The following is a 57,671-nucleotide window of genomic DNA, read 5'->3' on the forward strand; positions in this document are numbered from 1 at the left end:
CCAACCCCAGGCAGCACCCCACCATCCTCACAGTTGTATCCGGCCGTCCGGACCGCGCCGCGAGGCGGAAGCTGGGCCCGTCGCAGGCCGTCATGATCGGAAGGACACGCCCTAAGCCGCGACCAGGGCGTCGGCCGTGCGGTGCGCGACCACCGAATCGAGGATCTCCCCCACCCGGATGGCCGTGTTCGACAGCAGCGCCGACGTGATGCCGTGGCTGTGCTCCGTGCCGCCCTGGAGGTAGATGCCCACCCGGAGGCGGGGGTCGGCCGCGGCGCGGTAGTCACGGCCGACCTTCGGACGGCCCTGGGCGTCGCGCCGGCAGAGGCCGGCCACGTCGCCGAGGATTCCGTACGGGTCGGCCTGGTGGTAGCCGGTCGCGCAGACCACGACGTCGGCCTCCAGCGTCGTCGTCTCACCGGTCACCAGCGAGCGGACGGTGGCCACCGCGGTGTCCGGGCCGTCGGCGACCTGGACGAGCCGGGAGACGTTGAGCATCCGCAGGCGTTCGCGGCCCAGCACCTTCTCCTGGTACGCCCGGCGGTACAGGTCGTCGATGAGGTCGATGTCCACGACGGAGTAGTTGGTGTTGCCGTGGTACGCCATGAGCTGCTGCTTGACGTGCTCCGGAGCCCGGTAGAAGTCGTCGACGGCCGCGGGGTCGAAGATGCGGTTGGCGAAGGCGCTGTCGTCCGCCGGGGAGTAGCCGTAGCGGGAGAAGACGGCGCAGACCTCCGCCTCGGGGAACTCCGTGTGCAGCGTCGCGACCGCCTCGGCGGCGCTCTGGCCCGCGCCCACGACGACGAACCGGCGTGGCCGGGTGCCCCGGATGCCGGGCAGGTTGTGCAGCAGGTCGCTGGTGTGCCAGATGCGGGGTGACGCGGTCACGCCCTCGGGAAGGCGCGGGCGCAGGCCGGTGCCGATGACGAGGTTGCGGGCGCGGTGGGTCGTGAGCCGGCCGCCCTGCCGGGACAGCACCTCCACCGCGCTGACGAAGCCGTTCGCGTCCTCGACGGGCCGCACCGACAGCACCTCGGCGTCGTACGTGACCTGGTCGGCGACCTGCGCGGCGGCCCACGCGAAGTAGTCGTGGAACTCGACCCGCAGGGGGAACAGGTTCTTGTGGTTGATGAAGTCGATGAGCCGGCCCTGGGCGTGCAGGTAGCGCAGGAAGCTGAACTCGCTCGTGGGGTTCCGCAGCGTCACCAGGTCCTTGAGGAACGAGACCTGCATGGTGGCGTCGTCGAGCAGCATGCCCCGGTGCCAGCCGAACGACGCCTGGCGCTCGAGGAACCGCGCCGTGACGCCCGCCTGCGGACCGGCCGCGCCGTTGTGCTCCGCGACGGCGATGGCCATGGCGAGGTTCGACGGGCCGAAGCCGATCCCCACGACATCGAGCTCAGGTGCAGACATGACCGTCCCTTCGGCCGGGGCCGACCTGACCCCGAGGTGTTGGTTAGCCTAACCTAAGCAGCGTCGCCGTCCGCAGTGCCTGGTGAGGGAGAAATCCATGCGAGTCGTCATGTTCGGTTTCCAGACTTGGGGGCACCGCACCCTGCAGGCACTGCTGGAGTCGGAACACGACGTCGTCATGGTGGTCACCCATCCGCGCGGCGAGGGCGCGTACGAGAAGGTGTGGTCCGACTCCGTCGAGGACCTGGCCGTCGCCGCCGGCATCCCCGTGCTGATCCGCGAACGCCCGGACGACGACGAGCTGTACGAGGCCCTCAAGCGGGTCGCGCCGGACGTCATCGTGGCCACCAACTGGCGCACGTGGATCCCGCCGCGGGTCTTCACCCTCCCGGCCTACGGCACCCTCAACGTGCACGACGCGCTGCTGCCGGCGTACGCGGGCTTCTCGCCCTTGATCTGGGCCCTGCTCAACGACGAACCCGAAGTCGGCGTGACCGCGCACATGATGGACGAGACCCTGGACGCGGGCCCGATCGTGCTGCAGCGCGCGGTCCCGGTCGGCCCCGAGGACACGGCCACGGACCTGTTCCACAAGACCCTCGAGCTCTTCGGACCCATCACCGTGGACGGCCTCGCCGAGCTGGCCGCGGGACGCCGCGACTTCGTGCCGCAGGACCGGTCGAAGGCCAGCTTCTTCCACAAGCGCTCGGAGGAGGACATCCGCGTCGACTGGACGTGGTCCGCGGAGGAGCTCGCCCGCCTGGTCCGCGCCCAGTCGGCGCCCTACCCGCAGGCGTTCTGCTTCCACCGGGGCCGCCGCCTCGAGCTCGTCACCGCCGGCGTGTCGGAGGCGGTCTACGGCGGCACCCCCGGCCGCATCTTCTACCGCGAGGGCGACGGCGTGGCGGTGGTGGCCGGCGCCGAGGCCCGCCGAGGCCGCAGCAAGGCGTTGCTCATCAAGCGGGTACGCACGGACGACGGCGTGGAGCTGCCGGCCCACGACTACTTCACGACGATGGGTGGCTACCTGACGAGCTTCCCGCGGTAGGCGCCCGGAACCGGTCGAGCCCGCGCTGCCGACGGATGTGCAGCACCCACAGAAGGATGAAGTAGCCGAGGAAGACCGCGCTGAGCCACGCCCGCCCGTCGCGGTCGACGATCCGGATGACCAGGGTGACGACCTGGAGAGCGGCCAACACCGCGAACGCCCACGGGACCCACCGCTGACGCGACGTGCCGGTCGCCACGGCGCGGGCCAGTTCGTCGATCTCCGGGCTGCCGGCCTCGCCGGCGCGAAGGGCCCGCAGCACCGCCTTGCGCGTCCCCCGGTCCAGCCCCCGCAACGGCGAAGCGGTCACCTGCCTGCGCAGCAGTACGACAAGAACCACCAGACCGGCAACCGCGACACCGACGCCGGCCGATCCGAACCACACGGATCTCACGCCTGGTTCCTCAGATCAGCTCGCCCTCGAGGAGACCCATCGCGATCTTGTCGTGCCATCCGCCGTCGCGGCGGAAGACGCTGCGCAGGCGGCCCTCCTCGACGAAACCCACCTTCGCGTACGCGCGCCGCCCACCCTCGTTCTCGGCCACCACCGTGAGCGAGATCTTGTGCAGGCGCATCTTGTCGAAGCCGTAGCGGCAGACCGTGCGGACGGCGTCGGTGCCGTAGCCCTTGCCCCAGCAGTCCTTCTCGCCCAGGTAGATGTCCAGCTCGGCGCAGCCGGTCTCCGGTTCGGCGTCGCGGAGCCGGACCAGGCCGATGAGGCGTTCCTCGGCGAGCGTCTCGACGCCGAACAGCACGTCGCCGTAGTCGTTGCGCGGTCGTTCGGTCAGCCAGCTCCGGACGCGTTCGAGGGGCTGGGCGTAGCCGTCGTCCATCCAGCGCATGACCTCGGGGTCGTGGTTCCAGCGCCAGAGCGCCTCGGCGTCGCCGGGACCCATCGCCCGCAGCCGCACCGTCTCACCGATGACGTTCATCCGCTCAGTCCAGGTCTCGCAGGGCCCGGCGCAGGAGCTCCGGGGTCTTGTCCGGGGGTTCCGCCTCGATGAACAGCCGGCCCATCGCGGCCGCGTAGTGGTCGACGTCCTCGCGCTTGTCCAGGTAGAGGCCGCTCGTCAGGTGTTCGATGTAGACGACGTCGGGCAGGTTCTGGTGCGGGAACCGCAGGATCGTGAACGCGCCGCCGGCCGCCGCGTGCCCGCCGGTCTCGAAGGGGATGACCTGCAGGCGGATGTTGCGGTGGGTGCAGGCCTGCAGGAGGTACGCGATCTGCTCGCGCAGCACGTCGCGGCCGCCGATGGGGCGTCTCAGGACCGCCTCGTCGATCACCGCCCAGAGGCGGGGCGGGTCGGTGCGGGCCAGCAGCTGCTTGCGGGCCATGCGCAGGTCGGCCCGGCGGTCGATCTCCTCCCCGGAGGCGGTGCCGTGGCCGAGCATGATGACGGCGCGGGCGTACGCGTCCGTCTGGAGCAGGCCCGGCACGAACTGGATCTCGTACGTGCGGATGAGCTCGGCGGCCTGCTCGAGGTCGAGGTAGTTCTGGAACCACGTGGTGAGCACGTCGCCGTACGAGTGCCACCAGCCGGGCGAGTTGGCCTCGCGGGCGAGGGCGAGCAGGCGTTCGTGCTCGCCGGGGTCGGTGACGCCGTAGAGCTTGAGCAGGTCGGTGACGTCACGCTCCTTGAACGCGACCCGGCCGAGCTCCATCCGGCTGATCTTCGACTCGGAGCCGCGGATCTCGTAGCCGGCCTGGTCGCGGCTGATCCCGGCGGCGAGCCGCAGGCTGCGCAGGCGCGCCCCGAGCTGGAGCCGGCGGACTGTCGGCCCGCCGTTCTGCTCCGGCGCGCTCATCGGCATCGTCCTCTGGTTATGGCTTGCGCCCGACAGCGGCATACTGGTCGGTCTCATCGGCGGTCTCCGCAGGGCCGGGTCGTCAGCACTGCGCTTCCTTCGGCTCGGATGGAAAGTCCTCGATCGTCGCGCAAGCATAGACCCGGCCGGGGCGTCAGTCCGCGTAGTCCGCGGGGTCGAAAATCCGCGGCGTGAGCATCGGCGGCACCTCGGCCAGCCCGGGCCCGCCGGCGTCGAGCCAGTCGGCCAGCGCGTCCACCAGGCGATCGTCGAGGACGTCGCCGAGGTGGACGAGGCGGGCGCCGGCCCGGCGGGCGGCGGGGGCCGGGTGCACCACGACCACATTGGACCGCTCGCAGACGCGCAGGCATTCGCTCACGCGTACCCGATGACGGTCTCCCACCGCCTCCCGCAGGGCCGCGAGTTGCGCGTCGTGATCGATGCCGGGGTGCTTCCGCGTGCTGCCGCAGCAGCAGTCCCGGCAGACGGTCAGCGCTGCCATGTCCTCAGTGGACCAGGACCTTGCCGGAGATCTGGTCCTCGGCGCCCGGGACCGGCGCCGAGGGGTCCGAGCCGATGTCGATCAGGCGGTTGCCGGCGTCGACGTGCGCGACGCGGGGTGCGTACGAGGCGCGCTCGGCCTCGTCGACCTGCCTGAACGACATGATGATGACCAGGTCGCCCACGCTGACGAGCCGGGCCGCGGCGCCGTTGATGCCGATCACGCCGGAGCCCGCCTCGCCCTCGATCACATAGGTCACCAGGCGCGCGCCGTTGTCGATGTCGACCACCTGGACCTGTTCGCCCTCGACGAGGTCGGCGGCGTCCATGAGGTTCTTGTCGATGGTGATGGAGCCGACGTAGTGCAGGTCTGCCTGGGTCACGGTGGCGCGGTGGATCTTGCCACCGAGCAGGGTGCGCTGCATGTGGGTGGTCCTCCAGAAGAAGGGCGGGGCTGACCCCGGGGAGCGAGCGAAAGTTAGCCTAACCTAACCTACTGTCCGAGCCCCATGGACCCCCGATCATCAGGAGCCCCCATGACCCTCCGCATCCGAGGCTGGCGACGGGTTCTCACCGTCGCGGCCGCCGGCCTGCTCGCCGCCACCACCGCAACGGCCTGCGCCGCCGACGAGGACGACGCGGCGGCCCCGGCGGCCTCCGGATCCGCCACGGCCGCCTTCCCCGTGACGATCGAGCACAAGTTCGGCTCCACCACGATCGAGAAGCAGCCCGAACGCGTCGTCACCGCCGGATGGAACGACCAGGACCCGGTGCTCGCGCTCGGCGTGGTGCCGGTCAGCACCCGGGAATGGTTCACCGAGTACCCGACGTACCCGTGGGTGCAGTCCGCGCTCGGCGGGAAGAAGATCGCCACGTTCTCGGCGGAGCTGAACTTCGAGGCGATCATCAAGCAGCAGCCGGACCTGATCCTGGCGATCTACGAGACGATCACCAAGGAGACGTACGAGAAGCTGTCGCAGATCGCCCCGACGGTCGTCCAGTCCTCGGCGTACCCGGACGAGCAGACCCCGTGGGACGTGCAGACGCTGACCGTGGGCAAGGCCCTGGGCAAGCCCGCCGAGGCCCAGGCGCTGGTCGACAAGGTGAACACGAAGATCGCGGAGGCCCGGAAGGCCAACCCGCAGTTCGCCGGCAAGACCCTCGTCGTCGACTTCGGACCGGAGAAGGGCCAGCACTGGCTCATCCCGGCCAAGGACCCGCGCCGCGCCCTCTTCGACGCGCTCGGCTTCGCGGCGCAGCCGGAGAAGGACGAGATCAGCGAGGAACGCCTGGACCTGCTCGACCGGGACGTGCTCTTCGTCAACGGCGCGGCCAAGAAGGACATGCTCACCTCGCCGGCGTTCAGCCGCCTCAAGGTGGTCACCGAGGACCGCGCCCTGTACACGTCCTTCTCCACGCCGCTGGGCGGGGCGCTGGCGTACAGCGGGCCGAACGCCCTGCTGTACGCGCTGGACGTCCTGGTCCCCCAGCTGAGGAACGCCACCGACGACGACAAGGCCACCGCGGTGACCGACCTGTCGAACGCCGCCTGACGGGCGAGGGGCGGCCACGCCTGCCGCCCCTCCCTCAGGTCAGAGCTTGACCGACCCGATCCTGTTGTCGAAGCCGATGTCCCGCAGATCCGCGATGCCGCCGACGTTCTCGGCGTCCAGCGCGCCGAGCTGCTTCGACTCCCCGGTGCAGTCCGGACCGCTCCAGACCTTGACCAGACCGTCGAAGGCGATGGACGAGGCCGTTCCGGGGGTGGTCGCGTTCACACAGCCCGTACGGCCCTCGATGACCTGCGAGCTCGCGGTGTCGTCGAAGACGTTGAAGGACCGGCGGTCGAACAGCACCACCCGCTTCGCCGGGACGCTCGCCTGCTCCGCGGGCGGCTCAGCCGGCGACTCGACACCGGCCTTCCCGCCGTCGGGCCGGACGCCGAACCAGGTGTCGCCGATGCCCTGACCCTTGGTGTCACCCGGCTCGGTGTCCTGCGCGAACCGGTAGACCGGCCAGCCCCCCACCGTGATCTGCAGGCGGCCGTCGTCCCGCTTGACCACGCCGACCTTCTTCCTCGCCACCCCGGCGATGAAGATCCGGCCGCCCGGCTTGACGGTCACCGGCGGCCACTTCGCCGCGCAGTCACCGTTGCACGTGGCCTTCGACGGGTTCGCGTTGTCCTTGTCGAACCGGTAGAGGGTCAGTCCAGCGCCGTTCACCAGCACCGGATCGAGGTCGCCGGCACGCGCGGCGGTCAGCTGCACCCAGCGCTGCGCGACGGCCGCGGCGTCACCGGTCGGGGTCCCGCCCTTGCGCGCCGCCCAGTCACCGGTGCCCGGCGATGCCTGAGCGGCCTTTGCGGTGCCCGTGACGAAAGCGGCGCCCGCCAGGGAGGCGGCGTTCCCGGCCAGGTCGGCCAGGCCCGCCGTGCTGGGCGCGCTGTTCCCGCAGGCGGACAGGGCGAGCGTGCTACTTACGGCAAAAGCGAGCATTCGCAGGGATCGCATGGTTAAGGCCCTTCTATGGTCTTTGCGGTACGCGATCCACACGTCCCTCCCCGGACACCGGTTCAGGATTTTGCCGGGACCTGTGACACTGCTGTCGTGACGAGGACCAAGATCGCCTGGTGGCAGCTGCTGCGCATCGCCCTCATCGTGGGCTGGATCACGTGGGCGGCGCTGACGTGGTGGACCACCCCACGCGAGGCGAGCCTCGCCCACGCCCGGCAGGACATCGCCGCCGACCGGGTCGTCGACTACCAGTGGGGCAGCGAGTGGCGCAAGGACTCGAGCCTGCTCTGGCCGTCGAACCCCGTCCTCGAGTCGGGCGCCCACGACCGGATCTTCCTCTGGGAGACGCCGGACGGGCGCAGCTACTACACCGACGGCGACGACGCGCTGCACCAGGCGACCACGGCACTGAACGGCCACCACGGCAGCGCCCTTCCCACCATCGCGAGCGGGCTGGCCATCGCCGGGGTGCTGCTGACGCTGTGGGCGCTGCTCTCCACCGATCCGGTCACCGGCACCAAGTGGTTCTGGTTCTGGATCCTCACGCTGCTGCCGTTCGGGGTGGGCCTGCTGTGGTGGCTGGCCCGCGAACGCCCGTGGGCGCGCGACGTCCGGCCCCGCGAGAAGCGACACCGCTGGTACGCCGGGATCGGCTACTCCTTCCTGGCGGGGCTGGGCCTGAGCATCGTGCTGATGCTGCTCCGCGCCTGGCTCGGCGACGGGGTCATGCCGATCGTGGGCTGAGCGCCGCGGCCAGCAGCGGGCCCAGGCGTTCCAGGGTGGCCGGGTCCAGCAGGGCCGAATGGGTGACGGGCAGCTCGTGCACCGTCATCCCCCCGGTCGACGGCCGCCACGCCGGGGCTGCGGGACCGCTGAAACCCTGCTCCGGCACGGTGGCCTCGACGAAGAAGACCTCGCCCGGGTACGCGGGGTACGTCGCGGCCGCCATCAGTCGGTCCGCGGCCAGGTAGCTCTCCAGGACCAGGCCGATCTGCTCGTCGGTGAGCGCGGCGATGCTGCCGCCGGCCGCCCGGACGAACGCCACCGCCTCGGTCATCGTCAGCTCGCCGTCCGGCACGGCGTAGCCCATTTCGGCCAGCAGCCCGGCGACGGTGGACGGCGTCTGCACCGCGTCGCGCCGGGCGTCGAGCATGCCCACGAAACTCACCGTCCGGCCGCGGCGGGTCAGCTCCGCGGCGACGCACAGCGCGAGGGCGCCACCGAAGGACCAGCCGAGCAGGCGTACGGGCCCGGCCGGCTGAAGGCGTTCCACGGCGTCGGCCTGCTGGGCCGCCAGCGCGGTCATGCTCGCCGCCTCTCCGCCGGACAGCAGCGGCGACTGCAGGCCGACCAGCGGCATCGGCAGGTAGCGTCCGAGGCCCGCGAACTGCCAGCTGAGCCCGCTGGCCGGGGCGAGGCAGAACAGCGGCGGCTCGGTGCCGGCCGGGCCCAGCGCGAGCACCGGCGCGAGCGCGTCACCGGCCGGGGCCTCGCCGGTGAGCAGCCGGGTGACCCCCGCGACCGTCGGCGCGGTGAAGAGCCGCGCGACCGGGATCGCGGTGCCGAACTCGCGGCGCAGCGCCGTGGCCAGCCGGACCAGCAGCAGCGAGTGCGCGCCGAGGGCGAAGAAGTCGTCGTGGACCCCGACGTGCGGCACGCCCAGCACGTCGGCGACCAGCCGGGCGACGGCCGCCTCGGTGCGGGACCGGGGCGCCGCCGGTCCGGTCCCGGCCGGCACCGCGACGTCGGGCAGCGCGTTGCGGTCCACCTTGCCGTTCGGGGTCAGCGGCAGCTCGTCCAGCACGTGGCAGGCGGCCGGAACCATGTGGCCGGGCAGCGCCGACTCGAGGAGCCCCGTCAGCGTCGACTGCGAGAACGTGGCCGTCACGGTCAGGTACGCGACCAGCCGGTCCCCGCGCGCAACGACGACAGCCCGGGTCACGTCGGGGTGTGACAACGCCACGGCCTCGATCTCACCCAGCTCGATGCGGTAGCCGCGCACCTTCACCTGATGGTCGGTGCGGCCGAGGTACTCCAGCCGTCCGGCGCGCCACCGGGCCAGGTCGCCGGTGCGGTAGAGGCGCTCGCCGCCGGGTGCCGCCACGAACCGGGACGCGGTCAGCGCGGGACGCCCCAGGTAGCCGCGGGTGACCTGGGTGCCACCGAGGTACAGCTCGCCCGCCACCCCCGGCGGCACGGGCTGCAGGCGGTCGTCCAGAACGTGCGCGGTGGTGCCGGGCAGCGGCGTGCCGATCGCGCCGTCCCAGTCGGCGTCCACGTCCCCGGCGGTGGCCCACACGGTCACCTCGGTGGGGCCGTACAGGTTCGTGACGCTCGCCGCTCGGGCGTGCAGGTCCCGGGCGAGGGATACCGGCAGCGCCTCGCCGCCGACGAGGGCCCGCACCCCGCTCAGGTCCACATCGGACGACTCGAGCAGCGCCGCCCAGAGCGAGGGCGTCGCCTGCATCGCGGTGACCTGCTCCCGCTTCACCAGCTCGGCGAGCAGCAGCGGGTCCCGGACCTCGCCGGGTGAGGCCAGCACGATCGTGCCGCCGGCCCGCAGGGTGCCCATCAGCTCGAGGACCGAGATGTCGAACGACAGCGTCGTGACGGCGAGCATCCGCGTACCGGGCGGCAGCGGCGCCGCGGCGAGGAAGGCTTCCAGGTCCCGGCCGGTCACCACGACGCCCTTGGGACGACCGGTCGACCCCGACGTGTAGATCACGTACGCGGCATGCGCCGGATCCCGGACCACCCGTGGCGCCGCCGCGGGTGTGACAGCGGCCAGGAACGCCTCATCGATGACGACCGTCGGGCGGGCGTCGTCCAGCATGAACTGCCGCCGGGCGGCCGGGAACGCCGGATCGAGCGGCAGATAGGCGGCACCGGCCTTGGCCACGCCCAGCACCGCCACGACCAGATCGGCCGAGCGGGGCAGGTGGATGCCGACAATGCTCTCCGGGCCGGCGCCGCGGGCGGCCAGCGCGGCGGCCACCGCGTCCGAGGCCCGGTCCAGATCGGCGTAGGACCAGCGGTTCCCCTGCGCCACCAACGCCTCGCCGTCGTGCCGGGAGAGGCCGGTGTGCCACGGCCCTCCCGGGGCGGCGGCGGGCTCGTACCGCTCGATCTCGGCGAGGTCGTCCGAAGTCAGCAGCGGCACCTTCGTGACCGGCAGCGCCGGATCCGCGGCCAGGGCGGACAGCAGCACGCCGAGGCGGCCCAGGAGGCGGTTCGCCGTCGTCGCGGTGAAGCGGTCGGCGTCGTACTCGCAGGAGACCTCGACACCGCCGGGGCCCGCGTCGACGAAGGTGACGTTGAGGTCGACCTTCGGCTCGGCGACATACTCCGGCGCGGCGAGGACAGGCAGGCCGAGCACCGTCCCGGCATCCGCGGGCCGGTGGAAGTAGCCGATCATCGCCTGGAAGAGCGGGTTGCGCCCGGGCACCCGCGGCGGGTTGACCAGCTCCACCACCTGCTGGAACGGCACGTCGGCGTGCTCGAAGGCGGCCAGGTCGGCGGCGCGTACCCGGCGCAGCAGCTCGGTGAAGGACGGGTCGCCGGACAGGTCGGTGCGCAGCACGATCGTGTTGACGAAGAACCCCACCAGGTCGTCGAGCGCCGCGTCTCCCCGGCCCGACGTCGGGCTGCCGATCGGGATGTCGGTGCCCGCGCCGTGCCGCGACAGCAGCGTGGCGAAGGCCGCGTGCAACGCCATGAACAGGCTGGCGGACTCGCCGCGTGCCACCTCCCTCAGGCGGTCCACGAGGTCGGCGGGCAGAACGGCCGTCGCGAGGCCGGCCGGGCGTTTCGTCACGCCGCGGGGCCCGTCCGCGGGGAGCGTGATCTCGTCGGGCAGTCCGCGCAGCGCCTCGCGCCAGAAGTCGCCCGGCGTGCCGGTCAGCGAGAGCACGTAGTCGGCGTACTGCACGGGCAGCGGCTCCCATTCCGGTGCCCCGCCCGCAACACGGGCGCTGTATGCGGTGCTGAGGTCGTTCAGCAGGGGGCGGTCGGACCACTCGTCCATGGCGATGTGGTGCAGCACGAGGGCGAGCACGGTGGTGTCGCCGTCCTCGGTCACCGACGCCCGGATCGGCAGGTCCGCCGACAGGTCGAAGGGCCGGGCGACGAGATCCGCCACCGGCGTCCCGCGTTCGACGGGGACCGCCGCCGGGGCGGGAAGGATGTGCTGGGCGGACGCGCGGATCACCGTACGCAGCACCTCGTGGCGGGAGACCACGTCGGCCAGCGCCCGGGACAGGGCCGGCACGTCGAGACGGCCGGCGAGGCGGACCAGCAGGGGGTAGGCGTAGGCGCTGGAGCCGGGGTCGAGCTGGTCGAGCAGCCAGAGCCGCTGCTGCGCCGGGGACAAGGGGAGCACCTCCGGGCGTACCCGGGCGGTGAGGGCGGCCCGCGCCGGGCCGGCGGCGACCCGGGCCAGCCGTTCGGGCGTACGCGCATCGAACAGCGCCCGCAGCGACAGGTCCCCGCCCAGCTCGGCCCGCACCCGCCCGATCAGCCGCAACGCGGTCAGCGAGTGCCCGCCGGCGTCGAAGAAGTCGTCCTCGACGCCGAACGACGGCAGCCCAAGCACCTCGGCGAACAGCTCGCACAGCCGGCGTTCGCGGTCGTCGGCGGGTGGCCGGGAGGCGGAGGCCACGGGTACGGGCACGGGCAGGGCGGCCGTGTCGAGCTTGCCGTTGACGGTCAGCGGGAGGGCGTCGACCACGGCGTACAGCGAGGGGACCATGTAGGACGGCAACCGCTCCCCCACCGCCGCCCGCACGTCCGCTGGAGCGACGTCGCCGACCAGGTACGCGTGCAGGTTGCCGTCGCGGGCCAGCACAGCGGCCTGCCGGACGCCCGGCACCGCGGCGACCGCCGACTCCACCTCGCCCAGCTCGATGCGGTAGCCGCGGATCTTCACCTGGTCGTCGGTGCGGCCGAGGAAGTCGAGGTTGCCGTCGGGGCGCTCGCGGACCAGGTCGCCGGTCCGGTAGAGCCGGGTGCCGCCGGGACCCGCGACGAAGCGCGACGCCGTGAGCCCGGGCCGGTCGAGGTATCCGCGGGCCAGTCCGGCGCCGGCGATGTAGAGCTCGCCGGGCACACCCGCGGGCACGGGACGCAGCCAGCCGTCGAGCACGTACCCGGTGGTGTTGAGGATGGGACGGCCGACGGTGGCGGTGGCGCTGTCCGCCGTACCCCCGCCCAGGGTGTTGATCGTGTACTCCGTCGGGCCGTAGAGGTTGTAGCCGGTCACGCCGTCGGTGTCCCGCAACGTCGCCCAGAGCTTCTCGCTGACCGCCTCACCGCCGAGCAGCACCAGGCACGGCCGGTGCTCGCCGGCCAGCAACCCCTCGTCGAGCAGGGCCTGCGCGTAGGTCGGCGTGAGGTTGACGACGTCCACGCGGTGCTCGGCGCAATAGGCGACCAGCGCCCGCCCGTCGCGCCGCAGCTCCTCGTCGGCGATGTGCACGTGGTGGCCCTCGACCAGCCACAGCAGCTCCTCCCACGACATGTCGAAGGAGAAGCTGACCGTGTGCGCGATGGTCAGGACCCGCTCGCCGGCCGCCGGCCCGAAGATCTCCACCCGGTGGTTGAGCTGCATGTTCGTCAGCCCTCGGTACGGCGTCACGACGCCCTTGGGCGTGCCCGTGGACCCGGACGTGTAGATGACGTACGCCGGCCGGTCCAGGCGTCCGGGCGTGCCCGGGGCGAAGTCGGCGAGCCACGGCTCCCCGACCTCCCGGTAGAGCCCGGCCAACGAGTCGAGCACCAGCAGCGGCCGCGCGTCGTCGATCATCGCCTGCCGCCGCGCCGCCGGCAGGTCCAGATCCAGCGGCAGGTATGCCGCACCCGCCCGCAGCACCGCGAACAGCGCCACCACCATGTCGATGCCCCGCGGCAACGCCAGCGCCACGATCCGCTCCGGCCCGGCACCGCGGGCGCGCAGCCCCCGGGCGACCGCGCTGACCCGGCCGTCCAGCTCGGCATAGCTGAGCGTGACACCGTCATGGGTGAGCGCCGCCGCGGTCGGAGTACGCGCCGCCTGCCCGGCCAGCATCTCGGCGATCGTGACGTCCGGGATCTCCATGGCCACACCGGTCTGCGGCGCGGGCCCGGGCAGGGCGACCGAGGCGACGGGCGCATCGGCGTCGAAGCCGGTCAGCACGGCGCTCAGCCGGTCCAGAAGGGACTGTGCCTGCTCGGCCGGGACCACGTCCGGGCGGTACTCGAGCCGGATGCGCAGGGCACGGCCGGGGGTGGCGACCCAGGTGAGCGGATAGTGCGTGGCGTCGACCGCCTCGACGCCGACGATGCCGTGCTCGGCCTCCAGGTCGGTGAAGGTGTCGTCGTCGAGGAAGTTCTGCAGGACGTACAGGCTGTCGAAGAGCGGTCCGCGGCCCACGGCCCGCTGGATGTCGCCGAGGCCGACGTACTCGTGGGCCATCAGCTCGATGCGCTCGGCCTGGACGCGCCGCAGCACCTCGCGCACCGGTTCGGCCGCGCCCAGGGTGACGCGCTGCGGCACGGTGTTGAGGAAGACGCCGACGACCTGCTCGATGCCGTCCAGGTCGGTGGGGCGCCCGGCCACGGTGGTGCCGAACACGGCCTCCGGACGGCCGGAGGCGTGGCCCAGCACGATGCCCAGCGCGGTGCTCAGCACGGCGTTGAGGGTGACGCCGGCGGCCCGGGCCTGGTCCGCCAGGTGCGCGGTCTGCGCCTCGGTCAGCTGCAGGGCCAGGCTCTTCGCCAGCACCGGCCGGGTGCCGGCGGCGGCTGGATACAGGATCGTCGGCTCCGCCCCGGCCAGGGCGCCGGACCACGCCCGCAGCGATGCCACGGCGTCCTGCCGGGCGATCCAGTCCAGGTAGTCGGTGAAGCTCGCGCTCTTCTGCGGTACGGGCCGGCCGGCGTACGCGCCGAACAGGTCGCGGAGCACCAGCTCGCGGGACCAGCCGTCCCAGAGGAGCAGGTGGTAGGTGAACAGCAGCCGGTCGCGCCCGCCGGGGAGCCGGACGACGGTCAGCCGGGCGAGCGGCGGCTCGGCCAGGTCGAAGGGGCGGGTCCGGTCGGCGGCCAGCACCGCGTCGAGGTCCCCGGGGTCCTCGATCACCTCGACGGTCACCGGGACGTCGCGGCGCAGCACGGCCCGGCCCTGATCTCCGAAGGCGAGCCGGGCGGCCGGGTTCGCGGCGAGCACGGCGGCGAAGGCCCGTTCGAGGGCGGGCACGTCGAGGCGGTGGTCCACGTCGAAGGCGTTCTGCGCGATGTAGACGTCGGCGTCGCCGGCCAGCTTCGCCTCGAAGTACAGGCCCTCCTGCAGCGGCGACAACGGCCACTCCCGCTCGTCCGCAGGGGCCAGCTCGGCGGCCCAGCCGTCGGCGATCGCCCGGGTGGCGTCCAGGCCCAGGCCCTCGTCGGCGTACGTGAGGACGGCGTGCAGCTCGTCCCCCCGGGCCGCGACGTCGATCTCCAGCAGGTACGGCGTATCGGGACCCGCCGGGACCCGGATGTCCTCGTCCGCCGGGGACCAGTCGGCGTCGGAGTCGCTGAAGCGGCCCAGGTAATTGAAGAGCACCTGCGGGGTGCCGAGGCGGGCGAGCGCGGCGGCGCTGCGCGGGTTCACGTAGCGCAGCAGGCCGTAGCCGAGCCCGTCGCCCTGAGGCAGGTCCGGGAGCCGGACCGGGGCGATCGAGGTGAACCAGCCGACCGTCCGGGACAGGTCGGCGTCGCCCAGGTCGCGGCCGTGCCGTTCCAGGTCCACGACCAGGTCCTCGTCGGTGCCCCGCCAGCGGTTCACCGCCGCGTGCAGGGCTCGCAGCAGCGTGGCGGTGACGTCGCCTCTCAGCAGGGCCGGGTCGACCGGGAAGCGCAGCTGGTGGTCGCGGGTCGGCCCGGGGGCGACCACATCCGGCTTGAGCTCGCCACCGGGTGCGAGAGTGCGCTGCCAGTGCGGGAACTCGGCCAGGCGGGCGGCGGTGCCGGCCTCCTCGGTGAGCATCCGGGCGAACGACCGCAGGGAGGTGCCGACCGGGTCGAGCGCCGCGCCCTCGTACGCCTGCCGCAGGTCTTCGACGAGGATGTGCCAGGAGACGCCGTCGACCACCAGGTGATGGGCGACGAGCAGCAGGCGGCGCTGGTGGGGAAAGAAGACCGCTTCCAGGACGCGCCCGGTGTCCGGGTCGAGCCGGTCGACCGCCGCCTCGGCCGCGCGCCGGATCAGCGCCGGATCCGGTCCGTCCACAGTGGTCAGATCGACGTCGCCTTGGGCGCGAACTTCCTGGGACCAGAGCATCGGCGCCGGGCGGCTGAGCGTGAGCCGGAGCGCGTCGTGGTGCGCGACGAGCTTGTCGAGAGCGGCCTGCAGGCGGGCCGGGGTGGCGTCGGATGGAGTCCGGAGCACGTCGGACTGGTGCAGCCGGTTGATGTCGCCACCGAGCTCGGCCAGCCGGTGCACGATCGGCAGCAGAGCCACCTCACCGACGCCGTCGTCGGTGCGGGCCGGGGCGGCACCGGCGCCGGCCAGTCCTGCCGGGGTGCGCTTGAGGAACACGTCGCGCGGGGAGATCCTGGCGCCACTGCGCTTGGCGCGGTTCACGAGCTGGATCGCCATGATGCTGTCGCCGCCGAGGGCGAAGAAGTCCCCGTCGGCCGGCACGTCGTCCAGGCCCAGCACCTCGGCGAACAGCCCCCGCAGCGCCGTGGTCGCCGGGCTCTCGCCGGTGGTCTCGACCGCAGCCGGTGTCACCGTCCGGGCCGGGGCCGGCAGAGCATCGCGGTCGAGCTTGCCGTTCACCGTCAGCGGCAGCGCGTCGAGGGTGACGAACGCGGCGGGAACCATGTAGTCCGGGAGCACCGTGGCGAGATGCGCGCGGATCGCGTCCACGTCCGGCCGGCTGCCGGCCCGCGCCACCAGGTATGCGACCAGCCTGCCGTCGCGCACCACCACCGCCGTGTTGGCGATGCCGGGAAGCGCGAGCAGTGCCGCCTCGATCTCGCCGGGTTCGATGCGGTAGCCGCGCACCTTCACCTGGTCGTCGGAGCGGCCCAGGTAGACCAGGTCGCCGTCCTCCCAGCGGGCCAGGTCGCCGGAGCGGTAGAGCCGGCCGGGGCCGAACGGGTTGGCGACGAACCGGGAGGCGGTCAGCGCCGGGCGGTCCAGGTACCCGCGGGCGAGCTGCTCGCCGGCCACGTACATCTCGCCGGTCACGCCCTCCGGCACGGGCTGCAGGTACGCGTCGAGGACGTACACCGCGAGGCTGGGCAGTGCGGTGCCGATGACGCTGGGGCCGCCGACGTCCGCGGGGCCGAGCGAGCGGAAGGACACGTGCACCGTGGTCTCGGTGATGCCGTACATGTTGACCAGGCGGGGTTGCGGGTTGCGCTCGAACCAGCCCGCGAGGCGGGACAGGTCGAGAGCCTCGCCGCCGAACACGACGTAGCGCAGCGGCAGCCGGTCGGGCTCGGCCGCGTCCGCCTCGATGAGCGGGTAGAACGCCGACGGGGTCTGGTTGAGGACGGTCACCTTCTCGTCGCGCAGCAGCGCGCGGAACCTCTGCGGGTCCCGGGCCACGTCGTGCGGGACGATGACGAGGCGGCCGCCGTGGAGCAGCGGGCCCCACAGCTCCCAGACCGAGAAGTCGAACGCGTACGAGTGGAACATCGTCCACACGTCGTCCGGACCGAACGCGAAGTGGCGTTCCGCGGCGGCGAACAGGGCATGCACGTCGCGGTGGGTCACCAGTACGCCCTTGGGCTTCCCCGTCGAACCCGACGTGTAGATCACGTACGCCGCGTTGTCCGGGCTCAGCGCCACCTCCGGACGGGTCGCGGGGCGGCCGGGCGCGGCGACATCGCCCTCGCCGATCACGCAGACCGGCCGCGAGTCGTCGAGAATGTACTGCTGCCGGGCCGCCGGGGCCGCAGGGTCGACGGGTACGTAGCAGCCGCCGGCCTTGACCACCGCCAGCAGCGCGACGACCAGGTCCTCCGAGCGCGGCAGGCGGACCGCGACTCGCGACTCGGGCCGGACGCCGCGGGCGATCAGCTCGTGGGCGAGCTGGTTGGCGCGGGCCTCGAGCTCCGCGTAGGTGAGCGTGCCGACGGCGACGGCGGTGGCATTTTCCTGTGAGATATCCAGAATGCCGTCTGCCGAGACGTCGATCGCCGTGGCAGCGAAACCGCCGAGGGACACGGCGGAGACGGGACGGTCCAGGCCGTCGATGAGCTGGTTCACGAGACAGGCCACCTGGTCGGCGAGGCGCTGGGCGGCATCCGTGCCGATCGCCGCGTCGTACTTGATCTCGAGGGTGAGGCGGTCGCCCGGGAACGCGACCAGGGACACCGGATAGTGGGGTGAGTCCGTACCCGTGAAGCCGCGCACGCCGAGGCCCTGCGCGTCACCGCCGTCGACCGGAGGGAAGTTCTCCACGACGACCATGGAGTCGAACAGCTCCCGCACACCGGCGAGCCGGTTGAGCTCGGCGAGGCCGACCTGCTGCACGTCGAGCACGTCGGTCTGCTGCTCCTGCAGGCGGCGCAGCACGTCGCCGAGCGGCTCGTCCGGGCGCCACGCCATCGGCACCGGCACGGTGTTGATGAGCAGGCCGACGATCGACTCGACGCCGGGCAGGTCGCCGCCGCGGCCCGACACGGTGGAGCCGAACACGACCGCGTCGCGGCCGAGCAGCCGGCCCAGCAGCAGCCCCCACGCGCCGTGGACGAGCGTGCTCACGGTGATGCCGGCGGCCCGCGCCGCATCGGTCAGCTCGTCGACCCGGTCGACGTGGGCGAACGCGCTGTCGTGCTGCGAGACCGTGGTGATGTCCGGGTACAGCGCGGTGGGTTCGACGCCGGCGAGGGCGGCACTCCACGCCTCGCGGGCGGCCTCGCGGTCACGGCTCACCACGGACTCGACGTGGTCGCGGAACGTCGTCACCGGCGGGCTCAGCTCCCGCCCGTGGTACGCCGCCACGACGTCGGAGAACACCAGCGGGTACGACCACCCGTCGGCGAGGATGTGGTGCATCGTTTCGACGAGCCGGTGCTCGGTGGCGCTCAACGACACGAGCGCGTAGCGCAGCACGGGCGCCTTCGCCAGGTCGAACGGCTGCGCCAGCTCCTCAGCCGCCACCTCGTCGAGACGCTCCGGCGCGCCGGTCAGGTCGACCTCGCGCCACGGCACCTGCACGTCGGCGTCGATCACCTGGACGATGCGCCCGTCGCGTAGCTCCCGGAAGGAGGCGCGCAGGGCTTCGTGCCGGCGGACGGCCGCCTCGACCGCGGCGCGCAGCCGGGCCGGGTCGACCTCGCCGGTGAGCTCGGCGATCTGCTGGACCGCGTACGTGTCCACATCGGAGGTGACCGCGTGGAAGTACATGCCCTCCTGCAGCGGCAGCAGCGGCAAGATGTCCGCGGCACCGGCGAAGGCGTCGACGTCGTCCTGGGTGAGGGACACGAGCGGGAAGTCCGACGGGGTGTGCCCGCCGACGTCCGTGGCGGCCAGCTCGCGCAGGACCGCGGTCCAGTGCTCGGCCAGCGCGATGATCCGCTCCTCGGCGAACAGACCGGCCGGCCAGGACAGTGTCGCCTCGAACGCGTCGCCGGTGGCGTGGGCGTTGATCTCCAGCGGCATCGCCGGGTTCGCCGGGTCGACGCCCTCGCGCAGCGGCGCCGCCTGGGGCCAGTCGCCGGCGCCGTCTCCGCCGAAGCGGCCCAGGTAGTTGAAGAGGATTTCCGGTGCCGGGCCGAAGTCGTGGTCGTGCAGCCAGCGCAGGGAGCCGTAACCGAGCCCGTCGGCGGGCACCGCCCGCAGCTGTTCCTTGACCGCGCGGACCGCGGCGGCGAGGTCCGTGGTGGTGCCCGGGTCGAGCCGGACGGGGTGGATGGCGGTGAACCAGCCGATCGTGCGGGACAGGTCGAGCCCGCCGCTGCGGCCGTGGCCCTCCAGGCTGACCAGCACCGGCTCGTCCGAGCCCCGCCACCGGTTCACCGCCACCGCCAGGCCGGTGAGCAGCACGTCGTTGACGCCACCGTGGAAGCTCGCCGGCACGGTGGTGAGCAGCGGAACGGCCACCTTCGCCGGCAGGCTGACGGTGACCGAGCGGACGGTCGCCGCGGTGTCGACCACCGGGTCGGCCGGACGGTCGCCGAGCGGCACGCGCGGCCCGGCCAGCATCGTGCGCCAGAACTCGGCCTGATGCGCATACGTCGGCTGGGCGGCCGCGAACGTCCGGAACGATGCCCCCACCTGGGGAAGCTCCTCGCCCCGCCAGGCCCGGCGCAGATCCTCGGTGATGATGCGCCAGGAGACGCCGTCGACGACAAGGTGGTGGATGACGAGCAGGAGCGTGCGCCCGTCCCAGGCGGCACGCAGCATCACGCCGTTCGCCGGGTCGAGGCGCGCCACCTCGGCGGCCTCGTCGATCGGCCCCTCGGTGACCAGCCCGGCGGCGCGCAGGCCGGGTGCGGGGACGTGCAGGGTGCCGTCGAAGGCGGCGCGCAGCAGGTCGTGGCGGTCCACCAGCGCCTGCAGGATCACGTCGAGCCGGTCGCGGGTCAGCGCGGCCGGGGTGTGCCACGCCATGGACTGGTAGAAGTGGCCCAGCGGCGTCGCCGACTTCACCGTCTCGGCGAGCATCGGGGTCAGGGCCACGTCACCGAGGCCGTCGTCGGTTACCGTCGCGACGGTCGCGGCGGGCAGGGCGGCAGCGAGGGACTGCACGGTACGCCGGCGGAACAGGTCGCGCGGCGTCACGTGCATCCCGGCCTTGCGCGCCCGCCCAGCGACCGCGATGGACGAGATGCTGTCCCCGCCGATCGCGAAGAAGTCGTCGTCGATGCCGACCTCGGGCAGCCCCAGCACGTCGGCGTAGATGCCGGCCAGCACGCGTTCGCGCTCGTCGCGCGGGCCGCGGACGGCGGACAGGATCGGGGTCGCATCGGGCAGCGCCTTGGCGTCCAGCTTGCCGTTGACCGTCAGCGGCAACGCATCGACGGTGGCGTACAGCGACGGGACCATGTAGGACGGGAGCCGCTCGCTCAGCGCGGTACGGACGTCGGCGGGGCTCGCGTCGCCCACGAGGTAGGCGTGCAGCTTCCCGTCGCGGGCCAGCACGGCGGCCTGCCGGACGCCGGGCACCGCCGCGACGGCCGTCTCCACCTCACCCAGCTCGATCCGGTAGCCGCGGATCTTCACTTGGTCGTCGCTGCGGCCGAGGAAGTCCAGGTTGCCGTCCGGCCGCTCCCGAACCAGGTCACCCGTGCGGTACAGGCGCGTACCCTCCGGGCCGGCGACGAACCGCGACGCCGTCAGCACCGGGCTGCCGAGATACCCGCGCGCCAGTCCCGCGCCGGTGATGTACAGCTCACCGACCACCCCGGCCGGTACCGGGCGCAGCCAGGCGTCCAGCACGTACCCGGTGGTGTTGAAGATCGGCTTCCCCACGGTCGGCGTGGGGCTGTCGGCCGTACCGGCGCCGAGGGTGTTGATGGTGTACTCCGTCGGCCCGTACAGGTTGTAACCGATGTCGCCGAGCCGGGACCAGACCGCCTCGCTGACCGCCTCGCCGCCGAGGAGCACGAGCCACATCCGGCGGCCGTCCAGCAGCCCCTCCTCGAACAGGTGGTGCGCATAGGTCGGGGTCACGTTGACCACGTCGATGCCGTGACGGTGGCAGTAGGCGACCAGCGCTGTGGCGTCGCGCCGCAGCTCCTCGTCGCAGACATGCACCTCGTGGCCCTCGACGAGCCAGAGCAGCTCCTCCCACGACATGTCGAAGGAGAAGCTCACGGTGTGGGCGATCCGCAGCCGCTCGACGCCGGCCGCCCGGGCCCGCGCCACCGTCGGCCCGAAGATCTCGGCCCGGTGGTTGAGCTGCATGTTCGTCAGACCCCGGTACGGCGTGACGACACCCTTGGGCCTGCCCGTGGAACCGGAGGTGTAGATGACGTACGCCGGATGGTCGGGGTGGACCGCCGACCGCACCGGCCCGCCGTCCACCGCCACACCGTCCAGAGAGGACAGCACGAGCAGCGGCCGGGCGTCGTCGATCATCGCCTGCCGCCGCTCCGCCGGAAGGTCGAGATCCAGCGGCAGGTACGCGGCACCCGCCCGCAGCACGGCGAACAGCGCCACCACCATGTCGATGCCCCGCGGCAGCGCCAGCCCGACGATCTTCTCGGGGCCGGCACCGCGCGCGACCAGCCCGCGGGCCACGGCGTCGATCCGCGCGTCCAGCTCGGCGTAGCTGAGCCGCTGCGCGCCGAAGACCAGCGCGGTGAGATCGGGCGTCCGGGCCGCCTGCGCCGCGAGCATGTCGGCGACGGTCTCGTCCGGGATGTCCGCCGCGACCCCGGCCAGCGGACGGCCCGTACCGACGGCGAGCGAGCCGGCCGGGACATCGAGCCCCTCGGCGAGCAGCCTCAGCACCGTCACGAGATCGTCCACCATGTCACGCGCGGCGGATGCGGTGATCACGTCCGGCCGGTACTCGAGCTTCACCCGCAGGTTGGCGCCCGGCGTCAGCACCCATGTCAGCGGATAGTGCGTGGTGTCGGTGTACTCGACGTTCACGATGCCCTGCGCGGCCTCGAGGTCGTCGAAGGTGTTGTCGGCGAGGAAGTTCTGCAGCACGTACAGGGTGTCGAAGAGCTGGTCGTGCCCGGCCGCCCGCTGGATCTCGCCCAGGCCCAGGTACTCGTGCGGCGCCAGGTCGATCCGGTGCTGCTGGGCGCGGCGGGCCAGCTCGGCCACGGTCGTGCCGGGGGTCGCGGCGACCCGGGCGGGCACGGTGTTGAGGAACAGGCCGATGACGTTCTCGATGCCGGGCAGGGCGGTCGGCCGCCCGGCCACCGTGGTGCCGAAGGTGACGTCGCCCCGGCCGGTGCGGTGGCCCAGCACCAGGCCGAGCGCGGCGGTCAGCACCGAGTTGAGCGTGACCCCGGCGCGGCGGGCCTGTTCGTTGAGCCTGGTGGTGACCGCGGTCGGCAGCGCCGCGAGGACCCGTTCGGACAGCACCGGCTCGCGGCCGGCCGCCTCCGGCACGACGATCGTCGGCTCGCCCAGCGCCGCCTTCCAGGCGCCGGCCGAGGCGTCCCGGTCCTGCGCGGCGATCCACGCCAGGTAGTCCCGGAAGCCGGGCCCGTCGGTGGGCAGCGCGCCGCGGGTGCCGCGCGAGTCGTAGAGTGCGAACAGCTCCCGCAGCACCAGCTCGCGCGACCAGCCGTCCCAGAGCAGGAAGTGGCAGGTCAGCAGCAGCCGGTCGGTGCCGTCGGGGTTGCGGACGACGGTGACGCGGATCAGCGGCGGGTCGGTCAGGTCGAACGGCTGCTCCCGGTCCGCGGCGGCGATCTCCTCCGGGTCGCCGCCCTCGACGACGGTCACCGCGGCCGGCACCCGCTCGGCGATGACCTGCCGCGGGCGGGGCTCACCGACGAAGGACGCCCGCAGCGTCGGGTGCCGCTCCAGCAGGGCGGCGAAGGCCAGCTCCAACGCGGGTACGTCGACACGACGGTCCAGGTCGAACACGTTCTGCGCGATGTACGTGGCCGCGCCGTCCTCGTACGTCGCCTGGTAGTACACGCCCTGCTGCAGCGGCGACAGCTCCCACACCTCGTCCGGTGCGGCCGGTGCCACCTCGGCCACGGTTCCGTCCGCGGCGGCGGCGACCGCTGCGGCCGTACGGGTACGGAAGACGTCCTGGGTGGACAGCACGATGCCGTCGCGGGCGAGAAGGTTCACCAGGCGGATCGCGCTGATGCTGTCGCCGCCCCGGGCGAAGAAGTCGTCGTGCACCCCGACACCGTCGGCGCCGAGCACCTCCGCGAACCGGGCCAGCACCTCGGCTTCGCGCCGGGTGCGCGGCGGTTCGCCGGTGGAGACGACCGGGTCCGGCAGGGCGCGCCGGTCCCGCTTTCCGTTGGGCAGCAACGGTACGGCGTCCAGCACGGTCACCGTCGCCGGCACGAGGTACGCGGGCAGCTCCTCACGCAGGGTGGCCAGCAGGGCATGCGGATCCAGCCGCTCCCCCGCCTCGGGTACCACGTACCCGTGCAGGCTGGAGGTGCGCGCCACCGCGACGGCCTCGCGCACGCCGAGCCGCCGCAGCAGCGCGGCCTCCACCTCGGCCGGCTCGACCCGGTGCCCGTTCACCTTCACCTGGTCGTCGTTGCGGCCCAGGAACTCGACCCGGCCGTCCGTCCACCGGCCCAGGTCGCCGGTGCGGTAGAGCCGTTGCCCCGGCGTGAACGGGTCGGCGACGAACCTGGCCGCCGTGGCCCCGCTCTGACCGCGGTAGCCGCGGGCGAGCTGCACACCGCCGACGTAGATCTCCCCCACCGCGCCGGGCGCCACCGGTTCGAGGACGGCGTCGAGCAGATACACGCGTACGCCGGGCACCGGACGGCCCAGCGTCACCGTCTCGCCCGGCGCGACGGTCCCGACGAGCACGTCCCCGGTGTTCTCCGAGGCACCGTACGAGTTGACGAGCTCGGCCTCCGGCGACGCGGCGGCGAGGCCGGCGACCGTCCCGGCGTCCAGCGCCTCGCCGCTGGTGATCCACCGGCGCAGGCCGCGGACCCGCTCGGGGGCGGTCTCGGCCAGCGCGGCGGCCAGGCCGGGCACGGCCAGCAGCTGGGCGGCGCCGGACTCGGCGACCAGGCGGGCCAGCAGCACACCGTCGGCGGCCGCGGCCTCGTCGGCGACGACCACCGTGGCGCCCGCGACGAGCCCGCCGAGCAGCTCGGTGGTGCCGTCGATGAAGCTCATCGAGCTCTTGGCCACCCGGATCTCGCCGTCCCACCGCTCCCGGGCCCAGGCCAGGCGGTTGGCGAGGGCGCCATGGGTGCCGACGACGGCCTTGGGACGCCCGGTCGAGCCGGAGGTGTAGATCACCGACGCGGCGTCGAGCGGCCCGACGGCCACGGCCGGCGCCGCACCCTTGGCGGTGCGCAGCCGCAGGACCGGGATGTCGTGCGGCGGCAGGGCACGGTTGCTCGAGTCGTCCACCAGCACGCAGACCGGCCGGGCGTCGTCGAGCATGAGCTCGATGCGCGCCGCGGGATAGCCCGGATCCACCGGCAGGTACGCGGCCCCGGCCCGCAGCACGCCCAGCAGCGCCACGGGCAGGTCCACCGTCCGGCGGGTCGCCACGGCCACCACGTCACCACGGCGTACGCCGGCAGCGTGCAGCGCGGCGGCCACAGCGCCCGAGCGCTCCCACAAGCCCGCATAGGAAAGCTCGGTGGCACCGGCCCGGACCGCGATCCGGACCGGGTCGACAGCACCGATCATCTCCGGCACGAGCGGGTCGGTCGCCGCGTCACCACCGGCACCGAGCGCCAGCACCTCCGCCCGGTCCATGGCGGGAAGCAGGTCCAGCGCGGCGACCGTGGTGGTGACGTCAGCCGTCAGGACGCGGACGTACTGGTCGAGCAGGCGCGCGGCGGCCGCCGGCTCGAGCCGGTGGGTGAGCGTGACGGCGAGCGTGTCGCCCGGCTTCACCATGACGGTGACCGGGTAGTGCGGCGCCTCGAAGACATCGACGCCGCTGATCCGCGGCCCGTCGCCGTCCGGGGCGTCCGGGGCCGGGTAGTTCTCGACGACCACGAGCGTGTCGAACAGCTCGGGCAGCCCGATCCGGCGCTGGATGCCGGCCAGGGAGGTCTGCTCGTGCTCGACCACCGCGCGCTGGTCACCGGCGAAGCGGGCGAGCACGTCGGCGACGGACTCGGCGCCGGTCCAGCGGACCCGGGCGGGCACCGTGTTGATGAGCAGGCCGGCGATCGCCTCGACGCCGGGCACGTCCCCGCCGCGGCCCGACACGGCGGAGCCGAAGACCACGTCGGAGCGGCCGGTGACACGGCCGACGAGCACACCCCACGCGGCGGCGACGACGTTGCCGACGGTCACGCCGTGGCGCTGGGCGACGGCCTGCACGGCCGTGCCGTCGACGGTGACGGTGATGCTCGCTGCGGGGCCGGTCGCGCCGGGGGCCAGCAGGGTCGGCTCGGTGACGCCGTCGAGGAGCCGGGCGTACGCCTCGACGTCGCCGATGCCACGGCGGGCGAGGAAGTCGCGGAACGACGGCGCCGGGGGAAGCGACCGTCCGGCGTACAGGGCGAGCAGGTCGCCGAGCAGCAGCGGCACGGACCAGCCGTCGGCCACGATGTGATGCACGGTCTGCACGAGGACGTGGCGGTCGGCGGCCACGCGTACGAGGGCGTACCGCATGCCGGGCGGGCGGGACAGGTCGAACGGCTCGGCCCGTTCGGCCGCCGCGACGGCGTCCACGTCGCCGGCGACCACGTACCGCCAGGGAGCCTCGACCGGGCCACCGAGCACGGCCACCACCTCGCCGTCGCCGGCCGGGCGGAAGGCGGCGGCCAGGTTCGGGTGGCGCTCGAACAGGGCGGTCGCGGCCCGGTGCAGGCGGTCCGCGTCCAGAGGACCGTCGAGGTGGATGAGCTGCTGCACCACGTACGGGTCGGCGCCCGGCTCGTACGTGGCATGGAAGTAGATCCCGGCCTGCAGCGGCGTCAGCGGGAGCACGTCGCGCACGTCCGGGCCCAAGCCGTCCACATCGGACTGGCTCAGCGCGACGAACGGGAAGTCGGACGGTGTGTGTCCGGCGACGTCCGGGTCGTGCGCGATCGCGGTGAGCAGCTCGGTCCAGCGGTCGGCGATGGCCCGCACCCGCTCGCGCCCGAGCACCCGGCCCGGCCAGCTGAACACCGCGGACAGCGTCGCGCCGACGGTGACGGCGTTGACCTCCAGCGCCCGCGGCAACGGCATCCGCGGGTCCCGCCGCTCCACCACCTCCTCGCCGTCGGCGAAGCGGCCGAGGTAGTTGAACAGCACCTGCGGCTGGACCGCCAGCTCCGAATGGCCCGCCAGGTAGCGCAGGGCACCGTACGAGATGCCATGATGCGGCACGGCCCGCAGCTGCTCCTTGACGGCCTTGACCGCTGCGGCGAGCGGCAGACCGGCGACGTCGAGCGGCACCGGGAAGAGCGTGGTGAACCACCCGAACGTCCGCGAGAGGTCGAGGTCCGCGGTGTCCTCCTCGCGGCCGTGGCCCTCCAGCTCCAGCAGCATCGGCTCGTCCGGCGAGACCGCCAGCACGAGCGCCGCCACGAGCGCATCGTTGACCCCGCCGTGGATCGCCGCCGGCACCGTGCTCAGCAGCCGGCCGGTGACGTCCTCGGGCAGGGTGACGGTCAGCGTCTCCTCGGTGGCGACGGTGTCGGTCTTCTCCAGCCGTGCCAAGGATTTCACCGGCGTCCGCGCGGCCCTTGTCCAGAACGGCAGATCCCCGCTGAAGTCCACGTCGCGCAGGGCCGACGCCCACTGCCGGAACGAGGTCGGCGCGGGGGCGATCGGGAGGCCACCGCGCAGGTCCTCGGCGAGGACCCGCAACGAGACGCCGTCCACGATCACGTGGTGCACGGCGACGATCAGCTCGCCGCGCTCCGGCAGGGAGGAGAACGCGACGAGGCGGTCGGTGCTCAGCCGGGCGACGGTGGCGTCCAGGTCCTCGCCGGTCCGCAACACGTCCGCGGCCGTCACGGCGCCGACCGGGCGGACCGTCAGCACAGCGCCGTCGATCCACGCCCGCAGCACGTCGTGCGCCGCCAGCAGAGCGTCGATCACCGGCGCGATCGCGCCCCGCGGGGCCGCAAGCGTGACGGCCTGGAAGAAGCCTTCGAGCCCGTCACCCACCTCGTCCAGCCAGGCAAGAATCGGCGTCGGCGGCACCTCGCCGACCGCGTCCACGGCGACGGGCTCCGGCTCGGCGTCACCCACGACCAGGGCGAGCGCCGCCGGGGTCGGATGCGCGAACAGGTCCCGGGCGCGCAGGGAGAAACCGGCGCGGCGGGCGGCACGGACCGCGCCGATGGCCACGATGCTGTCACCGCCCAGGGCGAAGAAGTCGTCCTCCGCGCCCACGGCGTCGACGCCCAGAACGCCGGCGAAGACGTCGCAGAGCCGCGACTCGGTCTCGTTCCTCGGCTCCCGCGACCGGGCCGCACCCAGAACGGCGGTGGGCAGGGCACGGCGGTCGACCTTGCCGTTGGCCGTCAACGGGAACGCGTCGAGGATCATGAACGCGGACGGGACCATGTACTCCGGGAGCCGGTCCGCGCACCAGGCACGCAGATCCTCGCCGCCGGCGTCGGCGGACAGGGTCGCGTACCCGATGAGGTGACGCTCCTGGACGGTCACGACGGCCTGGCGGACCGCGGGGTGGGCCGAGACGACGGCCTCGACCTCCTCGAGCTCCAGGCGCATCCCGCGGATCTTCACCTGGTGGTCGGCCCGCCCGACGAACTCCAGGCTCCCGTCCCCGGTCCAGCGTGCCAGGTCACCGGTGCGGTACATGCGCTCGCCGCCGGCGCCGAACGGGTTCGCCACGAACCGGGAGCCGGTCAGCGAGGGGGCGTTGACGTAGCCGCGGCCGAGCAGGAAACCGGCCGCGTACAGCTCGCCGGTGACGCCCGGCCCGACCGGGTTCAGCTCGTCGTCGAGCACGTAGAGCTGGGTGTGCGGGTTGGGCCGCCCGATCGAGGTGGCGATGCGCTCCGCCGAGTCCCGGTAGATCACGTGCGAGACGCCGATCGTCGCCTCGGCGGGCCCGTACCCGTGGTAGAGCGTGGTGGTCAGCTGGCCCCGGAACCGCTCGAACAGCTCGGGCGTGAGCACCTCGCCGCCGCACCAGACATGCCGCAGCCCGTCCAGCAGGTGGGTGCCGCGGGCCAGCTGCAACAGCACGTCCAGCATGGAGCTGACAAGGTAGACGAAGGTCACGCCCTCGGCGGCGATGAGGTCGAGCAGGTACTGCGGGTCACGCTCACCGCCCGGCTCGGCGACGACGACGTACCCGCCGGAGACCAGCGGCAGCAGGATCTCGTTGACACTGATGTCGAACGACAGCGGCGCCTTGAAGAGCGTCGCGTCCCCAGGACCGAAGTGCAGGATCCGGTCGCGCTGCCACCGCAGCCGCTCATGGATCGCCTCGTGCCGGATCATCGCACCCTTGGGCCGCCCGGTGGACCCCGACGTGAAGATCACGTACGCGAGCTGCCCCGGAGCGACCGTGATCCCGGGCGCCTCGGCCCCGTGCTGGGGAACGTCGTCTGCGGTCAGGACGGTTTTCGCCCGGGCCTCGGCCAGAACCTGCTCGCGGCGCTGCGCCGGCCAGGCCGGGTCGACCGGCACGAACGCGGCCCCGGCGACCATGGTGGCCAGGACGGCGATGACCATCTCGGCGGAGCGCGGCATGCCGATACCGACCACGTCCTCGGTGCCGATGCCCCGGGAACGCAGGTCGCGGGCGAGGGCGTACACCCGGCCGCTCAGCTCGCGGTAGGTCAGCCTGGTGTCACCCGCGACCAGGGCCAGGGCGTCCGGGGTACGCGCCGCCTGCGCCGCGAACGCGTCCACCACGGTCGAGGTGGTCGCCGGGCTCGTGTGGTCGTTCCACCGAGCCAGCAACCCCGCGACGTCCTGAAGCCCTGCCGTCATCCCGCACCTCCGATGTGGAGCGCCCCGTCCGGACGCGCGTCACCGACGCGGAATTAGGTTAGCCTAACCTTCAGTTGGAGCCGCTTCCCACCGCGATGTGCTTGACGTAATCATTGCGTCAAACTATCATTTAATAGTGCTGTTTCCCACTCCGCAGGTGAGCTCGGCCGATGAGGGAGTTCTCGCCAGCATCGACGAGATGCGCGACAGGCTTCGTCATCAGGTGCAGGACCGCCCAGGTAAATGGGTGGCCGGTCTCCGGAAGTTCTTGACCGCTGACGCCGTCGCCGCGTCGAACTCCATCGAGGGCTTCCGCGTCAGCACACAGGACGTCCAGGACTTGATGGACGGCGAGCGGGACGTCGACGTGTCGGACGAGAACCGCGACGAGACCCTGGCCTACCAACGCATGATGACCTACGTGCAGTCCCTGCACGACGTGACCGACTTCGAGTACAGCAAGAGCCTGCTGAACGCCCTGCACTGGATGCTGCAGGGGCATCGCCACACGCGAAACAAACCCGCCGGGCAGTGGCGGGCCGGAGCGGTCTACGTCACCGATCCTCGCGATCCACGGGTCGCGGCATACACCGCTCCGGCCGCCGCCGACGTCCCCGGATTGATGGGCGAACTGGTCTCCTGGCTGAACACCGGCGACGAGGACACACACCCGCTGATCCGCGCGGCCATGGCGCACCTGCACCTTGTGTCCGTGCATCCCTGGGCTGATGGCAACGGTCGGATGTCCCGGTCGCTGCAGACTCTGGTGATCGCCCGGGAAGGTGTACTCGCCCCGGAGTTCTCCTCGATCGAAGCGTGGCTCGGCCGACCCGGCAACACCTGGGAGTACTACCGGGAGCTCCAGGGTCGCGGGGCCACCTACCAACCCGACCAGGACGTGTCCGGCTGGATCCGGTTCAACCTGACCGCGTACCACCAGCAGGCGCAGACCGTGCAGCACCGGATGGACCAGTCCGCCGCGGTCTGGGATCTGCTCACCAGCTTTGCCGACAACGCCGGGTTGGACGAACGAGTCGTCTCGGCGCTCCATGACGTCGCGGTCGCCGGACGCGTCCGCCGAACGAAGTACGAGCAGGCTGAGGGCCTCACCCTCCAGCAGGCCCAGCGCGACCTTCGCGACCTGGTCACCGCGGGCTTGCTCGCTCCCGTCGGGCGCACTCGGGCCCGCTACTACACCGAGGGGCCACGCTTCCCGGCGTCAGCATTGGAGCTGGCGCGCACCCCGTTCACCCTGTCTTCGCCCTACCCGATCGACTGACCAGCACTCCGTCATCTGCTCGCCGGGGTCCTCGACTCCCAGGCCGCCCAGAGGCGGGCGTACCGGCCGCCCGCCGCCACCAGCTCGGCATGCGGTCCGGACTCCACGATGGACCCGTGCTCCAGCACGATCACCCGGTCCGCCGCCGCCGCCTGGGTCAGCCGATGCGCCACCACCAGCGCGGTCCGCCCCCGCAGCGCCGCCGCCGCGGCGTCCTCGAGCGCGCGTGCACCCGCGCTGCCCGCCTCCGCCGTCGCCTCGTCGAGCACCGCGACGGCCGGGTCGAGCAGCACCAGCCGCGCCAGCGCGAGCTGCTGCGCCTGGGCCGCGGTCAGGGCATGCCCGCCGTCCCCGACGACCGTCTCCAGCCCCTGCGGCAGCGCGCGAGCCCACTCCAGCGCCCCGACCGTCGCCAGTGCCGCCTCGACGGCGGCCGGGTCCGCGCCCGGGCGGGCCAGGCGCAGGTCCTCGACCAGGGGGCCGGCGAAGACGTGGGTCTCCTGGCTGACGATGGCCACCGTATGCGCGGGCAGGTCGGTGACCGGCACGCCGTCCACCCGCGCCGATCCGTTGCCGGGCCGCAGGATGCCGGCCGCGATCGAGGCCGCGGTCGTCTTGCCGGCCCCGGTGGAGCCGACCAGCGCGACCCGCTCCCCCGGTGCCACGCGCAGGGACACGTCGTGCAGGACGGGCGTCACGCCGTCGTAGCTGAAGCCGACGTTCTCCAGGGTGAGCGACGAGTCGGCCGGCCTCCGCCCGCCGGCGCGGTCCTCCACGGGCATCCGCAGAACGCCGACGAGGCGGGACAGGCTCGCTCCCGCCGCCTGGATCTCGTCGAATGTGTACAGCAGCATCGACACCGGGTTGAACAGGCGGTGGAACAGAAGGGCCGCCGCGGACGTCTCGCCGACGGTCACGGCGCCGTCGTGGACCAGCAGGAAGCCGACGACCAGGATCGCGGCGAGGCCGAAGAACTCGGCCCGGTTGATCCGGCCGACGAAGCGGGTGAAGAGCGTGAAGACGTCCACGGAGATGTCGCGGGCCTTCGCGGACGCGGTGTCGATGTCGCGCAGGTGCCGGTCCTCCAGCCGGTACGCGTGCACGGTCCGCAGCCCCTGCATGCTCTCGACGAGCAGCTGCGACCGCTCGGCGACGGCCGCGCGTTCCTTGGCGTACCGGGGTGCGGACCTCGGCAGGTACCAGCGCAGGGCGAGCAGGTAGAACGGTACGGCCACCGCGCCGGCCAGCCCGAGCCGCCAGTCGATCCCGGCCATCGCCGCCAGGCTGAGCACGCCGAGCAGGAACGCCGAGATCACCTGGGGTAGCACGTCGGAGACGGCCTTGCCGATCGCCGCGATGTCGGCGCCCACCCGGGAGAGCAGGTCGCCGCGCCCGGCCCGGTCGAGCAGGAGGGCGGGCAGCCGCAGCGCGGTGGCGACCGTACTTTCGCGCAGGTCGGCGAGCATCCGGGCACCCAACCGCCCGATCAGGTACGCCGACAGCCCTGTAGCGCCCCCGCCGACGAGCGCGGCCACCACGATCACGACGGCGATCGACACGACGGCCGAGCCGCCGGCGCCCTCGCGGACGCGGTCGACGAGCAGGCCCAGGGCGTACACCGGGATGATCGAGGCGGCCGCGCCGAGCACGCCCACCGCCAGGGTGCCGGCCAGCTCCGCGCGGCGGCCCCGGAGCTCGCTGCGCAGCCAGGCCCGGCTCTGCCGCGCGGTCGCGATCGGAAGGGTCATCGCAGCACCAGCCGTCGGTAGGAGTCGTCGGAGGCGCCCAGGTCCGCGTGCGGGCCCTCGGCGGTGACCACGCCGTCGCCGAGGACGACGACGCGGTCGGTGGCGGCGAGCAGGGCCGGGCTGCTGGTGATCACGACCGTGGCGAAGCTGGAGTCCGGCCCGTGCCGCAGCGCCCGGATGCCCTGGGCGATGGCGTGCTCGGTGACCGCGTCGACGGCGGTGGTCGGGTCGTGCAGCACCAGTACCGGCGGGCGGGCGAGCAGGGCGCGGGCCAGGGCGACGCGTTGCCGCTGGCCGCCGGAGAGGCTGCTGCCGCGCTCGGCGACCGGCGCCTCGAGGCCGTCCGGGTGGGTGTCCACCACCTCGTCCGCGGCGGCCGCGCCGAGGGCCTCGGACAGCGGCCGGCCGTCGTCGTGGACGGCGATGTTCGCGGCGAGGGTGCCGGTGAACAGGTCGGCGTGGTGGGGTTCCACGAGCAGGAGGCGACGGGCGTGGTCGCGGTCGATGTCCTCGAGCGGTACGCCGCCGAGCAGCACCGCGCCCTCGTAGCCGGCCGGGAGGGTGAGCAGCCGCACGAGCGCCTCGGCGTCGGCGGGCCGGCGGGTCACCACGCCGACGAGCTCGCCGGGGGCCACGTGCAGGTCGAGACCGGCGAGCGGGCCGTGCCGTACGTCGCTCAGCCGCAGCTCGCACCGCTCGGCTGCGGGGGCGGAGGCGCCCTCGGGCAGGATCAGTCCGGCGTCGGTGACCTGGGCGACCCGGTTCGCCGACGCCCGCGCCTCGGCGATCCAGCCGGGCACGATGGCCAGCAGCCCGAACGGTTCGACGAGGAACTGGGCGGAGCCGATCACCGTGATGAACTGGCCCACGGTGATCCGGCCGGTGAGCGCGAACCAGCCGGCGAGGACGGCGATGCCGCAGGCGAGCAGCGTGCTGAGAACGGTGGAGGCGGCGAGGTAGCCGCCCTGGGTCCGGGCGGCGCGCAGGGTCGCGGCGAGGGACCGGCGGCTGACCGCGCGGTAGCGTTCGGCGGCCGCCTCCTGCGCGCCGATGCCCCGCAGCGGCCGCAGGCCGGTGACCAGGTCGGTGGCGAGCGAGGTGGCGCGGCCGGCCTGCTCCTGCTGGTCGGCGACGCGCTTGGTGATCAGCGGGGAGCTGACCTGCAGCACGACGAGCACGAGCGGCGTGGCGACCAGCACCGCGAGGCCCAACGGTACGGAGATCAGCAGCAGCGTGACGGCGCTGATGGCGGTCGCGACCACGGCACCGGCGATCCGGGGCACATAGTCCAGCAGGTACGACGTGTTGTCCGCGTCGCTGGTGGACACCGTCAGCAGGTCGCCCGCCCGGAAGTCGGTACGGGCCCCGCGCGGGTGCAGGATCTTCGCGGAGACCTCGACGCGCAGCGCGTGCGCCTCCTCGGCGATCGCCTTCATGAGCTGCCGCGCGCCGAACCGGTACGCGGTCGTGAGCACGACGAAGAGCAGCCCGAGCGCGCCCACCCACAGCGCCAGCGCGGTGCCGTCGCCGGGGGTCACGGCGCTGTCCACGATCACGCCGATGAGGATCGGGATCGCCGCCTCGCAGGCCTGGTGCACGCCGATGAGCGCGGTCCCGGGCCAGAGGCGCCGGCCGTTGCGGGTGATCGTCCTGCGCAGGATGCGGCCGCCGGAGCGGCTCACTGCGCCATGCTGTCGCGCAGGCTCTTCGGGCGCAGGTCGGTCCAGTGGGCGTCCACGTAGTCCAGGGCCTCCTGGCGCGACGCCGGCCCGAAGACGCTGCGCCAGCCCGTCGGGATCTCCTTGAACGACGGCCACAGCGAGTGCTGCTCCTCCGCGTTCACCAGGACGTGGAAGGTGCCGTTCTCGTCGTCGAACGGGTTGCTGGACACGCGGGACTCCTTCGCGCGGGGGTTACGGAGAAGGTAAGGCTAGCCTAATCTGGAGCGGGGGATCACGAGCGGGGTACGCGTCTCGGGGTCGTCGATGATGCGGCAGCCCAGCCCGAACACGGTCTCCACCAGCTCGGCCGTCAGCACCTGGCGCGGGTCGCCCTGCGCCACCACCGCGCCCGCCTTCATCACCACGAGGTGATGGGCGTAGCGGGCGGCCTGGTTCAGGTCGTGCAGCACCGCGACCATGGTCGTGCCCTGCTCCCGGTTCAGCCGTACGCACAGCTCCAGCAGCTCGATCTGGTGGGCGATGTCGAGGAACGTGGTCGGCTCGTCGAGCAGCACGATCGGGGTCTGCTGGGCGAGCACCATCGCCACCCACACCCGCTGCCGCTGCCCGCCGGAGAGGGTGTCGACCAGCTCGCCGGAGAGCTCCGTCACCCCGGTCGCGGCCATCGCGGCGACGACCGCGGCCTCGTCGGCGGGCGACCACTGCCGGATCAGCCTCTGGTGCGGGAAGCGGCCGCGTGCCACCAGCTCGGCCACGGTGATGCCGTCCGGGGCGATCGACGACTGCGGCAGCAGCCCGAGCCGCCGGGCGACCTCCCTGGCCGGGCGGGCGTGGATGTCCGCGCCGTCCAGCAGCACCTCGCCGGCCGTCGGCTTGAGCAGCCGCGCCAGCGCCCGCAGCAGCGTCGACTTCCCGCAGGCGTTCGGGCCGATGATCGCCGTGAACCGGCCCGCCGGGAGCTCCAGGTCCAGGTGCTCGGAGATGGTCCTGCGGTCGTAGCCGACCGTGATGTCGCGCGCCGCGAGCAGGCTCACCGTCTGTTCCTCACCGTCGGGCCTGGCGGATCAGCAGCCAGACGAAGTAGATGCCGCCCACCGACACGGTCACCACGCCCACGGGCAGCTGGGTCGGGGCGAAGACGCGCTGGGCCAGCCAGTCGCTGAGCACGAGCAGGAAGGCGCCCATCGCCGCGGCCGGCGCCAGGGCGATCCCCGGCGTGCGGGTCAACCGCCGGGCCAGCTGCGGCGCCGCGAGCGCGACGAAGGAGATCGGTCCGGCGGCCGCGGTCGCCACCGCGGTCAGGGCGACCCCGACGATCAGGTACGCCGACCGCACCGGCTCCACCCGTACGCCCAGCGCAGCCGCCGCGTCCTCACCCAGCTCGAGCAGGCCGAGCCTGGGCCCGTACCCGGCAAGCACCAGGCAGAGGACCGCCACCGTGACCGCCACCGGGGTGACCTGGGCCCACCCGAGGTTGTTCAGGCTGCCCTGCCCCCACAGCATCGCCGCGAAGGCTGCCTGCAGGTCCACCTTGATGAGGAACCACTGGTTGACGGAACTGAGCATGGCGCTGACCGCGATGCCGACGATGATCAGCCGGAAGCCCTGCACGCCTCGCCGGAATGCCAGCAGGTACACGGCCGCCGCGGTGATCAGCCCTCCGGCGAGCGCCCCGGCGGCGATGACGACGTATCCGTTGCCCACGAAGACGGTGACGACCAGCACCCCGGTGTACGCGCCGGTGCTGAAGCCGATGACGTCCGGGCTGCCCAGCGGGTTGCGGGTCAGCGCCTGGAAGATCGCGCCGGCCAGGCCCAGCGCCGCGCCGATGACCAGCGCGAGCAGCACCCGCGGGAGCCGCCATTCGACGACCACCAGGCGGGCGGCCCGGGTGCCATCCCCCGCCAGCGCCTGCACCACCTGGCCCGGAGTCAGCGTGAACTCGCCCGTGCCCAGCGCGAGGACCGCGACGGCGAGCGCGGCAACCGTCAGCGCCAGGCAGACGAGTGCGGGCTTGACCGCCACCCGGCCGCTGACGTGCCGCCCGGCGCGCACGGTGAGGGTCCGGCGGCCGAAGTCGACGCTCACAGGCCGCTCACCCGCCGGCGGCGCACCCACCAGATCAGCACAGGGGCGCCGATGAACGCGGTGACCACGCCCACCCGCAGCTCGCCGGGGCGGACCACGAGGCGCCCCACGATGTCGGCCAGCAGCAGCAGAACCGGCCCGAGCACGACCGTGTAGACGAAGATCCAGCGCTGGTCCGGACCGACGACCCAGCGCACGATGTGCGGCACCATCAGCCCGACGAACCCGATCGGGCCCACCGCCGCGGTGGCGGCGCCGGCGAGCAGCATCACCGACACGGTCGCCAGGACCCGGGTACGCCCGATGCCGGCACCCAGCGTCCGGGCGAGATCGTCGCCGAGCGCCACGGCGTTGAGCGAGCGGGCCACGACGAGCGCGAGCACCGTACCGGCGACGACGAACGGCAGGATGGTGCCGGCCACCTCCAGGGGCCGCCCGGCCAGCGCCCCGACGTCCCAGAAGCGCAGGTAGTCGAAGGCTCGTGGGCGTACGAGCCGGATGCCGCCGGAGATGCCGTCCATCACCGCCCCGAGCGCGACGCCGGCCAGCGTCAGGCGTACCGGGGTGGCCCCGGCCCGGCCGACAGAACCGAGCAGGTAGACCACCGTGAGCGCGAAGGCGACCCCGGCGAAGCCGAACCACAGGTACTGCGACAGGTCGGTGAGGCCGAGCATGCCGACCGCGAAGACCACGAAGAGGCCGGCGCCCGCGTTGATCCCCAGGATCTGCGGGTCGGCGAGCGGGTTGCGGGTCACCGCCTGGATGACCGCACCGGACAGGCCGAACGCGACGCCCGCCAGCAACCCCAGCACCGTACGGGGGACGCGCAGGTCCCGGACCACGGACTGGTCGTCGGTGTCGGCGTAGTGGAAGAACGCGTCCCAGACCGCCGGCAACGAGACCGTGCGGGTGCCCAGCGCGATGCTGAGCAGGCAGACCACGGCCAGCAGGCCGAGACAGGCCAGGAGCCCCCAGCCCCGGCGCGTCTGCGTGGCCGCGACACCGGCGGCACGAGCCGGACGCGCGGGCGCCGGCGTACGCGTCAGGACCATGCGGGAAGCTTAGGCTAGCCTTCCCTATCCGTCAGCACGCGGGCCGGCGACGCCGTCCACGATCGTGGTCAGGTTATGGCGGAAGGTCTCCTCCGCGTTGAGATGAGCGCCGTCGACGACGAGCCGGGCAACGGTGGGATAGCGGCCCGTCTCGAGCATGCGGGTCAGGTACGGCCCGACAGCTGCCTGCCAGGCGGACAGGTCGGCGCCGGTCGCCCGGGCGGCGCGACGCTCGGTGATCTCCCCGCGGAGCGCTCCGACGATGAACGCGTTGAGGGCACCGAGAGCCCGTTGAAGGTCATCGACATCGCGTACGCCAGGGGCCTGGCTGAGCGCCGCCGCGGTCGACTCACCCACGGCGAGCGCATGCGGTCCCAACTGCGGCCTAGCGCCGAGCAGGTCGACGAACCACTCGTGGTCGAGAGCGGCATCGCGGGTCCGGTGCGCGATGGCCAGCACCGTGGCGCGCCACCCGGAGTGCTCGCCGGACGCGCCGATCTCGGCATAGACGGCGTCCACCATCAGGTCGAGCAGTTCGGATCTGTTGAGCACGTAGTCGTAGAGCCGCATCGGGCCGACGCCGAGCTCTTTGGCGATCTTGCGTACGGACAGCCCGTCGAGGCCGTGCTCGTCGGCGATGCGGATCGCGGTGGCGGCGATCTTCGCGCGGCTCAGTGGCACCGGCGCGGCCCGCGGCCGGGGCTCGGGCCGTTCCCACACGGGCACCGGTGCGCTACCGTACGGTGTATCCATAAGGTACATCGTACGGTAAGGAAGTGACGATGCGCATCGCAATCGCCGGTGGTGGCCTCGGGGGCCTGACTCTGGCCCGGATCCTGCACCGGCACGACATCGACGCGGTGGTCTACGAACGCGAGGTCAGCCGATCAGCGCGCCCCCAGGGCGGCATGCTCGACCTGCACCCGGAGTCCGGGCAGCAGGCCCTCGCCGACGCGGGCCTCGCCGACCGGTTCCGCTCCGAGGCGCGGCCGGAGGGCGAGGAACATCGCATCCTCGACCCGGCCGGACGCACCCTCGTGCATCACATCCCGCCACCCGGCTCCTTCTCCGGCCGCCCCGAGATCGACCGCGGCGCCCTGCGCGACCTCCTGCTCGATGCGCTACCCGGCGACGCAGTGGCCTGGCAGCACCGGCTCGTCGCGGCGACGCCACGACCCGCCGGAGGCTTCCAGCTGACGTTCGAGGGCGGTCACAGCGCCGACTGCGACGTCCTCATCGGCGCGGACGGCGCACGCTCGGCAGTCCGGCCGCTGCTGACCGACGCGACGCTGTCCCCCGTGGCCACTCTGGTCGAGCTCACCATCAGCGACCCCGACCGGCGCCACCCGGACCTCGCCGAGCTGGTGGGCCCGGGGAACCTCTGGTGCATCGGCGTGCGCCAGATCCTGGCGGCTCAACGCCTCGGCGACGGCAGCATCCGGATCGGGATCATGCTCCCTGCGGACGACCGCCGCCTGGACACGTGCCGCAGCAAGCGCGACCTGCTGGACGTGTTCGACGGCTGGGCCCCGAGCCTGACGGCACTCATCGAAGCCGGCGACAGCCCGCCCATCCCCCGCGGGATCGAGGCGATGCCGCCCGGAACACGCTGGGCCCACCGGCGGGGCGTCACGCTCATCGGCGACGCGGCGCACCTCATGCCGCCGGTCGGCGAGGGCGCCAACCAGGCCATGCTCGACGCCGCCGAGCTCGCCGCCCGGCTGGCAGCCCTCGGCGCCGACCCCGACTCGGCGATCCGGGCATACGAGGAGGCGATGTTCACCAGGATCCACCCGATCGCCGAGATGTCCGCACGGGTGCAGGCGATGATGCTGTCAGCCACCGCGGCCGACGACATCGTCCGCTTCTTCACGCAGCAGCCGACCGAGCCGGCGCCCGCGGAGTGACAACGCGCGACGCAGTCGCCCCCACTGCTACCAGCGGTCGAGCCGCGCCGAGACCACCGCCAGTGCCGCGACCCCGGCGGTGGAGGTGCGCAGCACCGAGGTGCCGAGCCGCACCGGCTGGGCCCCGGCCGCGACGAAAGCGCCGAGCTCCTGGTCGCTGATGCCGCCCTCCGGGCCCACCACCAGCGCGATCTCCCCCGACACCGGCAGCTTCGCCCGGGTCAGCCGATCGGTGGCCTCCTCATGCAGCACGAACGCCGCCGCGGCTCCCGCCAGCCGCGCGGCCGCCTGCTTGGTGGAGGCGTCCGGATCCCCGGAGACCACCGGCAGCCACGGCCGGCGGGCCTGCTTGGCCGCCTCCCTCGCGGTGGAGACCCACTTCTCCCGGGCCCGTACGCCCCGGTCGCCGCGCCACTGCGCCACCGACCGGGACGCCGCCCACGGCACGATCTCGTCGACGCCGATCTCGGTCATCGCCTGCACCGCCAGCTCGCCGCGGTCCCCCTTGGCGATGCCCTGCACCACGACGAGGCGCGGATCAGGGGCGGGCACGAACGACCGCTCGCCCACAGCGAGATCGACACTGCCCCGGCCGACGGCGGTGACCTCAGCCCGGACCGACCCGCCCCGGCCGTCGGCGAGCAGGAGCGCCTCCCCCGGCTTCAGCCGCTGCACGTCGGCAGCGTGATGCCCCTCCCGGCCGGTCAGGGTGAACCGGGCCGAGGTCGGGAGGTCGTCGACGAGGAACAGCGGTGCGGACACGGTCAGTGGCCGTTGAACGCGTCCCGCATGCGCGAGAAGAACCCGCCCTGCTTGCTGAGCTCGGCCACGTCCTCGCCCCGCGTCTTGGCGAAGTCGCGCAGCATCCGCTCCTGGTCGGCGGTCAGCTTGGTCGGCGTCTTCACGTCCAGGTGCACGAACAGGTCACCGCGGCCCTGCCCCCGCAGGTGCGGCACGCCCTTGCCGCGCACCCGCAGCGTCGACGCGGGCTGGGTGCCCGCCTTGACCTCGATGTTCTCCTCGGAGTCGAGGGTCTTGATGGTCAGCCTGGTGCCGAGCGCAGCCGCCGTCATCGGCAGGGTCACGCGGCAGTGCAGGTCGTCACCCTTGCGGGAGTAGACGTCGTGCGGGCGCTCGTGGATCTCCACGTACAGGTCGCCGGCGGTGCCGCCGCCCGGGCCGACCTCGCCCTGCTGGGCCAGGCGGATCCGCATGCCGTCCTCGACGCCGGCCGGGATCTTCACGGTCAGCGAGCGGCGGGTGCGGATGCGGCCGTCGCCGGCGCAGGTCGGGCACGGGTGCGGGATCACCGTGCCGTGACCCTGACAGCTCTGGCACGGCCGCGACGAGACGACCTGGCCCAGGAAGGTCCGCTGCACCGACTGCACCTCGCCGCGGCCACCGCAGGTCTCGCAGGTGGCCAGGTGGGTGCCGGGCGCCGTGCCGGCCCCGGAGCACTGGGTGCAGAGCACGGCCGTGTCCACCGTGATCGGCGCCTCGACACCGAACGCCGTCTCGACCAGGTCGAGCTCGAGGCGCAGGATGGCGTCGGCACCGGGCCGGGTGCGCGGGCGCGGTCCCCGGGCGCCGCCACCGGCGGCCGTGCCGAAGAACGCGTCCATGATGTCCTGGAAGCCGACGAACGGGCCGGCGCCGCCGGGACCGCCCGGGCCGGCACCCGCGCCGCCGCCGGGCGCCAGCGGGTCGCCGCCGAGGTCGACGATCTGGCGCTTCTGGTCGTCGGAGAGAACCTCGTAGGCGGCGTTGATGTCCTTGAACTTCTCGTGCGCCTCGGGGTCCGGGTTGACGTCCGGGTGGTACTGACGGGCCAGCTTGCGGTAGGCACGCTTGATCTCGTCGTCGGTGGCTTCGCGGCTGATGCCGAGAATTCCGTAATAGTCCTTGGCCACAGGGTTTCGAGTCCTCATGTCTGCCCCGCGCTGTGCGCCGGAGACCGTCGTCGCTTGTGCGTCAGTTCTGTGCCAGCAGATCGCCAACGTAGCGTGCCACGGCACGTACGGTGGCGATGGTGCCGGGGTAGTCCATCCGGGTGGGTCCCAAGACGCCGAGCCCACCAACGATTGTCGTACCCGGTCCGTAACCGGTGCTCACCACGGACGCCGCCCGGAGGTTGTCGATCTCGTTCTCGTCGCCGATGCGGACCCGGGTGGTGCTCGGCTCCACCTCGCCGATGAGCTTCAGCAGGATGACCTCCTCCTCCAGCGCCTCCAGCACCGGCCGCAGCGAGCCCTGGAAATCCAGGACGCCGCCGCGCGTCAGGTTGGCCGTGCCGGCCAGGGCGAGCCGCTCGTCACTGCGCTCGACCAGGGTCTCGAGCAGCACCGAGGCCAGGCACGCCATGGTGTTGCGCTTCTCCGGGGACGACTCGTCGACCAGCGCCTGCACCAGCGGCGGCGTGTCGGCGAGCTTCTCCCCGGTGAGCTTGGCGTTGACCGTGCGCCGCAGGTCGAGCACGTCGTCGTTGCTGGTCGGCGCCGGCAGCTCGACCAGGCGCTGCTCGACGCGCCCGGTATCGGCGATCATCACGAGCATGAGCCGGGTGCTGGAGATCGGCACCAGTTCCAGATGCCGCACCGCCGACCGGGAGAGGCTCGGATACTGCACGACGGCGACCTGGCGGGTGAGCTGGGCCAGCAGGCGCACCGTACGGTGCACCACGTCGTCGAGGTCGACCGCGCCGGCCAGGAACCGCTCGATGGCCCGCCGCTCGGCCGGGCTCAGCGCCTTGACGCGCGACAGCCGGTCCACGAAGAGGCGGTAACCGGCGTCGGTGGGCACCCGGCCGGCACTGGTGTGCGGCTGCCGGATGTAGCCCTCCTCCTCGAGCACGGCCATGTCGTTGCGCACGGTCGCCGGGGAGACGCCCAGCTGGTGGCGTTCGACGAGGGCCTTGCTGCCGACCGGCTCCTGGGTGGCGACGTAGTCCTCGACGATGGCACGGAGCACCTCGAGCTTGCGGTCATCGAGACTCATGACCCCTCCCCCTGTCCACTGGCACTCCCTCGACTCGAGTGCCAGTCTACGTCGCGGCGGGCTCGCGCGCGATGATCGACCGGTAGTGCGGCGGCCACTTAGCCGACTGTCTATTCTCCGACCTCAGTCGGGTGTTGCTCTCGCCACTGTCGACCTGCGGTCCTACCGTGTCAGCCATGACTGAACCGCCGCGTCCGCCCGGTGAGGGAAATCCCTCGGACCCCACCAGGCCGATCAACCCATATCCGGGCAACGATCCGGGCCCCGGATCGCCGCCGCCGCCCCCCGCGTACGGCTCCCCCCAGCCGCCGTCGTACGGGACCCCGCCGCCCACCTCGGGCGCGGGAGGCTACGCACCGCCGCCCAGCTCGGGCGCCGGTGGCTACCCGCCGCCCAGCTCGGGCGCCGGTGGCTACCCGCCGCCCGGCTCCGGCGCGGGAGGCTACCCGCCGCCGCCCGGTTCCGGGGCACCCTACGGCGGCCCGCCGCCCGGCCAGCCCTACGGCGCCCAGGGCGGCTACGGCCAGCCCGGCTACCCGCCCCAGGGCTACGGCCAGCCCGGCGGCGACGACAAGACCTGGATCCTCGTCGCCCACTTCGGCGGCGCGGCCGGCGCCTTCCTCGGCGGAGGCTGCTCCGGCTGGATCGCCCCGCTGGTGTCGCTGCTCGCCCGGGGCAACCAGTCCCCGGTCGTGCGGGCCGAGGCGGTCAAGGCGCTGAACTTCCAGATCCTCTGGTCGATCATCGCGATCGTCGGCTGGGTGCTCAGCTGCATCATCGTCGGCATCTTCGTCGGCATCGCGGCCTGGCTGATCGCCACGATCATCGGCGTCATCGCCGGGGTCAAGGCCAACAACAACGAGCCGTACAACTATCCGATGACGGTCTCGCTGATCAAGTAGGCGGACCGGGCGGCGCCGGGCTCTCGACGGCGCCGCCCCGGACCCCGGCTCCCCCGCGTCAGCCGACCCGGATCGAACGGCTGACCCGCACGACGTCCCCGTCGTGGTCGACGCCCTGCACGGTGAGCGTGCCCGTCCGCGCCGACTGCACCGGCAGCACCCACACCGACACGTCGTCACCCGCGGAGACGCGCACGGAGGCGAGCACGACGGTGCGGCTGGACTTGCGGTAGGCGTACGTCTCCCGGACCGTCAGCGTGCTCCCGGGCCGCAGCGACGTGCCCCGGACCACGAGGCGCATCTTCCTGACCACGGACGTACGGCTCAGCGTCAGCCCGGCCGACGCCCAGCGCGCCGAACCCTTGGCACTGACCTGCGGCGACGTTCCACCCGGGCCGTACGCGGCGACCGAGTAGGTGTAGCCCGCCCCGCCCGCCACCCGGTCCGTGAAGCTCGTCCCGGTCAGCGTGGCCCGCAGCGTGCCGTTCCGGTACAGCCGGTAGCCGCTGACCGGCGCATTCGCCGTGCCGGTCACCGCCGGCCAGCTCACCCGCAGCGCCTCGGTCAGCGCGGTGATCTTCACGGCGGCGGGCGCGGCGGGCGCCACCGGGCTGAGCTTGAGCTCAGGAGCAGGCGCCGGCAGGGGCGCCACTGGAGCCGGCGTCACGACCGGAGCCGGCGGCGCCACGATCGGGGCCGGAGTCGTCTCGATCGGCGCAGGCGTCGTCTCGATCGGCGCCGGAGTCGTCTCCACCGGAGCCGGCACGGTCTCAGTCGGCGTCGGCGTCGGCGTCGGGGTCACCTCGGGCTCCAGCGACGGCGGGATGACACCCCAGTCCGCGCCCGTCACCAGCCGGTAGACGTTCACCACCCCGTACCCGAACTCGTTGTCGAACCCCGGTGCCCCGGCATCGATCGCGGTGCTCGTCAGCGCACTCCGCACGTCCGCCGGCGTCCCCTGCGGGTGCGCCGCCCGCCACAGCGCCACCGCCGCCGCCACGTGTGGGCTCGCCATCGAGGTGCCGCTCTTGAACGTGTACGGGAAGTCCGCGTTGGCGTGCGTCGCGTCCATGCTGAGGATGCTCACGCCGGGGGCGGCGATCAGGGCCGTGCCGCTGCTGTTGCTGAAGGAGCCCGAGGCGCCCTCGTAGTCGGTGGCCGCCACGGCGATGACACCGGGCACCGAGGCCGGCCAGACCGGCGCGTTGCCCAGCTGGCGGTTGTTGCCGTTGGCCACCACGATCGGCACGTCGTTGCTGGTGGCGTACGCGACCGCCTCGTCGTAGTTCGCGCTCTGCGGCCCGGAGAGCGACATGTTGATCACCGTCGCGCCGTGGTCGACGGCCCAGACGATGCCCTGGGCGATCGTGACGTCCCAGCCGGACCCGGACGCGTTCAGCACCCGGACCGGCATGATCTGCACCCCGGAGGCGATCCCGGCCATGCCGACGGCGTTGCCGGCCACCGCGCCGATGGTGCCCGCCACGTGGGTGCCGTGGCCGTGCGGGTCGACGCAGCCGTTGCCGCCGGAGGCGGTCGTGTAGCCGTCGAGGACCAGGTCCGTGCCGAGATCGCAGCGGACCTGCCCGGGCGCCCAGTCCTCCTCGGCGGGGCTGACGCCGGTGTCCAGCACCGCGACGATCTGGCCCGCCACCGTGGGCCGGGGCGAGATGTCGTCGATGTGCAGCGCGTCGTTGTTCCAGAGGTAGTCCCGGTAGGTGTCGTCGCTCACGGCCGCCACCGACGCGGTGGTCGCGAACGACGCCCCCACCGAGCCCGGCAGGCTCTCGGCGCGGCGTACCTCTTGGGCCACGGTCGCCGCCTCGACCTCGACGAAGGTCGGCCGTCCGGCAGCGTCCACCACGGTCGCGAACGTGTCCGCAGTGGTGCCGTCCGCCGCCCGGGCGGGGCTGCCGGCGCCCAGCACGATGACGCCACCGGCGATCACCGCGGTCAGCCGCCGCCGGGTGAAGACTCGCATCCGCCCATCCCTCCGGGGCGCCGGCGTCTCCGGCGCTTTCGGGAGGATCGGCAAAGTACCTGCCTACAGAAGCTAAATCAGCTCTCGAATTACTACATCCGCGAGGAGTCGACCACGGAGAGTAAGGATTGCGCGTCCCGCTCCGTACGCGGCGGGCTCGAGCAGGCCGTCCTCGAGCGCCTGCCGTGCGCCGTCGGGCCGGGCCAGATCGAGCGGCAGCCCGTCGGCGAGGCGCAGCCGCAGCATGACCTCCTCGATCCGGCGGTCCTCCGCGGTCAGCAGCTCCCGGCCCAGTCCCGGTGAGACGCCGTCGGCCAGCCGCTTCGCGTACGCGGAAGGGTGCTTGACGTTCCACCACCGCACGCCGCCGACGTGGCTGTGCGCACCCGGCCCGAGCCCCCACCAGTCCCCGCCGGTCCAGTACAGGAGGTTGTGGCGGCAGCGGGCGGCCGGTGAGGCGGCCCAGTTCGAGACCTCGTACCAGGAGAACCCGGCTTCGCCCAGCGCCTGCTCGGCGGCACCGTAGCGGTCCGCCGCGACGTCGTCCTCCGGGTACGGCAGCTCGCCGCGGCGCATCCGCCCGGCGATCCGCGTCCCGTCCTCGACGATCAGCGAGTACGCGCTCACGTGATCCACCCCGGCCCCGATCACCGCGTCGAGCGAGGCGGCGAAGTCGTCGGCGGTCTCTCCCGGAGTGCCGTAGATCAGGTCGAGGTTGACGTGGTCGAAGCCGGCGTCCCGGGCCTCGAGCGCAGCTCGCGGCGCCCTGCCGGCGGTGTGCCGGCGGTCGAGGATCGCGAGCACCCCCGGCGACGCCGACTGCATGCCCAGCGAGATGCGCGTGTATCCGGCCTTGCGCAGCGCCTGCAGCGACGCCGGGTTCACCGACTCCGGGTTGGCCTCCGTGGTGATCTCCGCGTCGGCCGAGATTCCCCAGGTGCGGTCGATGCCCTCCAGGATCCGGCCCAGGTCGCTCGGATCGAGCAGGGTGGGCGTACCGCCGCCGACGAACACCGTGTCGACCGGGGCCCGCACGATGTCGCCGGCCAGCTTCAGCTCGCGCAGGACCGTGTCGGCGTACTCGTCGCGGCTCGCGCCCCCGCCCAGCTCGCTCGCCGTGTACGTGTTGAAGTCGCAGTAGCCGCATCGGCTCGCGCAGAACGGCACGTGGACATAGACCCCGAAGCCACGGGCACCCACCTCGCGCAGCGCGGTTTCCGGTAGTGAGCCGTCGCTCGGCACCGGCTCGCCGTCGGGAAGGGGTCCAGGCATCCGTCAAGTGTGCACCGGCCCCGTTAGGGTTCCGGCATGGCTCTGGTCCGTACCGTCACCGCCGCCGGCGTGGCCACCCTCACGCTGGACAGTCCCGCCAACCGCAACGCACTCTCCACGCCGCTCATGCGCGAGCTCCTCGACGCCCTCGGGGCGGCCCTGACCGACGCCACCGTCCGGGCGGTGGTGCTGTCCCATGCCGGCCCGGTGTTCTGCTCGGGCGCCGACCTCAAGGAGACCGCCGAGGCGCGGGAGAACGGCCGGGTGCCGGCCGAGCTGCTCGCCGACGTGCTCGCCGCCATCTGGGAGTTCCCGAAGCCCGTCGTGGCGCGGGTGGCCGGCCCCGCGCGTGCCGGCGGGCTGGGCCTGATCGCCGCCGCCGACCTCGCGGTCTGTGTGCGCGACGCCACGTTTGCCTTCTCCGAGGTGCGGCTCGGTGTGATCCCGGCTGTGATCAGTGCCACGGTGCTGCCGAGGCTGGCGCCCCGGGCCGCCGCCGAGCTCTATCTGACCGGTGACGTGTTCGACGGGGCCCGGGCCGCGCAGATCGGCCTGGTCACGGCGGCGGTCGAGGCCGAGGAGCTGGACGCGGCCGTCAGCGCGTACACCGGCTCGCTGGTGAAGGGCGGGCCGCTCGCCCTGGCCGGCACCAAACAGCTGCTGCGGCGTCCGCCGGCCGAGTCGATCCGCGCGGATCTCGCCGACCTCTCCGCCCGGTCGGCGGCATACTTCAAGTCCGCCGAGGGTCGTGAGGGTGTGGCGGCGTTCCGGGAGAAGCGCCCGGCGAGCTGGGTGCCGGTGACCTGAGGGACGGGCGCTCGTTGTCTAGGCTTGGCGTACGACGGGGAGGGTGAGGGTGAAGCGGAAGCCGGTCGCGGTGATCGCGGTGGTCGTTCTTCTCGGCGCTGTCGGCCTCTTCTTCGTCACCAGCTCGTTCAGCGGCGGCATCAAGCTGCCCCACCTGGGTCCGGAGTGCACCGTGCGCGCCGACGGCGAGGTCACCCTCGACGCCGTCCAGATGGCGAACGCGGCGACGATCTCGGCGGTGGGCGTGCGGCGCAAGATGCCGGAGCGCGCGGTCGTCGTGGCGCTGGCCACCGCGCTGCAGGAGTCCAAGCTGGAGAACCTCGACAACGGCGACCGCGACTCCGTCGGCCTGTTCCAGCAGCGGCCCAGCCAGGGCTGGGGCTCGCCGGAGCAGATCCAGGACCCCCGGTATGCGGCGGAGAAGTTCTACGTGGCCCTGAAGAAGGTCAAGGGCTGGAAGAAGATGCGGGTGACCGACGCCGCGCAAAAGGTGCAGCGGTCGGCGTACCCGAACGCCTACGAGAAGTGGGCCGACGAGTCCGAAGTGCTCGCCCGCGCGCTGACCGGGCGGGCGACGAGCGCCGTCGAGTGCACCGTCAGCGGCGAGCCGGCGCTGCGGGGAGCCGCCGCGGCCAAGGCCCTCGCGCAGGGTTTCGCGCTCGACTGGGGAGTGGACGCGGACCGGGTGGCCGACCTCACCATGACGGTCCAGGACGCGAACGCCGGCTGGCGGTACGCCCACTGGCTCGTGGCGCACGCCAAGAGCACCGGACTCGAACGGGTACGGTTCGCCGACCGCGAATGGACCGCCCCTGACGGAAAGTGGCAGCCCGTAACCGGCGACCGTAGCGTCGGCAACGCGGCGGTCGTCGCCGAAGTGTTCCGCTGACCTGCGACGTTCGGCGATTCCGTCTCACATTCACGTTCGGTCGCGGCCCGCCGCGCGATCGGGCACACCACTCCTGGTCATAGCGCTGCGTATACATCGACATGGACAGACAGCGACCGTGCTGGTACTAGTTATTCGTGCTCCAAGCCCTGGAATGGATCCTGTTGGGAGCCGCGAGCGTCGGAGCCATCGCTTTCGGAGTGAACCGGCACCGCCCCGCCCGCGTCGCACCGTGGCTCCTGCTCGCCGCATCGGTCGCCTGCCTCGCCACCGGCGACGTCCTGTACGCGCTCGACGAGCGCAGCGTGGCCGATGTCTGCTACCTGACCATGTTCGTCTTCGTGGCGCTGGCGCTGCTGCAGTTCACCCGCGGGGGCGCCCTGCTCATGAACCGCGCCCGGCTCATCGACCTGCTGGCCGCCGCCTGCGCCGGCCTGCTCGTGGTCTGGGTCTTCATGATCGGCGGCACCGGCCGGATCGGATCCATCTCGGCGGCCGACGTGATCGGCGACCTCCTGCTCCTCGGCGTCGCCGGCCGGCTGATCGCAGCCGCCTGGTTCAACTGGTCCGCCGCACTCCTCTGCGCGGGCGCGGCCGGCATGCTGGCCAGCGACATCGCCTACGGCCTGCACCCGGCCTGGTACACGGAGCTCGGCTACACGATCCTCTACCTGGCCTGGGGCAGCGCCGCCATGCACCCCTCGATGACCCGCCTCACCACCGCCGTCCCGACACACCCGACCCCGTGGGAAGGCCGCTGGGCGGCGCTGCTCGGCATCTCCGTCGCCACACCGCCGCTGGTCCTGCTCACCGAGGCGGTCTCCGGCACGGTCACCGACGGCGTGGTGATCGCGGTGACGTCCGCCCTCACCCTCGTGCTGACGATCACCCGCCTCGCCGACTCCGTCACCCTGAACAGCCACGCCCTGGTCCGCGAACGGGCCCTCCGCGAGGCCAGCGCCGCCCTGGTCGCCGCCCCCGACGCCCAGGCCGTCGACGCGGCGGTCCGCGCGGCGGTCGCGAAACTCCTGCCCGCGAACGACCTCACCCGAGTCCACTTCGCCACCGACGACCGCCAGCTCACCCTCGAAACCGTACCGCCGACCACACCCGGCACCCGCCCCCGCAGCTGGTGGCTCCCCCCACCCGCCGACGGCACCCTGGTCTGCCCACTCTGGCTGGAACCCCTGGCCGTGGCCCGCCCCAACGGCGGCGCCCTGGTCCTGGAAGGCAACCGCGAGGTTCTCACCACCAGCCGCGACGCCCTCGAAGTCCTCGCCGGCCAGGCAGCCCTGGCCCTGGACCGCATCTCCCTGGTCGACGCCGTCGGCCGCCGCGACAGCGACCTCTACCTGCGCGCGGTGATCCGCAACACGGCGGACATCATGCTCGTGATCGACGAAGACCAGGTCATCCGCTACGCAAGCCCGGCCCTGCGCGAACTCATCGGCCAGGACGAGCTCGCCCCCTTCACCACCCTCACGGACCTCGTCCACCCCGACGACAGCAGCCAGGTCCGCCGAGCCCTCCGCGAAGAAGGCGACGGCATCCTCTACTGCGCACTCCGCCGCCCGGACGACACCCAGGTCCTGGTCGAGGCAACATACCGAGACCTCCGCAGCGACCGCCTCGTCCAAGGCATCGTCGTGACGATGCGCGACGTGACGCAGGCCCACGACCCGGTCGAACAGATCCCCCACATCGAGCACGTCGACGCCCTGCCCGCCTGGGTCAACCGCCGAAGCGCCCAGCACAAGTTCCGCTATTGATGCGGTTCTATAAGCACGGACACAGCTCTTATAAGTACGGACACAGCGAAGTCCCGTGACACACCCCCGGCCGAAGCGGTCCGTCCCAGCCGTTGCGGACCGCCGGGCTGAAGACGGCCCGACCGGACCGGCCGTCGCCGGGTGCCCGTCGACCGGGGCGGCGAGCCGGCCGCCCGGCCCGGCGGGCCGGTTTTCCGGTAGAGCAGTTGTCAGGGTTTGTGGGTCGGTCGGTTGCTGGTGCCCGGGACGGGACGTTGTCCGAGCATGGGGAACTCCATGTGGCGTTCCCAGCGGTGGCCGTCGCTGACGAACAGGCTGATCGAAGAGATCGTTGCTGTGGTGGGTAGTTGGTCGGCCAGCGCCGCCTCCACCTCGTCGTAGATGCGGGGCGGTTGGCCATGAGCGACGGTCAGATGCGGGATGACCTCGGTGAACTGTCCCTCGTAGGGCGGCGCCTCCGGCCATCGCTTCGCTATCTCTTCGGTAAGAGCACGAAACGGCTGGTCCGGCACCGGAGCAAGGTAGAGCACGTCGGGAAAGCGTCGGCACTCCCCGAACCGGACCGCGAAGGAACGACGCGCGCCGATCAGGCTCCTGAGGTCACCCACGACCGTATCGGTGATGCGGTCGTTGTCCAGAAACGGAAAGAGCACCGTGACATGGGCGGGAACCCCGGCCGAGGCAGACGAGTCGAAGCGCCGACGCCAACGCCCGACCACCGGCTCGACCTCGTTCACGGTTGCCAGCAAAGCGGTCTGCCCGGCTCGGTAGCGTTGCGGTTCGTCATCATGGGACACCGCTGGATAATCCCGAACAGCGAAGGCAACGCGCTACCGGGTTCCATGCCGCCACCGGTCCAGGACGCCGCCTCCGAGCCGAGGCTCCGGCACCAACGAGCGCGTTCGCGCGAGCCCGAGTCCGCCCGGCCCGCCGGTCCGCATACGCCCAGCCGCCGGTTCCCCACCGCCCAGCCGGCGGTTCGCATGCGGTTGGACCGGCCGACGTCGTCCGCCCGGCGGTCCGCAACGGCCTGGACCGGTTCCTGGGCCGGGGGTGCGCCACGGGACTCTTGTGTGGCCGTACTTATAAAGGTCTGCCGTAAAAAGGGTCTCGTTGAAAAGGCGAAAACGCCGGACCCCTCGCGGGATCCGGCGTTTCTCGCCTCAAGGGCAGGTTAGCGGCGGCTGTAGCCGCGGCGACCGCCGATGCCGGCGACCAGCGCCACACCGATCGCGGCCAGCACGACCTGGAACAGCAGCTCGGTCCAGTCCAGCCCGTCGGTGTCGGCGAGGCCGACGGCGCGGGCGATGACCGTACCCAGCAGCGCGGCGACGACACCGATGACCATCGTCAGCCAGATCGGAATGTTCTGCTTGCCCGGTACGACCAGGCGACCCAGGGCGCCGATGATGAGACCGACGATGAGCGCGGTGATGATGCCGGTGACAGTCATGGAGATCCTCCTCGGGGGTGGAGCTATTCGTTGCGTCCGTCGAACCGCAGAGTTCCCGACACCTCGAAAAACCAAACCGAGAATTGGCAGGAACCTCTCAGCCGATCTCCCCGCCACCGCCCGGCGCGGCACAAAAGCCCAGCTCAGGCCCTTGCCCAAGGTCCCGGAGGCGCCACCCCAGAGATCCAGATTCGGCCCCGAGGGGCCGCGCCGGCGGGCCACCGCGAGGCCTTACGCCGGCCGGCCACGCCGCGCGAGCCCTCGCCCAACGGCTCATCCCGGCCGGCCCACATCCCGCAGACCGCACTGACTCGTGCTGGCTGGCCACGTCCCGTTGGCCCCACTCAACTCTTGCCAACCGGCCACGTCCCGCAGGCCACACTCAACTCCTGCCGGCCGACCCCGTCTCGCAGGCGCCCAACTCCCGCCAGCCGACCCCTTCCGCCGGCACGCCCACTCCCGCGGGCCCGCAAGCGCACTGAATACCCGCCGGCCAACCTTCTCCCGTAGGCGCACCCCAGCTCCGGCAGGCGCACCCATTCCCGCAGGCCAACCGTGTCGCAGCGCACCGATCTCCCGGAGCCCACCTTGTTCCGCAGGCCGCTCCAACTCCCACCGGCTACCGCGTCCCGGCGGTCGCGTTCAGCGACGACGACGGCGGCCCCGGACCTGGTCCGCGAGCCGCCGCCATCTCACCGCTGTCCGCGAGCCACGCCCGCCCGGTTCGCTCAGGTGCCTCGGGTCACTTCTTGGCGCCCTTGTTGTCCGGGGCGTCGGAGGTCGACAGCGCGGCGATGAAGGCCTCCTGTGGCACCTCGACGCGACCGACCATCTTCATGCGCTTCTTGCCTTCCTTCTGCTTCTCGAGCAGCTTGCGCTTGCGGCTGATGTCACCGCCGTAGCACTTGGCGAGCACGTCCTTGCGGATGGCCCGGATCGTCTCGCGGGCGATGATCCGGCTGCCGATCGCGGCCTGGATCGGCACCTCGAACTGCTGCCGGGGGATGAGTTTCTGCAGCTTGGACGCCATCGAGACGCCGTAGGTGTAGGCCTTGTCCTTGTGCACGATCGCGCTGAACGCGTCGACCGGTTCGCCGTGCAGGAGGATGTCCACCTTCACGAGGTCGGCGACCTGCTCACCCGTGGGTTCGTAGTCGAGGGACGCGTACCCCTTGGTCTTGCTCTTCAGCTGGTCGAAGAAGTCGAAGATGATCTCCGCGAGCGGCAGCGTGTACCGCAGTTCGACCCGCTCGGCGGACAGGTACTCCATGCCGAGCAGGTTGCCGCGGCGGCTCTGGCACAGCTCCATGACCGCGCCCACGTACTCGTTGGGAACCAGGACCGTGGCCCTGACCATCGGCTCGTGAATCTCGGCGATCTTGCCCGCCGGGAACTCGCTGGGGTTGGTGACGACGTGCTCCTGCATGTCCTCGGTGATCACCTGGTAGACCACGTTGGGCGCGGTCGAGATCAGGTCGAGGTTGAACTCGCGTTCCAGCCGCTCACCGATGATCTCCAGGTGCAGCAGCCCGAGGAACCCGCACCGGAACCCGAACCCGAGCGCCGCGGACGTCTCCGGCTCGTAGGTGAGCGCGGCGTCGTTGAGCTTCAGCTTGTCGAGCGCGTCCCGCAGCGCCGGGTAGTCGGAGCCGTCGATCGGGTACAACCCCGAATAGACCATCGGCTTCGGGTCCTTGTACCCGCCGAGCGCCTCCTTCGCGGGCCGCCCGTTGCCGGTCACGGTGTCGCCGACCCGCGACTGCCGCACGTCCTTCACGCCGGTGATCAGGTATCCGACCTCCCCGACCCCGAGGGCACCGGCCTTCTCCATCTCCGGCGAGACGACCCCGATCTCGAGCAGCTCGTGCACCGCCCCGGTCGACATCATCTTGATCCGGTCCCGGGCCTCGATCCGCCCGTCCACCACTCGGACGTAGGTGACCACACCCCGGTAGACGTCGTACACGGAGTCGAAGATCATCGCCCGCGCAGGCGCGTCGGCGTCACCCACCGGCGGCTGGAACTGGCGGACGATCTCGTCCAGCAGATGCTCCACCCCGGCCCCGGTCTTGCCGGACACCTTCAGCACGTCACCGGGCTCCACGCCGATGAGCTTGGCGAGCTCTTCCGCGTACTTCTCCGGCTGAGCGGCCGGAAGATCAATCTTGTTCAGTACGGGAATGATGTGCAGATCGTTCTCCATGGCCAGATACAGGTTGGCCAGAGTCTGCGCCTCGATCCCCTGCGCGGCGTCGACGAGGAGGATCGCCCCCTCACACGCGGCAAGGCTCCGGGACACCTCGTACGTGAAGTCGACGTGCCCCGGCGTGTCGATCATGTTCAGGACGGCGGACTCACCCTTCTGCTCGCCGTCCCGCACGACCCAGGGCATCCGCACGGCCTGGCTCTTGATCGTGATGCCACGCTCACGCTCGATGTCCATCCGGTCGAGATACTGAGCCCGCATCTGCCGAGGGTCGACCACGCCCGTGATCTGCAGCATCCGGTCGGCCAGCGTGGACTTGCCATGGTCGATGTGAGCGATGATGCAGAAGTTGCGGATACGACCCGGATCGGTCGCTCCGATGATGTTCACGCCGGGGTCGAGCGGTCCAGGCACGTTCGTCCGTTCTTCTCAATCAGGTCTGACCTGCCGAACTGGCAACCGGCACGAAGTCCGGCCCCCCTATCGTCCCACGCCGCGAACCCACCTCGGACAAGACCCGATGCCGGGGCGCCTCAGCCCCCTTGCCAGGCGCACCGAGCCACCGCGACCCGAGCACGCAGGCGGTGCCGGCAGCCCGGCACGATCCCTGCTACGCCTGGACCCGAAGGGGCGCCGACGTCAGCCGGCGGAGCCGGGTGAGCCCGGTCGGCTGAAGCCGGAACAGCCCCTGCCCACGCCCATGCCCAGGTTGAGGTAGGCGCACAGCTACCCGGGCTTGCGGCGCCGGTTGAGGGAGGCGCCGCCAAGGGTCAGACGCGGTCGAGCGCGCGGTGCGGGACTGCGGTCGGGAGGTCCACGGTTATCGGGTCGCCGGGCCGGACGGTCCCGCCCTGCAGGACGACGGCCATGACCCCGGCTCTGCGCACGAGGTTTCCTTGGGCGTCCTTGCCGAGCACCTCCTTCAGCAAGCCGGGACGGAAGCGGTTGATCTGCTGGCACGGATTGCGCAGACCGGTGATCACGACAGCGGGCCGCGGATCGGCCGCGTCGCTCCGTGCAGCCTCGGCCTCGATCACCGCACGAAGGGCCGCCACCGCCTCAGCAGTAGCGTCGTCGAGCGACGCGCGTTGAGCGGCAGCAACGACGTCCCACGGCCCGCCGGAGGATGCCGCGACGGTCCTGGGAGCCGCACCCGAGCCGCCGACAAAAGCCGGCTGGCCACCATCGGGCGACGACTGCACACCACCAAAGGGCGCCTGCCCACCGGCCGGCGACGACTGCACACCATCGACGGTCGGCTGCTTGTCACCGGGGAGCGGCTGCTCACCCGCGGATGGTGGGGCGCTGCTGGTGACGGGGTCGGGAGTGGGGGCCGGTTGCGGGAGGCCGAAGCGGAGGATTGTTCCGCACGGGAGGCCGAGCAGGTCCAGGCCGGACGTTGTCACGTTCTCGCCGAGACCGCCTGACGGGACGTCGTAGCCCACGCCGCTCACCTCGTCGTGCAGTTCGGACTGGATGAGGTGGACCTGGCGGAGGTTCGGTTGCATCGGGTCGGCGGCGACTCGGCTGCGGTGCCTGACGGTGACGCCCGCGTGGATGTCGTCCCGTACGCCGAGGCCGGGGACGAGCTCGATGGCCGCACGGTTGGGTTTGCTGAAGGAGTAGGCGTCGTTGCAGCTCACCGCGATGACGGCGGCCTGGGGAAACGCTGGGTCGTCGCTTCGGTCGTGAACGCTCATGTCACCACCCTGTCCGTCGCTCACTTCCCGGCTCGACCCGATATCCCGCCGTGTGGGCGTGCCCATGCTGCCGGCGGCAAGCCGGGACGACGGGTGCCGGCGGCCTAGTCGGGCGGCTCCAGGAACAGGGAGGACAGGCGGGGCAGGCGGCGCTGCATCTCCTCCTCGTCGTCGAAGTCCCAGAGCATCGACGGGTCCGGGCGGCCGGGAGACGCGTCGCGGGAGGGCAGCTCCTGTCCGGTCGCCTCCCGATAGGCCTCGTCTGCGATCGTCAGCACCTCCTCGGCCTCGAAGACGGCGCCGGTCGTGGCTGCTGCTCGGACGGCGGGGAGGTCGGCGAGGGAGTCGGGGTCGCGGACCGCTCGGGCCAGAGTGTCGCGGCCGTTGGCGATCAGCCAGCCTCGGAAGTGGTCGAAGCCGTCGTCCGAGCAGCCGCCGTTGATCAGGTAGGCCGCGGCCCACAGGTCTTCCTTGCCGGAGGCGGCCATCACCTTGTCGAGGTGGCGGCCCCAGGCCTCGATCTCGGCGGGGTCGAGGGCGGCCAGCTCGGCTGTGGCGCGCTTGGCCACCTCGTCGGGCGAACCCGGCCGGTCGGCGGTGGCCCGGTCGATGACCGCCCAGAAGTCGTCCGTTCTCATGGGGGACAGCCTGCCAGTCGGGTACGACAAAACCGGGGAGGCAGGATGGGGGCATGCGTCCGGTATCGCTGCCCGAGGTCGCCTACGGCGCTACCGCCGTACGTCCGGATTGGGATGATTTGCCGTTGGCCCTGCGGGCGGCGATCGAGGACCGGCTGGGTGCCCGTGTGACCGCGTCGACAACCGCGGGCGGGGGCTTCACCAGGGCTTTCGCGGGCGTCGTCGAGATGCCGGCCGGGCGGCGCGCCTTTCTCAAGGCGGCCCCGCTGAACGACCCCAATGCCGACGCGTACGCGCGTGAGGCGGCCGTCACAGCTGTGCTGCCGCCGGAGGTTCCGGCGCCGCGCCTGCGCTGGACGCTGATCGCGGCGGACCACTTCGTGCTGTGTCTCGACGCGGTCGACGGCCGGGTTCCGTCGCTTCCGTGGCGGCCCGCGGAGCTGACTGCGGTGCTGCAATCATGGCGGGTAGCCGCCGACGCCTTGGCCGCTTCGCCGATGTCCGGGCTGCCGCGGATGAGCGACATCGTGCGCGCGGAGCTGTCCTGGTGGTCGGAGATCGCGGCCGGACGCGCGCCACTACCTCCGGGTCCGCGGTGGGTCGGGGCGCGCCTCGACGACTTGGCCGAGCTCGAGCGGGGGCTGCCTCCGCTGGTCGCCGGGACCGGCATGCTCCACGGCGACCTGCGGATGGACAACACCATGATCGATGGGTACGGCCACGGCTGGCTCTGCGACTGGACCTGGCCATGCCTCGGCGCACCGTGGTTCGACACGGTGACCCTGCTGGTCACGGCGTACGCCAGCGGGCTCGACGTCGATCTTCTGCTCGAGCCCTGGGGAGCGCCGGACGCAGGGGTGGACGGGGTGCTGGCGGCGATGGGCGGCTACTGGCTGACGCGCGCGGCGGGCGGGCCGAGCAGCGCCTCGCCGCACAGCCGGCAGCATCAGCGCTTCAGCGGGGAACAGGCGCTGGCGTGGCTTGCGTCACGGCGGGGCTGGAAGGTGTGAGCAGGGCGCCGGGCCGGCGTCAGCGCAACCAGGGGATCGAGCGGTCCAGGAGTCCGCGCTCGCGCAACTCACGGCGCAGCGGGATGTCCTCGTCCACATAGCCGTTCCATTTCACGCCCCAGTAGTTGATCGTGTCGGGTGATTCGCCGAGAAGCTGCCGCTGCACCGGCGTGCGGTTGTGCCACCACGCGCTCGTGCGGTCGATCGGCATGTCGTCGAGGGGCCGGATCCACCTGTACGTGTATCCCACGAACAGCATCTTGCGAGTCACGGCACTCATGTTCGGAGAACGCGAATGCCAGAGCCGCCGGTCGAAGATGAAGGCGTCGCCGGGTTCGGCCGTTATCTCCACGGCGTTGAAAGGATCGGTATTGTCCGCGGGCCGTTCCAGGGTGTTGCGCAAGTGGCTGCCCGGAATCACTTTCGTCGCGCCCCGGCCGGTGCGCGACAGATCCGACAGGACGTATCCCACTTTCAGCGACAGCATGGGACGCGGCTGGGTCGGATCCAGGGTCTCCGGGTCCGAATTCTGCCGATAACCGTCCTGATGCCATCCCCACGACGGCGCCTCCGCACTCCGGGCGGGCGGCGTGACGTCCAGGTGGTTGTGGTGGCTGTAGATGTTCCAGCCCGCGACACCCCACAGGTACGGGAAGACGGTCGGATGGGTGAGCAGCTCGCCGAACTGCTCGTCACGGGGCAGGAATCCCAGCAGATGCAGGACGCCGTCGTCGCGTACGCGGCCGGCTGCCTGCTCCTCGGCGTACACGCGGTCGACCGCGGACTCGAGGCGTTGCCGATGGTCCTCGCTGAGCGCGCCACGGACGAGGACGACACCGCGCTCGAGGAATTCGGTGCGCTGTTCAGGGGTGAGCGGTTCGTATCCGCTCAGCGTCAGGGGTTGGGCATCTGTCAGCACGCGATCCACTCGATTCCGGTTGGGCGGGATGAGCCTGCACTTCTGTAGACGCCGATTCCGGGGTGCGCCGTTGCATCGTCGCGTCGACGGATTCCGAGTACCTCGCCGCGCGATCGACCGAGCACGGCAGGTAGTGAGGAATTCATCTAATACGACGAGCATCTATTGACTCCGGGAATCGACTTCCCCATTCTGTGATCGACGCCGGTAATGCCCGAGTAAAGTGGCGGCCGGGGCACGGGATGCCCGGAAGGAAGATTCCGGCGGCCGTCACCGGACGAGCGCGTCGGCGCCGGCGGTCCGCCGAGCGGTGGTCGGGTCGATGTCGTCGCGCCCACCCCGGACGTAGTCATGCCCCGCAGGGCCGAGCGCTCCCGGTGGCGGCGTGGCTGCGGGGCTTGCACGCTGGGCGGATGACCCGGGTGCCGGCCGCTCGATTTGGGTGGCCGTATCAGGCCTGATACATTGGTTCGTCGCGTGTGGTGACGCGCTGCTTCTTGCTGCGGTCGCCACCGTCCGAGTACATCATCCGAACTAGTCAGGACAAGGCTGTCGCGTGGCGAACATCAAG

Annotated in this window: 37 protein-coding genes (1 of these 37 running past the window's edge); 11 read left to right on the forward strand and 26 right to left on the reverse strand. The window is 72.3% G+C overall.

Annotation, left to right across the window (positions count from 1 at the left end; translation table 11 throughout):
- Nucleotides 1–111: 111 nt before the first annotated feature.
- Nucleotides 112–1,413, reverse strand: coding sequence for a lysine N(6)-hydroxylase/L-ornithine N(5)-oxygenase family protein (locus AB0J80_RS34795; RefSeq protein WP_364713632.1), 1,302 nt, complete (start codon nt 1,411–1,413; stop codon nt 112–114).
- Nucleotides 1,414–1,510: 97 nt separating this feature from the next.
- Between AB0J80_RS34795 and AB0J80_RS34800 the strand changes: the two genes are divergently transcribed.
- Nucleotides 1,511–2,461, forward strand: a complete 951-nt coding sequence (locus tag AB0J80_RS34800) for a methionyl-tRNA formyltransferase (protein WP_364713633.1) — start codon at nt 1,511–1,513, stop codon at nt 2,459–2,461.
- Here AB0J80_RS34800 and AB0J80_RS34805 read toward each other — a convergent pair.
- From AB0J80_RS34805 to panD, 5 genes are all read right to left on the reverse strand, one after another.
- Nucleotides 2,421–2,855, reverse strand: a complete 435-nt coding sequence (locus AB0J80_RS34805) for a hypothetical protein (RefSeq protein ID WP_364713635.1) — start codon at nt 2,853–2,855, stop codon at nt 2,421–2,423. The two genes, AB0J80_RS34800 and AB0J80_RS34805, sit on opposite strands and share 41 nt — an antisense overlap.
- 10 nt (nt 2,856–2,865) lie before the next feature.
- A complete protein-coding gene (locus AB0J80_RS34810) occupies nt 2,866–3,393 on the reverse strand; it encodes a GNAT family N-acetyltransferase (RefSeq protein ID WP_364713636.1) in 528 nt (175 codons plus the stop codon).
- A 4-nt stretch (nt 3,394–3,397) separates the two neighbouring features.
- Nucleotides 3,398–4,267, reverse strand: coding sequence for a helix-turn-helix transcriptional regulator (locus AB0J80_RS34815; protein ID WP_364713638.1), 870 nt, complete (start codon nt 4,265–4,267; stop codon nt 3,398–3,400).
- Between the two features lie 154 nt (nt 4,268–4,421).
- The gene (locus AB0J80_RS34820; RefSeq protein ID WP_364713702.1) at nt 4,422–4,760 is read right to left on the reverse strand and encodes a hypothetical protein; all 339 of its coding nucleotides are present in this window, start codon (nt 4,758–4,760) and stop codon (nt 4,422–4,424) included.
- Nucleotides 4,761–4,773: 13 nt separating this feature from the next.
- Nucleotides 4,774–5,193 (reverse strand): aspartate 1-decarboxylase, encoded by a 420-nt coding sequence (gene panD, locus AB0J80_RS34825; protein WP_364713639.1) that lies wholly within the window; start codon nt 5,191–5,193, stop codon nt 4,774–4,776.
- A gap of 111 nt (nt 5,194–5,304) precedes the next feature.
- Here panD and AB0J80_RS34830 point away from each other — a divergent pair, with 111 nt between their 5' ends.
- Nucleotides 5,305–6,321, forward strand: coding sequence for an ABC transporter substrate-binding protein (locus AB0J80_RS34830; protein ID WP_364713641.1), 1,017 nt, complete (start codon nt 5,305–5,307; stop codon nt 6,319–6,321).
- Between the two features lie 39 nt (nt 6,322–6,360).
- On the opposite strand, the gene AB0J80_RS34835 is transcribed toward AB0J80_RS34830, so the two are convergent.
- Nucleotides 6,361–7,278, reverse strand: coding sequence for a hypothetical protein (locus AB0J80_RS34835; RefSeq protein ID WP_364713643.1), 918 nt, complete (start codon nt 7,276–7,278; stop codon nt 6,361–6,363).
- Nucleotides 7,279–7,374: 96 nt separating this feature from the next.
- Here AB0J80_RS34835 and AB0J80_RS34840 point away from each other — a divergent pair, with 96 nt between their 5' ends.
- Nucleotides 7,375–8,025, forward strand: a complete 651-nt coding sequence (locus AB0J80_RS34840) for a hypothetical protein (protein WP_364713645.1) — start codon at nt 7,375–7,377, stop codon at nt 8,023–8,025.
- Here AB0J80_RS34840 and AB0J80_RS34845 read toward each other — a convergent pair.
- Nucleotides 8,006–28,804 (reverse strand): amino acid adenylation domain-containing protein, encoded by a 20,799-nt coding sequence (locus AB0J80_RS34845; protein WP_364713646.1) that lies wholly within the window; start codon nt 28,802–28,804, stop codon nt 8,006–8,008. The genes AB0J80_RS34840 and AB0J80_RS34845 overlap by 20 nt on opposite strands.
- 136 nt (nt 28,805–28,940) lie before the next feature.
- Between AB0J80_RS34845 and AB0J80_RS34850 the strand changes: the two genes are divergently transcribed.
- Nucleotides 28,941–30,083 carry a Fic family protein gene (locus AB0J80_RS34850; protein WP_364713647.1) on the forward strand — a complete coding sequence of 381 codons (1,143 nt, stop codon included), beginning with the start codon at nt 28,941–28,943 and terminating at the stop codon, nt 30,081–30,083.
- 11 nt (nt 30,084–30,094) lie between these two features.
- Here the strand turns inward: AB0J80_RS34850 and AB0J80_RS34855 are convergent, their stop codons facing one another.
- From AB0J80_RS34855 to AB0J80_RS34885, 7 genes are read right to left on the reverse strand one after another with little or no spacing between them, the layout of a single operon-like run.
- Entirely contained in the window at nt 30,095–31,831 is a 1,737-nt protein-coding gene (locus AB0J80_RS34855; RefSeq protein ID WP_364713649.1) for an ABC transporter ATP-binding protein, read from the reverse strand.
- Nucleotides 31,828–33,513, reverse strand: a complete 1,686-nt coding sequence (locus AB0J80_RS34860; RefSeq protein ID WP_364713650.1) for an ABC transporter ATP-binding protein — start codon at nt 33,511–33,513, stop codon at nt 31,828–31,830. The genes AB0J80_RS34855 and AB0J80_RS34860 overlap by 4 nt, the downstream gene beginning before the upstream one ends.
- Nucleotides 33,510–33,722 carry an MbtH family protein gene (locus tag AB0J80_RS34865; protein ID WP_364713652.1) on the reverse strand — a complete coding sequence of 71 codons (213 nt, stop codon included), beginning with the start codon at nt 33,720–33,722 and terminating at the stop codon, nt 33,510–33,512. The genes AB0J80_RS34860 and AB0J80_RS34865 overlap by 4 nt, the downstream gene beginning before the upstream one ends.
- 39 nt (nt 33,723–33,761) lie before the next feature.
- Nucleotides 33,762–34,523: an ABC transporter ATP-binding protein gene (locus AB0J80_RS34870; protein ID WP_364713704.1), complete on the reverse strand. Its 762-nt coding sequence runs from the start codon at nt 34,521–34,523 to the stop codon at nt 33,762–33,764.
- Between the two features lie 34 nt (nt 34,524–34,557).
- Nucleotides 34,558–35,601 (reverse strand): iron chelate uptake ABC transporter family permease subunit, encoded by a 1,044-nt coding sequence (locus tag AB0J80_RS34875; protein ID WP_364713654.1) that lies wholly within the window; start codon nt 35,599–35,601, stop codon nt 34,558–34,560.
- The gene (locus AB0J80_RS34880) at nt 35,598–36,653 is read right to left on the reverse strand and encodes an iron chelate uptake ABC transporter family permease subunit (protein ID WP_364713656.1); all 1,056 of its coding nucleotides are present in this window, start codon (nt 36,651–36,653) and stop codon (nt 35,598–35,600) included. Before AB0J80_RS34880 ends, AB0J80_RS34875 begins: the two co-directional genes overlap by 4 nt.
- Before the next feature lie 24 nt (nt 36,654–36,677).
- The gene (locus AB0J80_RS34885; RefSeq protein WP_364713658.1) at nt 36,678–37,406 is read right to left on the reverse strand and encodes a TetR/AcrR family transcriptional regulator C-terminal domain-containing protein; all 729 of its coding nucleotides are present in this window, start codon (nt 37,404–37,406) and stop codon (nt 36,678–36,680) included.
- Nucleotides 37,407–37,435: 29 nt separating this feature from the next.
- Here AB0J80_RS34885 and AB0J80_RS34890 point away from each other — a divergent pair, with 29 nt between their 5' ends.
- On the forward strand, nt 37,436–38,560 hold the full coding sequence (locus tag AB0J80_RS34890; protein ID WP_364713660.1) for an FAD-dependent monooxygenase: 1,125 nt from the start codon (nt 37,436–37,438) through the stop codon (nt 38,558–38,560).
- A gap of 27 nt (nt 38,561–38,587) precedes the next feature.
- Here the strand turns inward: AB0J80_RS34890 and AB0J80_RS34895 are convergent, their stop codons facing one another.
- The 3 genes from AB0J80_RS34895 to hrcA all read right to left on the reverse strand — a co-directional run bounded on the left by AB0J80_RS34895 (nt 38,588) and on the right by hrcA (nt 41,554).
- Nucleotides 38,588–39,322 (reverse strand): 16S rRNA (uracil(1498)-N(3))-methyltransferase, encoded by a 735-nt coding sequence (locus tag AB0J80_RS34895; RefSeq protein ID WP_364713662.1) that lies wholly within the window; start codon nt 39,320–39,322, stop codon nt 38,588–38,590.
- A 2-nt stretch (nt 39,323–39,324) separates the two neighbouring features.
- Complete coding sequence (dnaJ, locus tag AB0J80_RS34900) at nt 39,325–40,470, reverse strand: molecular chaperone DnaJ (protein WP_364713706.1); 1,146 nt, start codon at nt 40,468–40,470, stop codon at nt 39,325–39,327.
- Between the two features lie 61 nt (nt 40,471–40,531).
- On the reverse strand, nt 40,532–41,554 hold the full coding sequence (hrcA, locus tag AB0J80_RS34905) for a heat-inducible transcriptional repressor HrcA (RefSeq protein ID WP_364713664.1): 1,023 nt from the start codon (nt 41,552–41,554) through the stop codon (nt 40,532–40,534).
- Nucleotides 41,555–41,730: 176 nt separating this feature from the next.
- Between hrcA and AB0J80_RS34910 the strand changes: the two genes are divergently transcribed.
- Nucleotides 41,731–42,456 (forward strand): DUF4870 domain-containing protein, encoded by a 726-nt coding sequence (locus AB0J80_RS34910; RefSeq protein ID WP_364713666.1) that lies wholly within the window; start codon nt 41,731–41,733, stop codon nt 42,454–42,456.
- Nucleotides 42,457–42,514: 58 nt separating this feature from the next.
- Here the strand turns inward: AB0J80_RS34910 and AB0J80_RS34915 are convergent, their stop codons facing one another.
- Together AB0J80_RS34915 and hemW are read right to left on the reverse strand one after the other, a co-directional pair.
- Nucleotides 42,515–44,437 (reverse strand): S8 family serine peptidase, encoded by a 1,923-nt coding sequence (locus tag AB0J80_RS34915; RefSeq protein WP_364713668.1) that lies wholly within the window; start codon nt 44,435–44,437, stop codon nt 42,515–42,517.
- A 72-nt stretch (nt 44,438–44,509) separates the two neighbouring features.
- On the reverse strand, nt 44,510–45,709 hold the full coding sequence (gene hemW / locus AB0J80_RS34920; RefSeq protein ID WP_364713670.1) for a radical SAM family heme chaperone HemW: 1,200 nt from the start codon (nt 45,707–45,709) through the stop codon (nt 44,510–44,512).
- A 36-nt stretch (nt 45,710–45,745) separates the two neighbouring features.
- On the opposite strand from hemW, the gene AB0J80_RS34925 reads away from it, so the two are divergent.
- From AB0J80_RS34925 to AB0J80_RS34935, 3 genes are all read left to right on the forward strand, one after another.
- A complete protein-coding gene (locus tag AB0J80_RS34925; protein WP_364713672.1) occupies nt 45,746–46,516 on the forward strand; it encodes an enoyl-CoA hydratase-related protein in 771 nt (256 codons plus the stop codon).
- Nucleotides 46,517–46,559: 43 nt separating this feature from the next.
- Nucleotides 46,560–47,405, forward strand: coding sequence for a hypothetical protein (locus tag AB0J80_RS34930; protein ID WP_364713674.1), 846 nt, complete (start codon nt 46,560–46,562; stop codon nt 47,403–47,405).
- A 137-nt stretch (nt 47,406–47,542) separates the two neighbouring features.
- The gene (locus tag AB0J80_RS34935; protein ID WP_364713676.1) at nt 47,543–49,174 is read left to right on the forward strand and encodes a PAS domain S-box protein; all 1,632 of its coding nucleotides are present in this window, start codon (nt 47,543–47,545) and stop codon (nt 49,172–49,174) included.
- A 209-nt stretch (nt 49,175–49,383) separates the two neighbouring features.
- Here the strand turns inward: AB0J80_RS34935 and AB0J80_RS34940 are convergent, their stop codons facing one another.
- The 5 genes from AB0J80_RS34940 to AB0J80_RS34960 all read right to left on the reverse strand — a co-directional run bounded on the left by AB0J80_RS34940 (nt 49,384) and on the right by AB0J80_RS34960 (nt 55,171).
- Entirely contained in the window at nt 49,384–49,971 is a 588-nt protein-coding gene (locus AB0J80_RS34940; protein WP_364713678.1) for a 2'-5' RNA ligase family protein, read from the reverse strand.
- Between the two features lie 377 nt (nt 49,972–50,348).
- A complete protein-coding gene (locus tag AB0J80_RS34945) occupies nt 50,349–50,627 on the reverse strand; it encodes a GlsB/YeaQ/YmgE family stress response membrane protein (protein ID WP_364713680.1) in 279 nt (92 codons plus the stop codon).
- A gap of 742 nt (nt 50,628–51,369) precedes the next feature.
- Nucleotides 51,370–53,247 carry a translation elongation factor 4 gene (gene lepA, locus AB0J80_RS34950; protein ID WP_364713682.1) on the reverse strand — a complete coding sequence of 626 codons (1,878 nt, stop codon included), beginning with the start codon at nt 53,245–53,247 and terminating at the stop codon, nt 51,370–51,372.
- A 356-nt stretch (nt 53,248–53,603) separates the two neighbouring features.
- On the reverse strand, nt 53,604–54,533 hold the full coding sequence (locus AB0J80_RS34955; protein ID WP_364713684.1) for a transcription elongation factor: 930 nt from the start codon (nt 54,531–54,533) through the stop codon (nt 53,604–53,606).
- A gap of 104 nt (nt 54,534–54,637) precedes the next feature.
- Entirely contained in the window at nt 54,638–55,171 is a 534-nt protein-coding gene (locus tag AB0J80_RS34960; RefSeq protein ID WP_364713686.1) for a DUF4240 domain-containing protein, read from the reverse strand.
- 53 nt (nt 55,172–55,224) lie between these two features.
- On the opposite strand from AB0J80_RS34960, the gene AB0J80_RS34965 reads away from it, so the two are divergent.
- Nucleotides 55,225–56,181, forward strand: coding sequence for a phosphotransferase (locus AB0J80_RS34965; RefSeq protein WP_364713688.1), 957 nt, complete (start codon nt 55,225–55,227; stop codon nt 56,179–56,181).
- Nucleotides 56,182–56,200: 19 nt separating this feature from the next.
- Here AB0J80_RS34965 and AB0J80_RS34970 read toward each other — a convergent pair whose 3' ends face one another.
- Nucleotides 56,201–57,100: a phytanoyl-CoA dioxygenase family protein gene (locus AB0J80_RS34970; RefSeq protein WP_364713690.1), complete on the reverse strand. Its 900-nt coding sequence runs from the start codon at nt 57,098–57,100 to the stop codon at nt 56,201–56,203.
- A gap of 556 nt (nt 57,101–57,656) precedes the next feature.
- Here AB0J80_RS34970 and rpsT point away from each other — a divergent pair.
- On the forward strand, nt 57,657–57,671 hold the start of the coding sequence (gene rpsT, locus AB0J80_RS34975; RefSeq protein WP_071810155.1) for a 30S ribosomal protein S20. It continues 252 nt past the right edge of the window; 15 of the gene's 267 nt are visible here — the first part of the coding sequence; it begins with the start codon at nt 57,657–57,659; its stop codon lies beyond the right edge, outside the window.

This window comes from Actinoplanes sp. NPDC049548 (genome assembly GCF_040676695.1).
Lineage (GTDB): Bacteria > Actinomycetota > Actinomycetes > Mycobacteriales > Micromonosporaceae > Actinoplanes.

Coding starts and splice junctions, on each gene's coding strand:
- panD (WP_364713639.1), bottom strand. CDS start 5,193: ATGCAGCGCACCCTGCTCGGTGGCAAGATCCACCGCGCCACCGTGACC.
- AB0J80_RS34915 (WP_364713668.1), bottom strand. CDS start 44,437: ATGCGAGTCTTCACCCGGCGGCGGCTGACCGCGGTGATCGCCGGTGGC.
- AB0J80_RS34890 (WP_364713660.1), top strand. CDS start 37,436: ATGCGCATCGCAATCGCCGGTGGTGGCCTCGGGGGCCTGACTCTGGCC.
- AB0J80_RS34880 (WP_364713656.1), bottom strand. CDS start 36,653: ATGGTCCTGACGCGTACGCCGGCGCCCGCGCGTCCGGCTCGTGCCGCC.
- hemW (WP_364713670.1), bottom strand. CDS start 45,709: ATGCCTGGACCCCTTCCCGACGGCGAGCCGGTGCCGAGCGACGGCTCA.
- AB0J80_RS34965 (WP_364713688.1), top strand. CDS start 55,225: ATGCGTCCGGTATCGCTGCCCGAGGTCGCCTACGGCGCTACCGCCGTA.
- AB0J80_RS34955 (WP_364713684.1), bottom strand. CDS start 54,533: ATGAGCGTTCACGACCGAAGCGACGACCCAGCGTTTCCCCAGGCCGCC.
- AB0J80_RS34800 (WP_364713633.1), top strand. CDS start 1,511: ATGCGAGTCGTCATGTTCGGTTTCCAGACTTGGGGGCACCGCACCCTG.
- AB0J80_RS34910 (WP_364713666.1), top strand. CDS start 41,731: ATGACTGAACCGCCGCGTCCGCCCGGTGAGGGAAATCCCTCGGACCCC.
- AB0J80_RS34815 (WP_364713638.1), bottom strand. CDS start 4,267: ATGAGCGCGCCGGAGCAGAACGGCGGGCCGACAGTCCGCCGGCTCCAG.
- AB0J80_RS34925 (WP_364713672.1), top strand. CDS start 45,746: ATGGCTCTGGTCCGTACCGTCACCGCCGCCGGCGTGGCCACCCTCACG.
- AB0J80_RS34855 (WP_364713649.1), bottom strand. CDS start 31,831: ATGACCCTTCCGATCGCGACCGCGCGGCAGAGCCGGGCCTGGCTGCGC.
- AB0J80_RS34795 (WP_364713632.1), bottom strand. CDS start 1,413: ATGTCTGCACCTGAGCTCGATGTCGTGGGGATCGGCTTCGGCCCGTCG.
- AB0J80_RS34835 (WP_364713643.1), bottom strand. CDS start 7,278: ATGCGATCCCTGCGAATGCTCGCTTTTGCCGTAAGTAGCACGCTCGCC.
- AB0J80_RS34960 (WP_364713686.1), bottom strand. CDS start 55,171: ATGAGAACGGACGACTTCTGGGCGGTCATCGACCGGGCCACCGCCGAC.
- AB0J80_RS34885 (WP_364713658.1), bottom strand. CDS start 37,406: ATGGATACACCGTACGGTAGCGCACCGGTGCCCGTGTGGGAACGGCCC.
- AB0J80_RS34945 (WP_364713680.1), bottom strand. CDS start 50,627: ATGACTGTCACCGGCATCATCACCGCGCTCATCGTCGGTCTCATCATC.
- AB0J80_RS34830 (WP_364713641.1), top strand. CDS start 5,305: ATGACCCTCCGCATCCGAGGCTGGCGACGGGTTCTCACCGTCGCGGCC.
- AB0J80_RS34810 (WP_364713636.1), bottom strand. CDS start 3,393: ATGAACGTCATCGGTGAGACGGTGCGGCTGCGGGCGATGGGTCCCGGC.
- hrcA (WP_364713664.1), bottom strand. CDS start 41,554: ATGAGTCTCGATGACCGCAAGCTCGAGGTGCTCCGTGCCATCGTCGAG.
- AB0J80_RS34845 (WP_364713646.1), bottom strand. CDS start 28,804: ATGACGGCAGGGCTTCAGGACGTCGCGGGGTTGCTGGCTCGGTGGAAC.